Below are 56,348 nucleotides of genomic sequence, written 5' to 3' on the forward strand. Positions count from 1 at the left end.
AGCCTCGGAGACGGCTATCTGAAGTGGCTCACGTCGACGTTCGGTGTGGGCATCAAAGACCTCTGCGTGTATTGGTTCCGCAAGGCGCACGACCATTTGAAGCCCGGCCAGCGGGCGGGTCTCGTCGGAACGAACTCGGTCTCGCAGAACACCGCTCGAGACGCTTCGCTCGACTACATCGTCGAGAAGGGCGGCGTCATCACCGATGCCGTCTCGTCGCAGCGGTGGCCGGGAGACGCGAAAGTTCACGTCAGTCTCGTCAACTGGGTCAAGCAGCCGCCTGCTGCGGTTGAGCAGTTCGTGCTCGACGGCGACGAGGTTTCGGGCATCACGAGCTCGTTGCGCGTGGGCGGTGCTGATGCTTGGAAGCCGCAGCCGCTCGCCGCGAACCGCAACAGGTGCTTCCAGGGGCCGATTCCCGTTGGCAAGGGGTTCATCGTCACCGAGGTCGAGGCGAAGGGGATGCTCGCTGACAACTCTGCCGACTATGAGCAGGTAGTTCGGCCTTTCTTGACTAGCGACGACATCGCCTCACGACCCGACCAGTCGCCGAGCCGGTGGATCATCGACTTCGCCCAGCTTGGGCTGGAGTACGCAGCAAAGTTCCCGAAAGCGCTCTCGATCGTTCGAGACCGAGTCAAGCCGGAGAGAGACAAGAACCGCGATCCAGGCTTCCGAGAGCGTTGGTGGCAGTTCGGGCGGCCGCGTATCGAGATGCGCGATGCGGTCTCGACGCTTCAGCGCTATTTTGCAGTTGGTCGCCACGGTAAACGCGTTGCCATCGCCGCAGTCGCGCCCGGGGTCATCGCAAGTGACGCCACGAACGTCTTTGCCTTCGACGACGACTACAGCATGGGCATCCTGCTCTCGAGGGCGCACGATGCGTGGGCCTGGGCGCAGTCGTCAACGCTCAAGGGCGACCTCCGCTACACGCCGACCACGGTATTCGCCACGTTCCCCTGGCCCGACCCCGTGACTGATGCGCAACGGCAGGCAGTTGCGAACGCAGCATCCGCCCTTTACGTCCGCCGCAGCGAGCTCTGCCTCGAGCACACCATGGGCCTCACCGCGCTCTACAACCTCATGGACGACGGCGGCTTCGCCGACCTCGCCGCCCTGCACAAGAAGCTCGATGTCGCGGTGGCCGCCGCCTACGGGTGGCCTGGCTCCGTCGCGCAGAACTCCGCCGAACTCGTCGCGCGCCTCACGGAGCGGAACCGCCTCATCGCCACGGGGCAACGCGACTACTCACCGTTCACCGACTGAGGCGCAGTCGAGTCGACGCCGATGAACTCGGCCGTGTGAGGGGTCTGCCGCACCTCCCGGAAGGCTAGGTCAGACGGCGTGTAGTGGTCGAACCGCGCTCGCTCGACGAGGGTCAAGAATGTCGGTGGTACGCGGTTCAATCGCTGTATGCCCACCCCACCCGCTGCGATCCTCGAGCCGTCGCCGACCGGCGCTCGCCCGGTGTCCTCGGCCGCCGTGACCGACGGCGCGATGGGCGCGGTAATCGACGTGATCACGGAGTTGGATCGGCTCGCATCGTCACTGCTGGCAGCGCGGGCAGTCGCGATCGACGAGCTTCATTCGCTCGCGCTCGCGGCGAACGCGCCGACTGCGAGCGGTGACGCATGGTCCGCGCAGCGCCTCGCACATCGCGTCGCCTCGACCGAGCTCGCCGCGGCGGTGCGCATCAGCGAGCGCGAGGCCGAACAACTCGTTGTCGACAGCTCGGCGCTCGTGCACGATCTGCCGCTGACCCTCGGCGCGCTTCGCGAGGGGCGACTGAGCTACCGGCACGCGAGCATCCTCGCGGACGAAGTGCGCTCCCTCCCGCGAGAGTCATGGCATTCGTTCGAGTCCGCCGCATTGCCGCAGGCCGAGACTCGCAGCCCCGCGGGGTTCCGTCAGTGCGCCCGAGCGCTGCGCGAGCGACAGCATCCCTCGTCGGTCGAAGAGCGGCGACGGGAGGCCGAATGCTCGCGCTCGGTGCGCCTCGAGCCCGCCCGGGACGGCATGGCGTGGCTCACCGCGCTGCTGCCGGCCGAGCAGGCGATCGGCGCCTTTCGTCGGCTCACCGAGATCGCCGCGGGCCTCGAGGACGACCGCGGGGCGCGCGGGTGTGACGGCTCCACCGATGTCGACGGCGAGCGTCGCACGCTCGCGCAACGGCGAGCGGATGTCTTCGCCGATCTGCTCATCGACGGCGTCGTTCCCGACTCGGGCGTCGGTCGCGGAGTACGGGCGACCGTTCTCGTCTCCGTCCCCGTCATAACGCTGCTCGATCGCGACGCCCGTGCGACCCTGCCCGCCACGCTCGAGGGTTACGGCCCGATCTCGGGCGAGGTCGCGCGCGGGCTTGCCGGGCATGCCCCGAGCTTCACCCGACTGCTCACGCACCCCGAGACCGGAACCGTGCTATCGGTCGGGCGCGAGCGCTATGCGGTGCCACGCGATCTGCGCCTCTGGCTGCGCCTTCGCGATGAAACCTGCCGATTCCCGGGCTGCGGGCGAGCGGCGGCGACATCCGACATCGACCACACCATCGACTGGCAGCACGATGGCGAGACTCGACATGACAATCTCGCGCACCTCTGTACCAGTCACCACCAGCTGAAGCACCGATCGGCATGGCGCGTCAGCCAGGTCGGCGGCGGCACCCTCGAGTGGCGATCACCGAGCGGGCACCGATATCGAACCGAGCCTGCACTTCGACTCGCAGGCTGAAGCGGCAGCGGGTCATCGCCGCCGCGGCACCCTGTTAATCTGACGCGCATGGGCGACGACGCGGCAGCATCCGGGGCAGTCGCACCGACGCAGACACCAACGCCGACACCGTCACCGACACCGCTGTGGTCGCCCGGCTCGCCCGACCTGCTCATCCACGCCGACAACCTGACCGCGATGCGGCGGATGCCCGACGCGATCATGCGCATGGCCTACCTCGACCCGCCCTTCAACACCGGCCGAGCCCAGCTGCGCCGCACGACGAGCCACAGCCGGGCATCCGCCCCCGACGGCGAGAGCGCGCCGACCCCGACCACCTGGCAGGGCTTCGGCGGCGAGTCCTACGTCCGCACCGTCGAAGCGCTCACGAGCTACGACGACCGCTTCGCCGACTACTGGGCCTTCCTCGCCCCGCGCCTGCAGGAGGCGCACCGCCTCCTCGACGACCGCGGAACCCTCTACCTGCACCTCGACTACCGTGAGGCGCACTACGCGAAGGTCGCCCTCGACGCGCTGTTCGGCCGCGACTGCTTCCTCAACGAGATCATCTGGGCCTACGACTACGGCGCCAAGTCGCGCAGCCGCTGGCCGACGAAGCACGACACGATCCTCGTCTACGTCAAGGACCCCGACCGGTACCTCTTCGACTCGACCGAGGTCGACCGCGAGCCGTACATGGCGCCGGGCCTCGTGACGCCCGAGAAGGCGGCGCGCGGCAAGCTGCCGACCGACGTCTGGTGGCACACGATCGTGGGCACGACGAGCCGCGAGAAGACCGGCTACCCGACGCAAAAGCCCGTCGGCATCCTGCGGCGGATGATCCAGGCGTCGACGGCTCCGGGCGACTGGGTGCTCGACCCCTTCGCCGGGAGCGGCACGACGGCGGCGGCCGCGCGCGCCCTCGGGCGCCGCAGCGTGAGCATCGATTCCGGCGCGGATGCTGTGGCCGTGATCGAGCGCCGCCTCGCGATCGCGGCGACGCGCCTCTGAGCGCCGCCCGGGCATCCGCCCCCTGCTCTGCCCTCGCCTGCTGACTAGGCTGGACCGCATGCGAGACCGACGAGAGATCGAGTGCTGGCTCACCGACATGGACGGAGTGCTCGTTCACGAGAACACCGCTCTTCCGGGGGCCGCGGCGCTCATCCAGCAGTGGCGCGACGCCGGGACGCCGTTCCTCGTCCTGACCAACAACTCGATCTTCACGCCCCGCGACCTGGCCGCGCGCCTGCGCGCGAGCGGCATCGACGTGCCGGAGGACGCGATCTGGACATCGGCGCTCGCGACCGCCGACTTCTGCGCGAGCCAGATGCCCGGAGGCAGCGCCTTCGTCATCGGCGAGGCGGGCCTCACGACCGCCCTCCACGAGGCGGGCTTCATCATGACCGAGACGAGCCCCGACTACGTCGTCGTCGGCGAGACCCGCAACTACTCGTTCGAGGCGATCACGAAGGCTATCCGCCTGATCAACGCCGGCGCGCGCTTCATCGCGACGAACCCCGACGCGACCGGCCCGAGCGCCGACGGCCCCCTGCCGGCGACGGGCGCGATCTCGGCGCTCATCACGAAGGCGACCGGCCGGAACCCGTACGTGGTCGGCAAGCCGAACCCGATGATGTTCCGCTCGGCGATGAACCGCATCGGCGCCCACAGCGAGAACACCGGCATGATCGGCGACCGCATGGACACCGACATCATCGCCGGCATCGAGGCGGGACTGCACACCGTTCTCGTCATGACCGGAATCGCCGATGAGCGCGAGATCGCCCGCTACCCGTTCCGCCCGAGCGAGATCCTCGCGGGCGTTCACGAGCTCGTGAGCCCCGAGCCGGTCGAGGCCGAGCTCTAGCCCGTCGGGGCGACGGAGCCCGTGAGGGGCTCGCCGGATGAGCGCGTGACGAAGCAGAAGTAGTCGCGCTCGCCAGCCTCCCACGCCTCGGCCGAGACGGGGTAGGCCGCCTGGACCTGCAGGTCGGCGTACGCACCGGCGGTCGCGAGGTCGAGACCGGTCGGCGCCCCGCAGATCACCGGGACCTGCGATGCGATGGCCTCCTCGCCCGGGTACTCGGCCGCCGGATCGGTCGACAGCGGCCCCCGGAAGGTCAGCTGGGCGGGGTGCGGCTCGGCGCAGTCGACGACCGTGAACTCGAGCTGCCACGGGTCGAGGTACTCGCTGAAGCACTCGCCGCCGAAGAGCGCCGTCCACTCGTGCACGCCGGGCGACGCGGGCGCCGTCGGTCGCGCGATCGGGGTGGGCGTCGGGGTGGGGGCGGGCGACGGCGTGACGAGCGTCGGCTCGGGGGTGGGCTCGGCGGAAGGCTCGGCCGTCCACTCCGAGATGCGCGTGCCGAGCACGAACAGCCCGATGAGCACGAGCACGGCCGCGAGCGCCCCGGCGACGATGACGAGGATGCCCGGCCGGCGCGGCGCCTCGGCGCGCGCCCGCGAGCGGCGGCTCTCGATCGCGGCCTCGCCCTCCACGGGGGCCGCGGCCGCGCCTCCCGCGCTCCCCGCACCGAACGGTCCGGAGATGAGCTCGGTGATCGAGCCGGAGGCGTGGGGTGTGGGCTGATCGGCGACCGAGAGAGCCTCGGTGGGCGCATCCACCGCGTCGACCGGCTGCGTCGGCACGTCGACGGCGTTGAGAGCCTGCATCTCGAGGTCGTCGTCGCGCTCGCTCATGCGAGAGGAGGCCTACGCGAGCCCGAGGTCGGTGAGCCCGATCGCGGCGCGGTACTCGTAGCCGGCATCCTCGATGATCTGCTGCGCGCCGGTTGCGCGGTCGACGACGACCGCGACGGCGACGACGATCGCGCCGACCTTCTCGAGAGCGAGAGCGGCGGCGAGCGGTGAGCCGCCGGTGGTCGAGGTGTCCTCGAGCACGATGACGCGCTTGCCCTCGAGGTCGGGGCCCTCGACCTGCTTGCCGCGGCCGTGGTCCTTCGGCTCCTTGCGCACGACGAACGCGTCGTAGCTGTGGCCGAGAGCGGCTCCCTGGTGGAGCACGGCCGCCGCGATCGGGTCGGCGCCCATCGTGAGTCCGCCGACGGCGGCGATGTCGGGGATGTCGGCGATGAGGTCGACCATGACTCGGCCGATGAGCGGGGCGACCCGGTGGTCGAGGCTCACCTTGCGCAGGTCGATGTAGTAGCTGGCCTTCTTGCCGCTCGTCAACGTGAAGTCGCCGTGGAAGACGGCCTCGTCGCGGATGAACTGGATGAGCTGCTCGCGCGCGTCGGTCACGCCCGTCAGCCTACCCAGCACGACTGCTCGGCCCGTGCGGAGCATCCGCCTCGCCCCGTCGGCGACGCCGCCTACGCTTGCTGCATGCGCATCGCCACCTGGAACGTGAACTCGATCCGCACCCGCCATGGCCGCGTCGTCGACTGGCTCGTGAACGCCGACGTCGACGTGCTGGCGATGCAGGAGATCAAGTGCAAGGACGAGCAGTTCCCGCGCGAGGGCCTCGAGGCCGCCGGCTACGAGGTCGTCACGTGGGGCCTGAACCAGTGGAACGGCGTCGCGATCGCGAGCCGACTGCCGATCACCGACGTGGAGGTCGGCTTCCGTGGCCAGCCCGGCTTCGCGAAGGGGCATGAGGGTCCGGATGCCCCGCTCGAGGCGCGCGCGCTCGGCGCGACGATCGACGGGGTCCGCGTCTGGAGCCTCTACGTGCCCAACGGCCGCGCCCTCGGCGACCCGCACTACGACTACAAGCTGCGCTGGCTGTCGGCGCTCGCCGACGATGCGCGAGCATGGATGGCGGCGAACCCCGGCGCCCCGATGGCTCTAACCGGCGACTTCAACGTCGCGCCGACGGACGCCGACATGGGCGACCCGAGCTTCGTGCCCGGCGTCTCGACTCACATCTCGCCCCCGGAGCGCGCCGCCTTCGCGCACCTCGAGTCGATCGGCCTCACAGACGTCGTGCGCCCGATCCAGCCCGACGGGTACACCTTCTGGGACTACAAGCAGCTGCGGTTCCCGCGCGATGAGGGCATGCGCATCGACTTCATCCTCGGCACGCCCGGCTTCGCCGACAGGGTGGTGGATGCTCGGATCGAGCGCGAGCAGCGCAAGGGCGACGCCCCGAGCGACCACGTCCCCGTGCTCGTCGAGCTCGCGAGCGACGAGGACGACGATGACCGCCCGATGATCTTCTAGCCGAGCGACACGAGGCGGTCGAGGTCGTCAGAGGGGAGCTCATCGACGACGGCGGTGACGCTGAGCTCGTCGAGCGAGACGAGCGCTCCGCTCACCGTGAGGAAGGCGGTGTCGGCCGCGTCCCGCCCGGTGGCGATGCGCAGCAGCGAGTCGCGAGGGGCGAGGGTCGTCGCGTCGACGACGCACCACCGCCCGTCCATCGCCGCCTCGGCGACGGCGTGGAAGTCCATCGGGAAGAGCCCGGGGGCGTAGACCGAGACCAGGCGGGCGGGGACGTCGAGCGCGCGCAGGAGCGCGACGACGAGGTGGGTGTAGTCGCGGCACACGCCCTGCCTAGACAGGAGCGTGCGCACCGCGCCGTCGGTGGGGAGGCTGGAGCCGGGCACGTAGTCGAGCCGGTCGCCGACCCACGAGCTCACGCCGAAGAGCAGCTCGGCTCCGGAGAGCCCCCGGAACTCGCGCAGCGCCGTCGGGGCGAGCGAGTCCGACTCGCAGTACCGGCTCGGGCGCAGGTAGAGAACCTCGTCGATCGGCGAGACGGAGAGCGGGTCGGCTCGGCCGTCGACGCTCGCGCGGTACGACACCCGCACCTCCCCCGCGGCGACGTCGACCAGATGCAGGCGAGTGCCGTGCGCGTCGACGATCTCGGTCACGGGGAGGGGTCGGCCTTGCTGGACCACGTCGAGCTGCTCGTCGACCGCGAGCGTCGGTGCATGCGCGGCGACCGAGAGCACGAGCCGGGCATCCCCCGTCGCGGTGAGCGCCATGGCGGCTGTGGAGTGTCTGCGCATGGGGGCATCCTGCCAGGGTCGCTCGGTAGGGAAGCGGAGCGTGCCGCGTTAGGCTCGTTGCCCATGGGTATCGATGACTGGGCCGTTGCCATCATGGAGGCCCTCGGGCTGTTCGGGGCCGGACTGCTGGTCGCCGTCGAGAGCATCTTCCCGCCGATCCCGAGCGAGATCATCCTCCCCCTCGCCGGCTTCACCGCGAGCCAGGGTTCCTTCAGCCTCGCCGGTGCGATCATCGCCACGACGATCGGCTCGGTCGTCGGCGCGATCGTGCTGTACTACCTCGGCCAGTTCGTCGGGGTGGTCCGGCTGCGTCGGTGGGCCGACAAGATGCCGCTGATGAGCTCGGACGATGTCGACAAGTCGATGGCGTGGTTCGGCAAGTACGACAAGATCGCCGTCTTCACCGGTCGCTTCGTGCCCATCGTCCGCAGCCTCGTGTCGATCCCCGCCGGCGTCGAGCGCATGAATCTCGGTATCTTCCTGCTGCTGACCACCATCGGATCAGGCCTCTGGAACACCCTGTTCATCGTCCTCGGATTCGCGCTCGGCGAGAACTGGGATCTCGTCGAGAGCTGGATGGGCCAGTACTCGCGCGTCGTCCTGGTGATCGCGATCGTCGTCTTCCTCGTCATCGTGGGGCTGCGCATCCGCCGCGTGAGACGCGACCGCCGCGCGCAGCAGGGCGACCTCCTTCCCGACGGCGACTAGTCGGCGTGCGGAAAGGCGCGCACAATAGATTCCTGCGCTGAATACTTCTACCGCGCAGCTTACGTGCGTAAAGCGCAACCATAAGCGGCGGTTTCCCGCGTACCCTCGAATCACTGCGCCCGCGCGATCTCGAAGGAGGGGAACCATGACCGACACCGCACGCACCGCCGCGCCCGTCATCGGAGAGCCCGAGGTCGTCGAGGACGCCCGCACCGCTGCGACCGGGTCGGCCCCGACCGCCGCCGGGATCGTCGCTGACCCCGCATGGGCGGCCCTGAAGACCGATGTCGAGGCGATCCGCCCCCACCAGATCAAGGACGGCTCGATCCCCGACGGGACCGTGCACACCGAGGCGGCCTTCCACGTCGGCCGCATCGTCGACGCGCTGCGGCACTTCGCCCCGCGCATCCCCCATGACACCGAGTACCTGCTCACCGCCGCTCGTGATTTCGAGGCCTGGCGCGACGGCGGATTCGGCGTGCCCGACTTCTACGACGCGCTCGACGCGTTCCGCCCGGCGGCCGAGCGCCGTGATGGCGTCGCCCACCTCGTCGTGTTCCCGATGTACACGCAGAACGGCTCGACCGACCGCCTCGTCGAGGCCGTCGTGTTCGAGGTGATCTGGCCCGACTTCATCGCCGAGCTCGAGGCGACCGAGTACGGCAACGCCCTGTACCTCGGGCTGCGGTTCGCCGACTTCACCCCGGGGTACGACACCAACTCGGCGGTGCTCTTCCCCGAGTCGGTCGCCGTCACGCCGCGCGTGCCCGCCGGCGCTCCCGAGGGCACGCCCGCACAGCTGCCCGTCTTCACGTGGGGTGCGATCTTCGCCGATCGCGAGGCCGCGCGCTTCCGTCGTGTCGTGCGCGCCGCCGCCGAGATCACCAAGCTCGACCTGCCCGCGGGCGCCCGCGCGATGCTCGACGACCAGCAGCTCACCGAGCGCACGTTCGTGATGTGGGACATGATCCACGACCGCGCCCACATGCGCGGCGACCTGCCTTTCGACCCGTTCATGATCAAGCAGCGCATGCCGTTCTTCCTCTACGCGCTCGAGGAGCTGCGCTGCGACCTCACCGCCTTCCGCGAGGCCGTGCGCCTTCAGCGCGATGAGGCGACGGATGCCGTCACGCGCGAGCACGCCCAGCTGGTCCAGTACGCGGTCATCTTCGATCGCATCTTCCGCTTCTCGATCACCGGCACCCGCGTGCGGAACTACGACGGAGTCGGCGGCCAGCTGCTCTTCGCATGGATGCACCAGAAGGGCGTCCTGCACTGGACGGACACGCAGCTCGCGATCGACTGGGACGCCGTGCCCGATGTCGTCGTCGCGCTGTCGGACGCGATCAACGAGCTCTACTGGTCCTCGATCGATCGCCCGAAGGGCGCGCACTGGCTCGCCGCCTACGAGCTCGTCTCCTCCACGCTGACCCCGCACCCCGCGTCGCAGTGGGCGGCCGGCCTGCCGCGCGAGGTGCTAGAGGGTCACCTCAAGGGCTGGACGGACCTCGTGATGGACGACGAGTTCCCGCTGTCGATGTTCTTCGAGGCGCTCCAGAAGAAGATGGCGGTCGTGATCGAATCGACCGCCGGCATCACGGGGTCTACGGACACCGCCGCGACCGACGCCGAGTGACCGGCGCGACTAGCCTCGACGGCATGACCGAGCCCGCCGCCGCCCCCTCCTCCGCCCACGACCGCACCGTCGTCGTCGCAGGGGCGGGCGGCGCGGCAGGCCGCGAGGTCTGCGCGGCGCTGACCGCCGCCGGCGCCTACGTCGTCGCCGTGAGCTCGCGTCCCGACACGATCGAGGAGATCGCGGCGGCCGAGACGCACGCGCTCGACCTCGCCGATGCGGATGCCGTGACCGAGTGGGCGGCGGCGCTCCGCGCTCGACGCCCCTCCATCGACGGCCTCATCCACCTCGTCGGAGGGTGGCGACCCGGATCCTCGGACGAGGACTGGGAGTGGCTGGAGAAGCGCGTGCTCAGCACCCTGCGGGTGAGCTCGCGCGAGCTGCGCGATGACCTCAACGCGTCGAGCGCGGGGCGCCTCGCCATCGTGAGCAGCGCATCCGTCGCCGCACCCCGCTGGGGCATCGTCAACTACGTCACCCTGAAGACGGCGGCCGAGACGTGGGTGCAGGCGCTCGCGAACGGCTGGCGGGTGAAGGGCACCCCGACCGCCGCCGTGACGTTCGTCGTCGGGTCGCTCGAGGGCGAGGGCGTCATCGACGCGCTCGCGCAGTCGGTCGCCGCGCTCTGGGACCTCCCGCACGAGAAGCTGAACGGCGTCGTGGCGACGCTCGGCGACGACTCGCCCGTCGAGTAGCGGCACGGATCCGTCGAGCGACGGATGCCCTGCCGAGGGCGCGGCGGCTACGGTGCTGAGGTGACCGCCTTCCCGACCGACGCCGATGGGCACTGGATGCGGCCAGGACCCGGCCCCGACGGCAGGCGCGCCGACGGGCTGCTCGCCCTCGCGATCGCCATCGGCGCGACGTTCGCGATCGTGCTGTACGCCTCTGCCGGCTTCTTCGACGAGCCGCCCGTGCCGTGGCACGCGGCCTTCATGGTGCTCGGGGTGTCGGGCCCGCTCGTCTGGCGGCGCACGCATCCGATCACCGTCACCGTCGTCATCTCGATCGTGTACTTCCTCGGCATCCTCAATCAGGTGCCCGAGGTGCTCTTCAGCAACATCGCGCTGTTCTCGGCGATGTACTCGATCGGCGCGTGGGGACGCGGCAGACGCGCGGCGCGCATCAGCCGCATCGTGATCGTCATCGCCATGTTCATCTGGCTGTTCTGGAGCGTCACGCAGGCCGCATTCGACACGAGCCTCGTGCCCGAGGACTCCGGAGTCGGCCCCATCGCCCCTGGCGTCGCCGTCGGGCTCATCACGCTCATCACCAACGTGCTCTACTTCGCAGGGGCGTGGGCGTTCGGCGACCGGGCGTGGATCGCCGCACGCGAGCGGGCGGTGCTCGAGGCGCGGACCGAGGAGCTCGCCCGCGAGCGCGAGCTGACCGCCTCGCAGGCAGTCGCGCTGGACCGCGTCCGCATCGCGCGCGAGCTGCATGACGTCGTCGCTCACCACGTCTCGGTCATGGGGATCCAGGCGGGAGCCGCGAGACGGGCCCTCGGGGTCGGCGGCTCCGAGGCGGAAGAGCTCGCGACGGCCGCGCTCGGCGCGATAGAGCAGTCGGCGCGCGACGCGGTCGACGAGCTGCACCGGCTCGTGTCGACGCTCCGCGGTGCGGACGGCCTCGCCGGCGACCCCGGCGACGGCCCGAGCACCCGCGGCGTCGCGCACCTCGCATCCCTCGCGGAGGATGTCAGGGCCGCGGGCCGCACCGCGCGATTCCAGGTCGTCGGCGAGCCCCAGCATCTCTCGCCGCTCGTCGACACGACCATGTACCGAGTGGCTCAGGAGGCCGTGACGAACAGCCTCAAGCACGCGGGTGCGAGCGCGACGATCGAGCTGCGCGTGCGGTACTCCGACGACGCCGTCGAGCTCGAGGTGGCCGACACCGGCCTCGGCGAGCGCCGCGGGACGGGCGCCCCCGGCACCCCGGGCGGCCTCGGCCAGGTCGGCATGCGCGAGCGCGTCGCTGCCGTCGGCGGCACACTCGACGCCGGGGCGCGGAGCCGCGGCGGCTATCTCGTGCGCGCCCGCGTGCCCCTCCTCGTCGCCGAGGCGGCGCCGTGAGCCCGGCACCGGCGATCCGGGTCCTGCTCGTCGACGATCAGGATCTCGTGCGCGCGGGCTTCCGCGTCATCCTGCAGTCCGAGCCCGGCATCGAGGTGGTCGGGGAGGCGCGCGACGGCGGCGAGGCGGTCAGGCTCGCGCGCGAGCTGCGGCCCGATGTCATCTGCATGGACGTCCAGATGCCGGGGGTCGACGGCCTCGAGGCGACCCGGCGCATCCGCGCCCTCGAGACGGATGCCGAGGCCGGGTCGGCAGCGCACCCCGGCGTGCTGGTGCTCACGACCTTCGATCGCGACGACTACCTGTTCGCGGCTCTCGAGGCCGGCGCCAGCGGGTTCCTCCTCAAGACCGCGAGCCCCGAGAAGCTCGTGGAGGCCGTGCAGGTGATCGCCGCGGGCGACGCCCTGCTGGCCGCCGACGTGACGCGCCGCGTCATCGAGCGGGCGGCGCGCGCCGACGGCGACGGCGCCGCGGGGCGAGTCGCCGACTCGCGCCTCGCCGAGCTGACCGAGCGCGAGACGGAGGTGCTCGGGCTGCTCGCCCGCGGCCTGAGCAACGCTGAGATCGCCGCCGCCCTGTGGCTCGGCGAGGCGACCGTGAAGACGCACGTGTCGAAGATCCTGCTCAAGCTCGAGCTGCGCGACCGCGTCCGCGCGGTCGTCTTCGCCTATGAGAACGGCGTCGCCGTTCCCGGCATGACCGCCTGACTCGCCGACGCTCCCCCGCGGGGATGACCCGCGTCGCTCGCGAACCACCCGTGCGGCGGATGCCGCGGATCGCTCGACTTCGTAGCGTGGGGGGCGAACGGAAGGGGCATCCATGCTCGAGATCAGGGGCGCGACCAAGCGCTTCGGCGACCGCACCGTGCTCGACGACGTGACCTTCGGCGTCGGCGCGGGCCGACTGACCGGATTCGTCGGCGGCAACGGCGCCGGCAAGACGACGACCATGCGGATCCTGCTCGGGGTGCTGTCCGCCGACGCCGGCGAGGTGCTCGTCGACGGCCGCCCCATCACGGCCGACGACCGCCGGGGCTTCGGCTACATGCCGGAGGAGCGCGGCCTCTACCCCAAGATGCGCGTCCACGAGCAGCTCGTCTACCTCGCCCGCCTGCGCGGCATGCGCGCCGCCGACGCGAGCGCCGCTGCTGACGAGCTCATCGAGCGCCTCGAGCTGACGGAGCGCCGCGATGAGCCGATCGAGAAGCTCTCCCTCGGCAACCAGCAGCGCGCGCAGATCGCCGCCGCGCTCGTGCACGATCCGAGCGTGCTCGTTCTCGACGAGCCGTTCTCCGGGCTCGACCCGATGGCCGTCGAAACGGTGCTCAGGGTGCTCGCCGAGCGCGCGGCCCGCGGCGTGCCCGTCCTGTTCTCCAGCCATCAGCTCGACCTCGTCGAGCGCCTGTGCGACGACGTGGTCGTCATCGCTGACGGTCGCATCCGCGCGGCGGGCACGCGCGACGAGCTGCGCGCGCGCGGCGCCGGGCGCCAGTGGGAGCTGCAGGTCGGCGACGACGCCGGCTGGGTGCGCGGCCTCCACGACATCGCGGTCATCGACTTCGACGGCGACTACGTCCTCTTCGAGGCGGACCCGGTCGCTGCGCAGTCCGTGCTGCGCCTCGCCTCCGAGCGCGGCTCGGTCGAGCGATTCGCCCCCCGCCGCCCCACCCTGACCGAGATCTTCCGAGAGGTCGTGCAGTGATGACCACCGCATCCCGCCCCGCCGCCCCGAGCCTCCGCGCATCCGTCGCCCTCATCGCCGGGCGCGAGATCACCTCCCGGGTGCGCTCGAAATCCTTCCTCATCTCCACGGGGATCCTGCTCGCTCTCATCATCGCGAGCATCGTCGGAACGCACCTGTTCACCTCCACGTTCGGCGACACGAGGGTCGCGGCGGTCGGCGTCGCCGCCGAGCTGCTCGACGGCGCTCCCGGTCTCGAGATCGAGGAGGCGGCATCCCTCGCCGAGGCCGAGCGCCTCGTCCGCGACGGTGACGTCGAGGCGGCCGTCGTTCCCCTCGACGACCCCGCACCCGGCACGCCCGGCGTCGAGATCGTGGGGCTGTCGGATGCCCCCTCCGCGCTCGTCCAGTCGCTCGCGATCGCCCCCGAGGTGCGGCTGCTCGACCCCTCGCCGGTCGATCAGGGCATCGGCTTCATCGTCGCCTTCGCCTTCGGCATCATCTTCTTCACCGCCGCGATCACCTTCGGCGGCACCGTCGCGCAGAGCGTCGTGGAGGAGAAGCAGACGCGCATCGTGGAGATCCTGCTGACGGCCGTGCCCGCCAAGGCCCTGCTGGCCGGCAAGGTCATCGGCAGCTCCGTGCTCGCGCTCGGCCAGATCCTCCTCATCGCCGTCGCGGCGGGACTCTCGCTCATGCTGACCGGTCAGGACGTCCTGCTCACCGACCTCGGGCCGGCCGCCGTGTGGTTCCTCGGCTTCTTCGCCGTCGGGTTCGTTCTGCTCGCGGCGATGTTCGCCGCCTCCGCGGCGCTCGTCTCGCGAATGGAGGACGTCGGCACGGTCATCCAGCCCGTCACCTGGCTCGTGATGCTGCCGTACTTCCTCATCATCTTCTTCAACGACAACGAGACGGTGCTGACGGTCATGTCGTACGTGCCGTTCTCATCGCCGGTCGGGATGCCCGTGCGCATCTTCCTCGAGCAGGCCGCGTGGTGGGAGCCCCTCGTGGCGCTCGCGCTCCTCGCGGCGACGGCCGTCGTCATCGTCCAGCTCGGGGCTCGGATGTACCGCAACTCGCTCCTGCGCACCGGCGCGCGCGTGCCGCTCGCCGAGGCGCTCCGCGGCTGAGCCCCGGGCATCCGCCTGGAAGAATGAGCACGTGACCCGACTCCACGACACGACCTACCGAGGCTTCGCGAGCGACAACTACGCGGGCGTCCACCCCGAGGTGCTCCAGGCGATCGCCGATGCCAACGAGGGCCACCAGATCTCGTACGGCGAGGACCAGTACACCGCGCGACTGGCCGACGTCGTGCGGCAGGAGTTCGGCGAGCAGGCCGAGGTCTTCCCCGTCTTCAACGGCACGGGCGCGAACGTGCTGGCGCTCACGGCGCTCATGCCGCGCTGGGGCGCCGTGATCGCGAGCGGCACCGCGCACATCCACACCGACGAGGGCGGCGCGCCCGAGCGGGTCAGCGGCCTCAAGCTGTTCACCGTGCCGACGCCCGACGGCAGACTGACTCCCGAGCTCGTTGCGACGGAGGCGTTCGGCTGGGGCGACGAGCACCGCGCGCAGCCGCTCGCCGTGAGCATCACCAACACGACAGAGCTCGGCACTCTCTACACGCCCGCCGAGGTCCGCGCGATCGCCGACTACGCGCACGAGCGCGGAATGGCCCTGCACCTCGACGGCGCGCGGGTCTGGAACGCGGCCGCGGCCCTCGGCACCTCCCTCAGCGCCTTCACTGCCGACGCGGGCGTCGACATCCTCTCCCTCGGCGGAACGAAGAACGGCCTCCTCGGGGCCGAGGCGATCGTCGTGATCGACCCGGCGACGGCGCCGGGGCTCGTGTACCTGCGCAAGATGAACATGCAGCTCGCGAGCAAGATGCGCTTCCTGTCGGCGCAGCTGCTCACGCTCTTCGACGGCGGGCTGGGCATCCGCTCGGCGGCCCACGCGAACGCCATGGCCGCGCGCCTGAGGGCAGGGCTCGAGCAGCTCGTCTCGAGCGGTGCCGTGCCCGCCGGCTCGCTGGGGTTCAGCCAGCCCACCGAGGCGAACGCCGTCTTTGCGGTCCTCGACAGCGCCATCGCCGACCGGATCCGCGAGAGGGTGCGCTTCTACGACTGGGATCGCGCGCGCGGCGAAGTGCGCTGGATGTGCGCCTTCGACACGACCGAGGCCGACGTGGACGCCTTCGTCGGCGTCGTGCGCGAAGAGCTCGCCCGATAGCTGGGCGTTCCCGGGCGGGCTCCCTGCGCGAGCCGGGAGAATGCTCCCCATGTCCGTATTCGAGAGCCGACCGTGGCTCGCCCAGTACGCGCCAGGGGTTCCTCACGACATCGCGCCGGTGGCGCAATCGCTCGTCGACATGATGGACGAGTCGGTGCGGCGCTTCGGCGCGCGCACGGCCCTCGACTTCTTCGGCGCCGAGACGACCTACGCCGACCTCGGCGAGCGCATCGAACACGTGGCCGGTGCGCTCGCGGAGCGCGGCGTGACGGCGGGCGATCGCGTCGCGCTCGTGCTGCCGAACTGCCCGCAGCACGTCATCGCGTTCTACGCCGTCCTGCGACTCGGTGCGATCGTCGTCGAGCACAACCCGCTCTACACCGCGGACGAGCTGCGCCACCAGTTCGATGATCACGGCGCTCGCGTCGCGATCGTCTGGGACAGCACTGCGGAGACCGTGCGCCGCTTCGCCGACGACCTCGGCATCACGACGATCGTCGGGGTCGACATGACCCGCGCGATGCCGCGCGGGACGCGGGCCATGCTCCGACTGCCGGTGGCGAAGGCGCGCAGCTCGCGGGCCGCGCTCACCGCGGGCCGGCTCCCCGCGGGCGTCACCGCGTGGGTCGAGCTCGAGCGCGGTCCGCGGCTTCCCGCCGGGCATCCTCGCCCCGCGCTCGATGACATCGCGGCGCTGCAGTACACGAGCGGGACGACGGGGCGACCGAAGGGCGCCGTCCTCAGTCATCGCAACCTGCGCGCCAATGCGGCGCAGGGGCGCGCCTGGGTGCCGGGGCTGAGCGAGGGTGCCGAGGTCGTCTACGCAGCGCTGCCGATGTTCCACGCCTACGGGCTCACGCTGTGCCTGACCTTCGCGATGAGCATCGGCGCGCGGCTCGTGCTTCTGCCGAAGTTCACGGTCGAGCTCGTCCTCCAGGTCATGCGTCGCACGCCCGCGACGTTCCTGCCCGCCGTGCCGCCGATCTACCAGCGGCTCGCCACCGGCGCGGCCGATGAGGGGGTGAGCCTCGATGGCATCCGCTTCGCGATCTCGGGAGCGATGAGCCTGCCCGTGAGCATCGTCGAGCAGTGGGAGGAGGCGACAGGCGGCCTGCTCGTCGAGGGCTACGGCATGACCGAGTCGTCGCCCGTCGCCATCGGCAACCCGATGGGGCCGACGCGTCGACCGGGCACGGAGGGCGTGCCCTTCCCGAGCACGGAGATCCGCGTCGTCGACCCCGACGACCCGAGCGTCGATCGCGGCGTCGGCGAGGAGGGCGAGCTGATGCTGCGCGGCCCGCAGGTGTTCCAGGGCTACTGGAACCGGCCGGACGAGACCTCCGCCGCCCTGCTGGCGGGGGGCTGGCTGCGCACGGGCGACATCGTCACCGTGTCGCCGGACGGCTTCGTGACGATCGTCGACCGCATCAAGGAGCTCATCATCACCGGCGGCTTCAACGTCGCCCCGAGCGAGGTCGAGCAGGTGCTCGCCGCCCACCCCAGCGTCGAGAGCGCCGCGGTCGTCGGCCTCGCGTCGCCGCAGGGCGGCGAAGAGCTCGTCGCCGCGATCGTTCTCGCCGACGGCGAGAGCCTCGATGCGGGTTCGCTGCGCGAGCACGCCAAGCGCAGCCTCGCCGCCTACAAGGTGCCCCGCCGGTTCGCGGTGCTGGATGCCCTGCCGACCTCCCTCATCGGCAAGGTGCTGCGCCGCGAGGTTCGCGAGCAGCTCACCTCACGGGAGGGCGATCACTGAGCTGAGGAGAGCGCCGCCGCGACCAGCGGCGCACCGCCTTCTCCGCCTCTACGATCACGAGCACCGTCGAGCCGACGACGGCGCAGATCGCCCAGTCGGCGACGGTCAGCGGGACAAAACCGAGCACCGCAGCCGAGACCGGCCAGGTCATCGCTCCCGCGTGCAGGGCGAGCGCGGCGAACGACGTGAACAGCAGCGGCTTGTTGGCCAGCAGCCGGAGGGCGAAGAGGGACGTGTACTCGGCGCGCGAGCTGAAGACCTGGAAGAAGCTGAGCATGACGAACATCGTCAGCGCCATGGTTCTCGCGTGCTCCTCCGAGACGCCCGTGCGCAGATCGAGGATGAAGGTGAGCAACACGGCGAGCGCCATCCACGCGCCGGTGATGCCCGCTCGGAACCACAGCGTGCGCGAGAGCACCCCCTCGTCCGGCGAGCGCGGAGGGCGTCGCAGCTCATCGCCCTCTCCCGGCTCGAACGCGAGCGCGATGTCCTGCGTGCCGTTGGTGATGACGTTGAGCCACAGCATCTGCACCGGCAGGAACAGCAGCGGAGTCTGGGCGAACACGCTGAGCGTCACGGCGATGAGGGCGGCGGCGCCGGTCGAGAGCAGGAAGTACGTCGTCTTGCGCACGGCTGCGAACGTCACCCTGCCTTCGCGGACCGCGCCGACGATGGTGGTGAAGTCGTCGTCGGTGAGAACGATGTCCGCCGCCTCCCTGGCGACATCCGTGCCCGACCGCCCCATCGCGACGCCGATCGCGGCCGCTCTGAGCGCAGGTGCATCGTTGATGCCGTCCCCGGTCACCGCTACGACCTCGCCGCGGCTCTGCAACGCTGTCACGATGCGCAGCTTGTCCTGAGGCGTGACCCGCGCCGCGACGCCCGTGCCCTCGAGTCGGGCGGCGAGCATGGCGTCGTCGAGATGCGCGAGCTCAGCGCCGGTCAGGGCCGGACGCGCCGTCGACAGCCCGAGCCGCTCGGCGATGGCTGTCGCCGTCACGGGGTGATCACCGGTGATCATCATGACGCGGATGCCCGCCGCACGGCACTCGCGTATCGCCTCGGCGACTCCCTCCCGCGGCGGGTCGTCCATCCCCTCCATCCCGAGGAAGGTGAGCCCGCTCGGCGGGGGCAGCGGATGCTCGAGCCGTTCCTCGGGGCCGAGGACGCGCATCCCCGTCGCGATGACTCTCAGTCCGACCCTGCCGAGCTCCTCGTTCGCCGCATGGATCACGGTGGCGTCGATCGGCATCTCCCCGCTGTCACCGGCGAGAGCGGCGGAGGCCTGGAGGACGGCCTCGGGCGACCCTTTGACGAAGAGGACGCGGACCCCATCGGGCCGCACGCGGAGCGTCTGCGAGTACCGACGATGGGGCTCGTACGGCTCGTGCGCGAGCGGTTCGGCGGCGCGCTCCTCCGCCGTCACGGCGGCGAGAGCCACCGCCGCGCGGGCCATCGCGGCGTCGACCGCGTCGCCGAAGTACTCGTCCGCGTCGTGCGCGGAAACGGTGGCCTCGTTGGTGAGGGCCCCCGCACGCAGGACGGCCCGGACGAGCGGATGAGCCGGATCGAGAGCCGTACTCGGGCTCAGGTCGGCGGGTGCGGGATCGGCGACGGCGACGGCGACCGACTCCATGAGATCGAGCACGCCCGCGGAGGTCCACACTCGCTCCACCGTGAGCCGGTTCTGAGTGAGGGTGCCGGTCTTGTCCGACCCGATGACGCTCGTCGATCCGAGGGTCTCGACCGAGGGGAGCGTTCGGACGATCGCGTTGCGACGCGCCATGCGCGAGACCCCCAGGCTCAGCGCGACGGTCAGGACGATGGGGAGCGACTCCGGGATGGTCGCGACCGCGAGCCCGACGGCGGTGCGGAACATGGTCTCGAGGTCGTTGCCCAGGAGCACCCCGGCGATGACGACGAAGACGAGAGCGGCGAGCACGACGAGCCCGATCACGTGCTCGAGCCGCCGGAGGATGCGCTGGAGCGGGGTGGTCCCCGCGGAGGTCTGCACGAGAGCGCTGATCTCGCCGAGCGCCGTCGAGCTCCCGGTCGCCACCACGACCCCGCGGCCGCGTCCGCTCGCGACGAACGTGCCGCTGAAGGCGAGATTCGTCCGGTCGGCGACGGGAGCATCGAGCGCGATCGGGTCCAGCTGCTTGGTCGACGCGAACGACTCGCCGGTGAGCATGGATTCGTCGATCTCGAGAGCGTTGATGCTGATGAGGCGCAGGTCGGCCGGCACCCGCTCGCCGCTCTCGAGCAGCACGATGTCGCCAGGAACGAGATCGACCCCCGGGATCGTGCGCTCCCCGCCGTCGCGGAGCGCACGGCAGGACGGCGCCGAGAGCGACTGGAGCGCGCGGACGTCGGCCTCGGCCTTCCTCTCCTGCACGAAGCCGAGTGCCGCATTGATGGAGAGGATGACGAGGATGGCCGTCGAGTCGATCCAGTGGCGCTGGAGCGCGGTGATGACCGCCGCGACGAGGAGGATCGCGGTCAGCGGGCTGGCGAAGTGGCGCAGCAGCAGCAGCCACCACGGCGCGGGCCCGGCGACGGGCACCTCGTTCCGGCCGTAGCGGCCGCGGCGCTCGACCGCCTCGGCGTCGGACAGCCCGCCGGCCCTCGCGCCGAGCCGCTGCAGGACGGCGGCGATCTCCGTGCGATGCCAGCCGGCGTCCGCTGCGGGGGCGAGGCGAGGCGCGGTCACGCGTTCAGTCTCAGCTCCGGGGAGCACGGCGGCAAGGGTCGTTGGTCCTTCAAAGCCCTCCAAGGACCGCGGTCGACACTGAGCGCATGAGCGCCGACAGCCGCGAGCCGCGCATCCTCCGCCCCGGAGACCCCGGCTACACGGCCGCCGACGACGCGCGGCGTCTCGGCCCCGTGCGGTCTGCCGCCGGTGCCGCGCGTGAGGCGATCCGTCGGAATCCTCGACTCGACTCGGCCTATCGCACGGGCGTCAAGGTCGTCGGCGGGACGACCGTCGGCCTGGGCGTCGTGCTCATGCCCCTTCCCGGCCCCGGCACGCTCATCGCCCTTGGGGGCCTCGCGATCCTCGGCACCGAGAGCGAACGGGCGAAGAAGCTCAACCGGCAGGGCGTCGCCCTCGCCAAGAGAGCGGCGGCCGCGGCGCGCTCCCGCCGGGAGGCGCGACGGATGCAGACACCGCCGACGGAGACCCAGCCCCGGGCGTAGCGTGGAGCCCATGCGATTCGGACTCTTCATCCCCCAGGGCTGGCGCCACGACCTCGTCGACATCGACCCGAGCGAGCAGTGGGCGGTGATGAAGCGGCTCGCGCTCCACGCCGACGCCGGGCCGTGGGAGTCGATCTGGGTCTACGACCACTTCCACACCGTGCCGGTGCCGAGCGAGGAGGCCACGCACGAGGCCTGGACGCTCATGTCGGCCTTCGGCGCCGTCACCGAGCGCGTGCGCCTCGGTCAGATGTGCACGTGCATGGGCTACCGCAACCCCGCCTATCTCGCGAAGGTCGCCGCGACCGTCGACCACGTCTCGGGCGGTCGCGTCGAGATGGGCATCGGCGGCGGCTGGTACGAGCACGAGTGGCGCGCATACGGCTACGGCTTCCCCGAGATCGGCGACCGGCTGCGCGCGCTCGACGAGGGTGTGCAGATCATGCGGCAGGCGTGGTCGCAGGGCACGGCGACGCTCGACGGCCGCTACTTCCAGGTCGACGGCGCGATCGTTCGGCCGCTGCCGGTGCAGGAGTCGGGCATCCCCCTCTGGATCGCCGGAGGCGGCGAGAAGGTGACGCTGCGCATCGCCGCGCAGTACGGGCAGTACACGAACTTCGCGGGCGAGACGGAGGAGTTCACGCGCAAGAGCGAGATCCTCCGCGGGCACTGCGAGCGGCTCGGCACGAGCTTCGAGGCGATCACGCGGTCGTCGAACTTCAACACGGTCGTGGGTCGCGACGAGGCCGAGGTCGCCGAGCGCATCGCCGCGATCGAGGCGCGCCTGGCGCGGTTCATCGGCGAGGAGCGCGCGACGAAGGCGGTCGCCGACCTCCGCGACGGGTCCGGGCTCGCGGGCACGCCGGAGCAGCTCGTCGAGAGACTGCAGGGCCTCGAGAAGCTGGGCATGACGTACGCGATCACGTACTTCGCCGAGGCGGCCTACGACACGAGCGGCATCGAGCTGTTCGAGCGTGAGGTCGTCCCGGCCCTCGCCGGCTGAGGGGGGAGGCGTTCCGGTTCGGGCGCGCCGAGAACTCAGCCTACGGGCGGAGGAGGACCTTGATCGCTCGGCGCTCGTCCATGGCCGCGTAGGCCTCGCCGACCTCGGCGAGGGGCAGCTCGAGGTCGAACACGCGGCCGGGCTCGATCATGCCGTCGAGCACGAGCGGGAGGAGCTCTTCGACGTAGTTCCGCACGGGTGCCACACCGCCGGCGACTCCGACGTTCGTGCCGAAGAGCGTGCGGATCGGCAGCTCCGCTCCGCCGCTCGGCACGCCGACGTAGCCGACGCGGCCGCCGGGGCGGGCAGACCGGATCGCCTGGTCCATCGACTCGGCGGTGCCGACGCACTCGAGCACGGCATCCGCGCCCAGCCCGTCGGTCAGCGCCTGCACGCGCTGGATGCCCTCGTCTCCGCGCTCGGCGACGATCTCGTCGGCGCCGAAGACGCGCGCGAGCTCCTGGCGCTCGGGGGTGCGCGACATCGCGATGATGCGCGCGGCGCCGAGCTGCTTCGCGGCGATGATGCCGCACAGGCCGACCGCTCCGTCGCCGACGACGGCGACCGTCGAGCCGGGGCCGACGCCCGCCGAGACGGCGGCGTGCCAGCCGGTGCCCATGACGTCACTCAGCGCGAGGAGGTGCGGCACCATGGCGTCGTCGATCGGGCCGGGGACGGCGACGAGGGACCCGTCGGCGCTCGGAACGCGCACGAGCTCGCCCTGCGCGCCGTCGGCGAAGTGGCCGTCACGGTCGTCACGACCCCACCAGTTGCCGGCGAGGCACGACGGGCTCACGCCGTTGCGGCAGTTCGCGCACGTCATGTCGCAGTCGTAGAAGGGCGCGATCACGAAGTCGCCGGGCTTCACGGTGTTGACGCCGTCGCCGATCTGCTCGACGACGCCGACGAACTCGTGGCCGATGCGCCGCGGCTCCTTCGTCTCGACCACGCCGCGGTACGGCCAGAGGTCGCTGCCGCATACGCACCCCGCGACGACGCGCACGATCGCGTCACGGCCGGTGTCGCTCAGCTGCGGGTCGGGCGCCTCCTCGAGGCGGATGTCGCGGGGGCCGTGGATCACCGTTGCACGCATGAGCTCGAGGCTAGCGAGCGGGCGTGGGCGGTCACTGGGTGCGGTCGCGGACGGTCGCTTCCCCGGGAGCGTCGTCGGCCTCCCACACCGCACCACGGCTCGACATCGCCCAGAAGGCTCCGAGCCCGAGGGCGACTGCACCGAGAAGGATCGCCACCGCCTCAGCTCCTGTGGTGACGAGGACACCGCCCAGTCCTGCGAGCACCGTTGCGCCGACCGCTGTCCCGACGTCCTCGCTGAGGCTCAGGACGACTCCTCCGTGGGCGCGGGTGATGCTTGAGGACTCTCGGAAGCCTACGAAGGCGAGCGTCATGATTCTGGGATAGATCACCCCCATCGCCGCACCGGCCACGAGGACGGCAGCACCGAGAAGCACCGCTCCCGCGACGCCCTCTTCAGCCTGCAGGGCACCGGCCGCGGCGAGCCCGGCCGCGAGAGGGAAGCCTGCGGCGGCGATGATGCGGGCGGAGGACGTCGACAGCCGGGGTCCGACTCGGCCGGCGCTCAGGAGCGCCCAGGCCAGAGGGCCCAGAGCGACGAGAGCTGCGGCGAGGACACCGCTCGGGTCGATGATCACTACGGCGATGAGGGGAACGATCGCGCCGACCCCGAAGTAGCCCGCGCAGGTGAGTGCCAGCGCCCAGCCGCCCGACTGCGTCCGTCGGCGCGCGGGAGTCGTCGACGACACCGCCCTCCGGAAGGCGACGACCAGAACCGCCGCGACAGCGACGAGCGCAGCCGCGAGCACGAGGGGGCTCCCGACGACGACAGTGACCTGCGCGACGACGAGGCCCGCCGCGATCACGAGGAACCAGGGCATTCCGGCGAGAACGGGCGGAGCATCCGGTCGGTCGAGGACGACGCGCCGCAGAGAGCGGGAGACCAGCGCGCGCCCGATCAGAAGGAGGATCGCCGGCCACGCCATCGCCGGTCGCCATCCGACGCTCAGCAGGATCGCGCTGTTGATGAGCGGGCCGATCAGCGAGGGGACCACCCACATGAGCGCGAACAGCCCGAAGGCGCGCTCACGGTCCACTGGCTCCTCGTAGATCCCGCTCAGGACTCCGAGGCCGAGGCCGGCGAGGAGACCTGCCGCGAGCCCGCGGATCGCCAGCCCCGCGATGAGCATCGTCATCGAGACGGCGGTGACCGTCGTCGTGACCCCGACGAGGAACACCGCGGTGGACAACCAGAGCTGCGTCTGCGGACCGAGCCGCCCGTAGAGGTACGCGCCCGCGGGCATCACGGCGATCCCGACGACTCCTGCGATCGACGCAGCCGGGCCGTATAGCGCTCTGCCGTCCAGTTCGTCACGTCTGTCACGCTAGCGGGCGCGCCTCGTCGGCGGCGTCGAGGTCATCGCCTCGGCGACGGCGACAGGTCGTCCGCGCCGGGCACGCGCACTGTGCACCGGATTCCCGGCACCGATGCGAGGCGACGGTCGAGCGTCACGAATGGAGCGGAGAGCTCTTCGGCGAGTGCCAGGTAGGCCGCGTCAAAGGCCGAGACATTCTGCATGAGAGCGATGACACGGCCGAGGAGCGGCTCCGTCGGCCACACGTCGAGATGCAGGTCGACGAGTTGCTGCACATCGTCGGCCAGTCGACCGGTCCTCATCGCCCCTCTGAGCGTCATGCTGCGCATCGCGCTGACGCACTCGATCATTGTGTGCTCGGGGACCACCCAGTGCGGCTCCTCCTCAAGCGCAGCCGCGGCTCGGCCGACCTCCTCCGCACTGCCGGACACGAGAGCGACGAGCACCGAGGCGTCGACGACGATCACTCCGCGCGTTCCCGACGCGCGTCCGCGATGGCGGCGACGATGGCATCGGCGTCGATCGCCGAGCGACCCCGGTCGGCGCGCCTCCGCATGGCGGCGAGCCACCGCCGGTTCGATGCGTCGGCAGCCTCGCGCTCGAGGACCTCGAGCAGATACCCCTGCAACGAGGTTCCGCGACGCCTCGCCTCCTCAGCGAGGAGGTCGCGCACGGAATCGGGAACGTCACGGATCTGCAAGGCCACCATGCACCGAGAGTACTCCCGCTGCATGCAGTTGTGCATGCATCGTCCAGCGACGAGCGCTAAAGCGTCGGCACGTCCTCCATGCGCGTGACCGCGAGGCCGTCGGCGTCGCCCGGCGCGACGTCGACGCGGACGACGTCGCCGTCGTGGATCTCTCCGCCGATGATCGCCCGGGCGAGCGCGTCGTCGATTTCGTGCTGCATCAGCCGGCGCAGCGGGCGCGCCCCGTAGATCGGGTCGTAGCCGCGCTCGGCGAGCCAGGTGCGGGCATCCGGCGTCACCGCGAGCTGCATTCGGCGATCGGCGAGGCGGCGCTCGAGGCGGTCGATCTGCAGCGACACGATCTGGCCGAGGTCGTCGGTCGAGAGCGTCGAGAACACGACGATGTCGTCGAGGCGGTTCACGAACTCGGGCTTGAACGACTGCCGGACGAGGTCGTTGACGCCCGCGACCTTGGTCTCCCAGTCGAGGGAGGGGTCGATGAGCAGCTGCGAGCCGAGGTTCGAGGTCAGGATGAGGATGGTGTTGCGGAAGTCGACCGTGCGGCCCTGCCCGTCGGTGAGACGCCCGTCGTCGAGCACCTGCAGGAGCAGGTCGAAGACCTCGGGGTGCGCCTTCTCGACCTCGTCGAGCAGGATCACCGAGTAGGGGCGTCGGCGCACGGCCTCGGTAAGCTGGCCGCCCTGCTCGTAGCCGACGTAGCCGGGAGGGGCGCCGATGAGGCGCGAGACGCTGAACTTCTCGCCGTACTCGCTCATGTCGATGCGCACCATCGACTTCTCGTCGTCGAACAGGTAGTCGGCGAGCGCCTTCGCGAGCTCGGTCTTGCCGACGCCCGTCGGGCCGAGGAACAGGAACGAGCCCGTCGGCCGGTCGGGGTCGGAGATGCCGGCGCGCGTGCGCCGCACCGCCTCGCTCACGGCGACCACGGCATCCTTCTGCCCGATGATGCGCCTGCCGAGCTCGGCCTCGAGCGTCAGCAGCTTCTCGGTCTCGCCCTGCGTGAGCTTGTCGACGGGGATGCCCGTCCAGGCCGCGACGACCGCGGCGATGTCCTCGTCCGTCACCTGGTCGTTGACCATCCGCGGGCCCGCCTCGACCGTCTCGGCCTCGGCGAGCTGCTGCTCGATCGTCGGGATGACCTCGTAGTTGAGCTTCGAGGCCTCCTCGTAGCGCTGCTCGCGCATGGCGCGGTCGAGTTGGATGCGCGCATCGTTGAGGCGCGTCTTGAGGTCGCCCATGGCGGTGAGCCCCGACTTCTCGGCCGTCCAGCGACGCTGGAGCGCGTCGCGCTGCGCCGTCTTCTCCTTCAGCTCGTCGCGCAGCTTCGCCAGGCGCGCCTTGCTCGCGTCGTCCTTCTCCTTCTTGAGCGCGAGCTCCTCGATCTCGAGGCGCGTCACCGCGCGCTTGAGCTCGTCGAGCTCGACGGGGCTCGACTCGATCTCCATCTTGAGCCGGCTCGCGGCCTCGTCGACGAGGTCGATCGCCTTGTCGGGCAGCTGGCGGCTCGTGATGTACCGATTGCTGAGGGATGCCGCGGCCACGAGAGCGCTGTCGGCGATCGCGACCTTGTGGTGGGCCTCGTAGCGCTCCTTGAGGCCGCGGAGGATGGCGACCGTGTCCTCCACGCTCGGCTCGCCGACGTAGACCTGCTGGAAGCGGCGCTCGAGCGCGGCGTCCTTCTCGATGAATTCGCGGTACTCGTTGAGCGTCGTCGCGCCGATGAGGCGCAGCTCGCCGCGGGCGAGCATGGGCTTGAGCATGTTGGCGGCCGCGACCGAGCCCTCGCCGCCACCGGCGCCCATGAGGGTGTGCAGCTCGTCGATGAAGGTGATGACCTGGCCGTTCGACTCGTCGATCTCCTTGAGGACGGCCTTGAGTCGCTCCTCGAACTCGCCGCGGTACTTCGCGCCGGCGATGAGGGCCGCGAGGTCGAGGCCGACGAGCTGCTTGTCCTTGAGCGAATCGGGTACGTCCCCGGCGACGATGCGCTGGGCGAGGCCCTCCACGACGGCGGTCTTGCCGACGCCGGGCTCGCCGATGAGCACGGGGTTGTTCTTCGTGCGACGGCTGAGCACCTGGCTGACGCGGCGGATCTCGGCGTCGCGCCCGATCACGGGGTCGAGCTTGCCGGAGCGCGCGATCTCGGTGAGGTTGATCCCGTACTGCTCGAGGGCGGACTTCTGATTCTCCTGACTGGAGGGGGCGCCCTGCATGTTGGCCATGTGCGTGTGTTCCTCTGAGCGGGGTGGACGTGGCCGCAGCATCAAAACCTGAGCCTGCGTGACTCAAGTTTACGACCGGGGACGGACGCGGCGCCAGGGGGAATGCACGCTCACGGCGAACGCGCGGCAGCCGGGCATCGTCCGCGCCGGGGAATGCCGCGCGCGCCGAGCCGTTGCACCCCCCATGACCACCATCGGAATCATCGGATCAGGCAACATCGGCTCGCAGCTCGCCCACGCGTTCACGCGCGTCGGACACGACGTCGTGGTCGCGAACTCCCGCGGCCCGGCGTCGCTCGCCGAGCTCGTCGCCGACGTCGACGCGCAGGCGCGCGCAGCGGGCAGCGCGGCGAGCGCCACGGCCGGCACCGTCGAGGAGGCCGCGCAGGCGAGAGACCTCGTCGTCGTGACCGTTCCCCTCAAGGCCGTCACGGACATCCCCGCGCACCTGCTCGAGGGGCGCATCGTGATCGACACCAACAACTACTACCCGCAGCGCGACGGGCAGATCGCCGAGCTCGATGACGAGAGCACGACCAGCTCCGAGCTCGTGGCGGGGCACTTCTCGGGCGCGCGCGTAGTGAAGGCGTTCAACCACATCCCGGCGGCCGAGATCAGCGAGCACGCGCAGGCGCCCGGGACCGACGGCCGTCGCGCGCTCGCCGTGTACGGGGATGACGCGGCGGCAGTCGAGCGGGTCTCCGGGCTCATCGACGCGATCGGATTCGACGTCGTGAACGGCGGCGGGCTCGCCGAGAGCTGGCGCATCCAGCGCGACACTCCCGGGTACATCCCTCGCTTCACGGCGGAGGAGCTGCGCGGGAAGCTCGCGGAGGCCAAGCGCTACCGCGACATGTAGGGCGCGGTCGCGGCGCGCGCTGCGGGGGCGCGCGCTCAGCGGCGCGTCGACGCCGTGACGGTGAACTTCGGCCCGCGCGCAACCTGACGCGTGGGCCCGACCGCTCTCTCGAGGGCGGGCGCGTAGCGCAGATGCGAGTTCCAGACGACCCAGAGCTCGCCGCCCGGGCGCAGCACGCGCGCCGCCTCGTCGAGCAGGCGCAGCGCGATGCCCGTGTGCACCGCCGCCCCGACGTGGAACGGCGGGTTGAGCGCGATGAGGTCGGCGCGCGCCTCGGGCTGCGAGCCGAGTCCGTCGTCCTGCACGACCTCCACCTCGACGCCGTTCGCCGCCGCCGTGAGCCGTGCGCTCGCAACCGCCGCCGCAGACGCGTCGCTCGCGATCACGCGCGCCTCCGGGTTCAGCCGGGCGAGCGTCGTCGCGATGAGACCCGTGCCGCACGCGAGGTCAATGATCGTGCCTCCGGCGCCGACGCGCGGGGCCCGGTCGAGGGCGGCGATGAGGGCGCGCGCGCCGATATCGACGGATGCTCCCGCGAACGCCCCGGGCACCGCCACCACCTCGAGCCCGAGGGCGGCGTCGCGAGCGCGGGCGGGCTCGAGCGCCGCGATCTCGCCGGCAGGTCGCGGATTCCGCGCGACGAGCGCCCGCGCCTTGCGCTGCGCGAGGCTCACGTCGAGCCGGTCGAACGACCCGCGCAGCACGTCGTTCGCGCCGAGGCTCATGTGCTTGACCATGCCCGCTGCGAGCAGGGCGACCCCGGAGTGTGAGCCGCGAGCGACCTCGCGCGCGATCGCGTCGAGGGCGTCGAGAGCGCGAGGGAGGCGCACGAGGGCGAGGCGGGCATCCGTCGACGCGACCTCGGCGAGCGGGTGGTGGCTGCAGGCGGTGAGCCCGACGGCCGCGGCGTTCGCCGCGAGGGCGCGCTCGGCGACGATCGAGTCCTGGTGGACGCGCACGTGGCGCGCGCCCAGGGCGAGCGCGCCGAGCGCGAGCGCGCCGTGGGTGTCGCCGACCACGACGATCTCGCGACCGACGAGCGCGTCGGCGTGCTCGGTCGCGGCGAGCTCGAGCAGCAGGCGGTCGGCTGCGTCGTGCGCGCGCAGCTCGGGCGCCTCGAGGTCGGGGCGGCGGCGGAGCCCCGCGAGGATCGGGTCCAGGGCGGCGGTGATGTCGCCGATGACGGCCCCGCCGCGGTCGCTCGCGCTCATGCCGCCCCCTCCCGATCAGGCCTTCACGCTAGCGGGCGGCGAGTGCTCCCTCGATCCGCAGCGGCTCGCGCTCGACGTCGAGGTTCGCCCCGCCCCGGTATCGCGCCCCGTAGTGCCGGTCGGGCAGCCGGTGGCCCTCGCCGAACAGCCGCTCGCGCAGCGTCGTCGGGGCGCCACCCGCCTCCGGCAGCCTGCCTCGGCGCCGCAGCTCCGGCACGACGAGCTCGGCGAAATCGCGCGCCGTGTCGAACGAGTGGTACTGACGCAGATTGATGCCGTCGATGCCGTCCTCGTCGAGCCAGCGCTCGATCTCGTCGGCGACGACGCTCGGCGTGCCGACGACGAAGAAGCGGTCCTGGCGGCCCCCTCGGACGAACTCGAGCGCCTGCGCGATCGTCGTCGACGGCGGGATGAAGGAGGCGCGATCGTGCTCGACTCCGGCGAGGGCGAGCGCCTCGCCGATCGTCAGCTGCGGCGGGAAGGCGGCGAGATCGATGGGGAAGCCGAGGTGGGCGAGGATTCCCTCGGTGCTCGTGCGCTCTCGGTAGATCCTCCACTTGTCGGCCGCCTCCTCCTCGGTGCGACCGACGATGACCCCCGCCATGGCGATGAAGCGGACGTCATCGGAGCGGCGGCCGTTCGCGACGGCGGCCGCGCGCATCCCCTCGGCGTTGCGCTGGAACTCCTCGACCGTGCGCCCGCCCGTGAAGACGACCTCGGCGTGACGTCCGGCGAAGGCGACGCCCGCGGGCGAGCCCGTCGCCTGGAAGAGCACGGGCGTGCGCTGCGGAGACGGGTGCACGATGTGGGGACCGGCGACGCGGTGCTGCTCTCCGACGTGGTCGATGTAGCGCACGCGCGCGGGGTCGGTGTAGACGCGGGCGTCGCGGTCGGCGATGACGGCGTCGTCGTCCCAGCTGCCCTCCCACAGCTTGTAGAGCACGTCGAGGTACTCGTCGGCGAGCTCGTAGCGGCGGTCGTGGGGGATCTCGCCTTCGAGGCCGAAGTTGCGCGCGGCGTTCGGCAGGTAGCTCGTGACGATGTTCCAGCCGAAGCGACCCCGCGTGAGGTGATCGAGCGTCGAGGCACGCCGCGCGAAGGCGAACGGGGGCTCGTAGGTCGTCGAGAACGTCGCGCCGAAGTGCAGGCGCTTGGTGACGGTCGCCATCGCGGGCACGACGAGCAGCGGATCGAGGTTGGGGCTCTGCAGTCCCTCGCGCAGCGCGGTCTCCGGGCCCCCGCGGAAGGTGTCGTACGCGCCGATGACGTCGGCGAGGAAGACGCCGTCGAACCCGCCATCCTCGAGGATCTGCGCGAGCTCCGTCCAGTACTCGATGTCGGCGAAGCGGTGGCGGTTGTTGCCAGGCAGGCTCCACAGCCCGTGCGTGATGTGGCTCACGCAGGCCATCTCGAACAGGTTCAGGAACAGCTGCTTCTTCTCGGTCATGACGGGTCCTTCCTGCCGGGCGGCGGGTTCGAGGGGCGAGGAGCGGGCAGGATCGAGGCGACGAGCTCCTGCGTGTACGGATGCTCGGGGGCACGCAGCACCCGTTCGGTCGGCCCCTGCTCGACGACGCGCCCGTGCTGCATGACGAGCACGCGGTCGCTCACGTGCCCGATGACGCCGAGGTCGTGGGAGATGAAGAGGTATGCGAGGTCTCGCTCGCGCTGGAGGTCGAGGAGGAGGTCGAGGATCTGCGCCTGGATCGTCACGTCGAGCGCCGAGACGGCCTCATCGAGCACGATGATCGCGGGCTCGGTCGCGAGAGCGCGTGCGATCGCGACCCGCTGGCGCTGCCCTCCGGAGAGCGTGAGTGGAAACCGGCCGAGGACGGAGCCGTCGCCCGCCGGCAGACCGACGTCGTCGAGCAGACGCCGCACGGCGGCGGCGCGCGCCCGGGGATCGCGGCGGACCGCTCTCGGCAGGGCGTCGCCGAGGATGCGCCCGACCGTCCAGCGCGGATCGAACGTCGACAGAGGGTCCTGCGCGACCACGGCCAGCCTCGGGCGGAGAGGTCGCCGGCGCGCCTCCGGCACGCGGCTCCACGGCGCGCCGAGCACGATCACCTCGCCCTCCTCGGGCTCGGAGAACCCGAGCGCGAGGCGTGCGGTCGTGCTCTTGCCCGAGCCGGACTCGCCGACGATTCCGAGCGTCTCGCCGGCGTGCAGGGTGAACGAGACGTCGTCGACGGCGCGGAGCGGAGCGGCGCCCCGCGCGCCGCGGGAAGCGAACGCTTTGACGAGTCCGCGCGCCTCGAGCACGACGGGCGGATCGAGCGGTCCATCACCGGGAGCCGCCTCCGGCAAGGCGGCAGAGGGTCCCTCGGCCCCTTCCGGGCTGAGCGCGCGGCCGCGTGTCTCGAGCCCCGGCACCGCGGCGACGAGACGCTGCGTGTACGGATGCTCGGGGCGGCCGAGCAGGCGGGCAGCCGGCCCGCTCTCCACGACCTCCCCCCCGCGCATCACGACGATGCGATCGGCGAGACGGGCCACGACGCTCAGATCGTGACTGATGAGAATCACGGCGGTGCCGCGAGCGCGCATGGCGTCGAGCTCGGCGAGCACGTGAGCCTGCACGGTCGCGTCGAGCGCGGTCGTCGGCTCGTCGGCGATGACGATCTCGGGGTCATGCGCGATCGCGGTGGCGATGAGCGCGCGCTGGCGGAGGCCTCCGGAGAGCTCGTCGGGCCGGAGGCGGGCGCGCTCCTCGGGGCGCGGCACGCCGACGCGGCGCAGCAGCTCGACCGCGCTGCGCCGGCGCTCCGCGCGGGGGGCGCGCCCGTGCAGACGCAGCGCCTCGTCGAGCTCGCGACCGACAGCCCGCAGCGGGTCGAGGGAGACCAGTGCGTCCTGCAGCACGAACCCCACGTGCCGGCCGCGCAGCCGTCGCCAGGCGCGCGAGCTCAGCGCGCGAGCATCCGCCCCCAGGATCTCGAGGCGATCGACGTGCACGACGCTCCCGCGACCGGTGAGCCCGACGAGGCTGCGGGCCGAGACGCTCTTGCCCGAGCCCGACTCGCCGACGATCGCGACGCACTCGCCGGCTCCGAGGGAGAACGACAGCCCGCGGACGACGGGCCGCTCACCGTCGGGCGTTCGGAACGAGACGCGGAGGTTCTCGACGACGAGTCGCGGCGCCGGGGCACCGAGGTGCGCCGCGGCCCGGAGCTCGGGGTCGAGATCGTCGTCGACCTCGCGCAGGGCGGAGAAGTCGAGGAGGGTCATGCGCGGGCTCCGCTCTCGAGTCGGTGCTGGAGGTGGCGGCCGATGCTCGTCGCGGCGAGCGCGAGGGCCACGATGACGAGACCGGGGATGACGATGAGCCAGCCGGCCTGGATCACGTAGGGGCGGCCCGCGTCGAGCAGGGCACCCCACTCGGGCGACGGAGGGGCGACGCCGAGACCGAGGAACGACAGGCTCGAGGCCCACACGATCGACTGCCCGACGGCGAGCGCCGCGACCGCGACGAGCGGGCGCAGAGCGTTCGGCAGGACGTGCCGGCGGAGGATGCGCGCCCGCCCGTGGCCGAGCGCGACCGCCGCCTCGACGTAGCCGGAGCCCGCCGCCTGCCGGATCTGCCCGCGCACCATGCGCGCGTAGCCGGGCGCGGAGCCGAGCCCCACCGCGATGATCTGCGTCGTCGCCGACGGCCCCGTGATCGCGATGAGCAGCAGCGCGAGCAGAAGGGTCGGGAAGGCGAAGAGCACCTCGATCACCCGGTCGACGAGCGCCGCGATGGGGCGAGGGCCGAGAGCGGCGAGCGCTCCGAGCGCGATCGCGCACACGATCGCGAGCGCCGCCGCACCGAGTCCGATCGAGAGCGAATCGGCGGCGCCGTGCACGATGCGCGTGTACAGATCGCGGCCCGACTCATCGGTGCCGAACGGATGCTCGAGCGACGGCGGCAGCAGGGCGGCGGCGTAGTCGACGGCGGTCGGGCTGCTCGGCGCGAGGAACCCGGGGGCGAGCGCGGCGACGGCGAGCACCGCGACGTAGGAGAGCGCGAGCCAGAGGCTCCATGGCCGGTCGGCGAGGCGGTGCCGACGTCGGCGGGCGGGCCCCCGACCGACGGGGGATGCGGCGCCCACGCCGCCAGGGCGGCTCACGACGGCGGTCATGCGGCACGCTGCCTCGGGTCGACGAGCGCGGAGGCGAGGTCGACGAGCAGATTCGCGGCGACGTAGAACGCGGCGGTCAGCACGACGACCCCGACCACGACCGGGAGATCCTGGCTGCTGACCGCCGACACGAGCACCTGCCCGATGCCGGGCCTCGAGAAGATCGACTCGACAACGACGGCGCCCGAGAGGGTCGCGCCGAGCGCCCAGCCCGAGAGCGAGATGGCCGGAAGACTCGCGTGGCGCAGCACGTGCCCGAGCCGCACTCCGAGGTCGCTCTGCCCGCGCATGCGCGCCGACAGCGCGAACGGCTGCTCGAGCGCCCGCTCGAACTCGGTGCGCGTCGCCTGGGCGAGGAACCCTGCGAGCGGGATCGCGAGCGTCAGCGCCGGCAGCACGAGAGACAGAGGAGTGCCGTCGCCCAGCACGGGGAACCACCCCAGACCCAGCGCGAAGACCAGCAGCAGGATGATGCCGAGCCAGTAGGCGGGCAGCGCCGCGGTCGTCACGTCCACGAGCGACCCGAGTGCGGTGAGACGCGGGCCGCGCCCGCCGGTGGCGACGATCCAGACGACCATGAGCATCCAGGCGATCGCGATCGCGGTAATGGCGAGCACGACCGTCGCGCCGAGCTGCTCGCCGATGATCGCGCCGACCGGCCGGAACTGCAGGTAGGAGGTTCCCAGGTCGCCGCGCACGAGCCCCAGCAGGTAGTCGGCGTACTGCTGCCACAGCGGGCGGTCGAGACCGAACTCAGCGGTGATCGGCGCGAGCTCCTCGGGCGTGCGCAGCTCGGCCTGCCCCGCCCTGATGTTGAGGATGGCCGTGGCGCGGTCACCGGGAAGCGCCGTCTGCGCGAGAAAGGCCGCCGTCGCGGCGCCGACGAGCACGCCGACCGCGTTGCCGACGATGCGGACCGCGGGCCTAGCCCAGGAGCTGCGCGTCATGGAAGACCGGCCCTCCCTGCGCGTGCTCCTGCCACACGCCCTGCAGTCGCGGCCCGACGGCGAGAGTGCTGAGGCGGGCGAAGAGGCCGATCGAGTAGGCGCGGTCGGCGATGTGCTCCTGCGCCTGCTCGTAGAGACGATTCTGCTCGTCGACGTCGCGCGCCGAGTTCGCCGCGAGGATCAACTCGGCGAGCTCCTCGTCGGCGAGGAACGACTGATTGGCGTAGTTCGGCCGCTCGGCCGTGCTGGGTCGCCAGTTCACCCACAGGATGCCGCTCGTGACGGCCGTCCAGTAGCCGGCGGCGATGTCGCGCTCCTCGGGCGTCGAGTACGCGCCCGAGAAGAACTCGCTCTGGGGCACGGGGACGAGCTCGACGGAGAAGCCGACCTGCTCGGCCTGCTCCTTGACGCCCTGGAGGATCGCCGCGCCGTCGGTGGAGATGATCGACCCGGCGCCGTAGGGCAGGGTCACCTCGAGACGCTCGCCCTCCTTCTCTCGCACCGCCCGCTCGCCCGCATCGGCATCGGCGGGCAGCACCCATCCGGCCTCCTCGAGCAGGTCGACGGCGAGGTCGGGGTCGAAGTCGTAGCGGGCGGCGGCCGCCTCACTGTAGCCGGGCGTCGCCGCGCTCACGCCGCCGTTGCCCTCGAAGGGGATCACGCCCCGGCCGACGGTCTCGACGATCGTCTCGCGATCGAGGCTATGGGCGAACGCCTGCCGCACCCGCTCGTCGGTGAAGGGCCCGTCGACGGCGTCGAAGGTCAGCTGGTGCGGGCGGCCCTTCGTCACGTGCCGCAGCAGCTCGACGTCGCCGTTCTCGAGGGAGGCCCACTGCACGGCGGGGACGTCGTAGATCGCGTCGACCTCGCCGCTCTGCAGGGCGGCGACGCGCGTGGTGGGGTCGGCGATGAACTTCCAGATCACGCGCTCCACGTGCGCGGGGCCATTGTGGCCCGCGTTGGCCGGCGGCGAACTGTAGTCGTCGTTGCGCGCGAGCACGATCTCCTCCCCCCGCCTCCATTCCTCGACGGTGAACGCTCCTGAACCGATCGGCGCCGCGCAGTTCTCCTCCTGGGTTCGCGTCTCGAGCGCGGTCGGCGACTGGATGCCGAAGTAGCCCTGCGAGAGGGTCTCCCCCAGACGGGGGTACGGCGCGACGAGGTCGACCTGCAGCGTGCGCTCGTCGACGGCGATCGCGTCGGCGAGGTATCCGCTCAGCCAGACGTTCGCCGTCGAGTTGCCTCCGCCCTCGGTCCAGTGGCGGATGTTCGTGACGACCGCCTGCGCGTCGAGCGGCGTGCCGTCCGTGAAGTTCACATCCTCCCGCAGCGTGAAGGTCCACGACAGGCCGTCCTCCGACTCTGCCCACGACTCGGCGAGCCACGGGACGGCGGTGCCGTCCTCCTCGAGGGAGGTCAGCGAGTCGAGCACCTGGTAGGAGAGATAGGCCTGCTCGATCCAGCCGCCGAAGACGCACGCTGGCTCCTGCTGGTGGGCGTAGACGATCGTGCCGCCGTCGACGACCTCCGTGTCGGTCGCGGCCGGCGCGGCGCACGCCGTCAGGGCGAGCGCGCCCGTGAGCATCATCGACGAGACCGCGAGGCGTCGGGGCGCGCGTGGTGCGGATCGGGGTGCGGATCGGGGTCGGTCGTCGAGGCGCGACATGCTTCTCCTCCGGTAGCGGCTGCGGGAACAGCGGCCACGCTATGGAGGCGGGGCCCGCAGCGGAAGCCGCGGCGACACGGAAGGTAAGGCACGCTCACACGGCGTCACGCGGGGTCGCGCGGCGTCACATTCGTCGAGCGAGAGTGAGTCCGACCCCCGGTCTCAGCGCCCGTCGAGGAGCGCGCTCAGCCGCTGCTGCAGGTCTGGCCCGCGGAAGGGCTTGATGACCTAGGGCGTGTCTCGTAACCTCTGCGGGATGTTGCGGCAGGCTGGGAGCGTGACGCGTACTCGTACTTTGTCGGATTCTGCTTGGGCTCGGATCGAGCCTTTGATGCCGATCGCTTCCCGCAAGGGCGGGCGACCGTTTCAGGAGCATCGTCGGGTGCTGGAGGGGATCGTGTGGCGGTATCGGACGGGTTCGCCGTGGCGTGATCTGCCCGCCGAGTTCGGGCCGTGGCAGACCGCGTGGAAGCGTCATCGCCGGTTCAGCGGAGACGGCACTTGGGATCGTATCTACGCCGAGATCCTCGCTGACGCGGACGCAGCGGGCGAGATCGAATGGGCCGTCAGCGTGGACTCCACCATCAACCGTGCGCATCAGCACGCAACGAACCTCCCGCGCGACACAGGGGGCTCTATCGAGTTACAAGAATTTGCGGGAGGAGCCGCCTGACCACGCGATTGGCAGGTCACGCGGAGGGTTGAGCACGAAGATCCACCACCTCGTCGACGGCCGCGGGCTACCGCTGGTCGTGCTGGTCGGCCCCGGGCAGGCCGGCGATGCCCCGATGTTCCCCGTGCTCATGGACCACCTCAAAGTTGGCCGGCGTGGCCCGGGCAGGCCCCGCTCGAGACCGGACCGCGTCCGCGGCGACAAGGCGTATTCCTCGCGTGCCATCCGCACCCGCCTGCGCGAACGCGGGATCGTCGCCGTGATCCCCGAGCCCTCCGACCAGCAGGGACACCGGCAGCGTCGCGGCTCCCGTGGCGGGCGACCAGTCAGCTACGACGTCGAGGACTACAAGGGTCGCAACGTTGTCGAACGCGGCTTCAACGAAGACAAGCAATGGCGTGGGCTCGCCACCAGATACGACAAACTCGCGCTCACCTACCGCGGCGGCGCGGTCCTGCGAGCCATCACACTCTGGCTCAAACGCTTAGGAGACACGCCCTAGTCGTCGACGCCGGCCGAGAAGCCTGCTGAGCTTCTTCCTCGGCTTCGCCTCGCTCTACATCACCGCCCCGGGGGCGGGGGCCGCCATCTGGTGGCCCGCCGCGGGCGTCGGTGCGCTCATCTACCTCCTCGACCGGGGGCCGCGCTGGCAGGCGCTCGTTCTGGTCGGCGCCGTCGGTCTGCTCACCAACATCGCGGTCGGCCGCCCGCTGAGCTTCGCTCTCCCGGCCGCGGTGATCCTCGTCGTCGAGCTCGCCGTGTTCGTCGCTATGCTCGGGCCGCAGGCGCGCGGAGCCCTCCTGTCGACGGTGCGCGGGCTCGGGCGATTACTCATTGCGGTGCTCGCCGCCGCGATCACGATCGGCCTCGAAGGCGCCGTGACGCTCTCCCTTCTCGCCGGGATCGACCCGGTGGTCTCCTTCCTCGCGCTCGTCCCCTCCTACGCCTCGGCGCTCCTGCTCGTCGTCCCGCTCGCGCTCGTGCCGCTGCCCGTGAGCGGCTCGAGGGTGCAGGCCTTCCGGCGCCTCGAGGGAGTGATCCAGCTCGCGGTCACGATCGCGCTCGCGATCACCGTCTTCTCGCCGATCTTCGTCGTGTCCGAGCTCATCCTCGTCGCGGTCATCGTGCCGGCGCTCACGGTCGCGAGCGGCGGCCCCTTCGGGGTCTCCCAGGGGGTCGTGAACGCCGGAGTGATCGTGCAGCTGTTCATGCTCTCGGCCGCCATCACTGCGCTCTTCCTCGCCACCGTACGGAGCGAGCGCGAGGCCCTGAGGGCCGAGAAGGAGCATCCGCTGTCATGCGCGGCGGCTTCCTCGGCGCGCAGGTCGGATTCCTCGTCCTGCGCTCGACGCCCGACGAGGGAATCCAGGTCCTGGAGGGGAACGCGACGGCGACTGCGGACCCGCTTCCTCAGCAGGCTGCCGCTCGCGGAGGCGACGGCGGAGCTGACCTCCTAGCTCCGCCGGAGCGGCCGCCAGACGACGAGCTGGTTCGCCTTCTGCGCGCGCGTTCCCGCCCGCAGCGTGACGACCTCGCCCTCCGAGCCCGCGGCGAAGACTCGCCGGCCGGGCTTCGCGAGCAGCTCGTCGGCGAGCGCCGTCTCGAGCTCGCGCACGCGGGCCCGCAGCACGCGGTTGTCGTTCTCGAGGTCGAGGATGCGCCGGATCCCCTCGAGGTTGAGTCCCTCGGCACCGAGCCGCGCGATCTCGCGGAGCTGCACGACGTCGCGCATCGAGTAGCGGCGACTGTGGCCGGCCGTGCGCGTCGGCGACACGAGACCGAGACGGTCGTACTGCCGCAGTGTCTGCGGATGCATGCCCGCAAGCTCGGCCGCGACCGCGATCGCGAACAGCGGAGTCGCTTCGTCCATCACCGTGCCCCTTCCTCGCACCACGGCATCGGCGTCATCGCCCGTCAGCCCCTCGCCCGCGCGAGCAGGTCGTCGCGCGGGTTCTCGTCGCCGAGCGCCTTCGCGAATGCCTCGAGCTTCTTCCTCGCGTCGGCGCTGAGGTTGCCGGGGACGGCGACCTGGACGGTCGCGAGCAGGTCGCCCGTGCCCTTGGGCGTGGTGACGCCGCGGCCCTTGACCCGCAGCACGCGCCCGCTCGGCGTGCCTGGTGCGACTTTGAGCCGCACCGTCTCGCCGCCGAGCGTCGGCACCTCGATGGTCGCCCCCAGGGCGGCCTCGTGGAAGGTCACAGGCACGTCCAGTCGCAGGTCGAGCCCGTCGCGCGAGAACACCGCATGCGGCCGCACAGTGACGCTCAGCACGAGATCGCCCGGCTCGCCGCCGGTCATGCTCGCCTCGCCCTTGCCTCGCAGTCGGATCTTCTGCCCGTCGGCGACGCCCGGCGGGATCTTCACGGTGAGTGGCCGACCGCCCTCCCGCTCGAGCTGCACGGTGTCGCCGTGGATCGCGGTGAGGAAATCGAGAGTCACCTGCGCGGTCTGGTCGCGGCCCTTCTGCGGTCCGCGACCGAACCCGGCGGATGCTCCGCCGGCGCCGAACTGACCACCGAACATGCTCCCGAAGATGTCCTCGAATCCCGCCGACTGGGCTCGCCGCCCGCCCGGGGCACCGCCGCCGAACATCCCGCCGAAGACGTCCTCGAAGCCTCCGGGTTGACCCCCCGCCGTGAAGCGGGCGCCCGAGCCCATCGCGCGCAGCTGGTCGTACTCAGCTCGCTCGGACGGATCCGAGAGCACCGAGTACGCCTCGCTGATCTCCTTGAAGCGCGCCTCGGCAGCCGTGTCACCGGCGTTGGAGTCGGGGTGGTACTGCCGGGCGAGCTTCCGGTAGGCCTTCTTGAGCTCGGCCTCCGACGCGGTCTTCGGCACGCCGAGGACGGCGTAGAAGTCCTTGTCGAACCAGTCGTTGCTGGCCATCGGCGGCTACCCCTCCGGCGTGAAGACGGCGACCTTCGCAGCGCGGATGAGGCGGTCTCCGAGGGCGTAGCCGACTTCGATGACGTCGCCCACGACGTTGCTCGTGACGTCGGGCTTCGGCAGCTGCACGAGCGCTTCGTGCCGGTTCGGGTCGAACGGCTCGCCGGTCACCCCGACCTTCGTCAGGCCGTACCGCTCCAAGCCGGTGCGCAGCTTCTGCGCGACGAGCTCGAGCGGACTCCCGGCGAGATCGCCGTGCGACTCGGCGCGGTCGAGGTCGTCGATCGCCGGCAGCAGCGTGCGGATCACCTCGGCGATGTTCGCCTCGCGATTCGCCTGCCGGTCGCGCTCGACGCGCGTGCGGAAATTCGCGAGCTCCGCCTCCGCGCGCGCGGCGCGGTCGCGGTACTCGGCGATCTCCTTCTGCCCGGCCTCCGAGAGGATGCGGTCGATGTCGGCGTCGAGACTCGCGCCCGACTCCGAGACCTCGACATCGGCATCCTCGACCGAGAAGAGATCCTCGATCGTCTCGGCGTCGGTCGGCGCGCCGTCCTCCGCGAGGGGAGACTCATCGGCCTCGCCCGCCGCGGGAGCGGCGTCCGGCTCGGGCGAGCTGTCAGGACCGAGATCGGTGACCTTCCCCGTCTCGTCGTCGATGCGGCGTCGGCGCTTGATGACGGGCTTCTGCTCGTCGTCGTCGCGCTTGCGTGCGGCCATGACTACTTCTTGTCCTTGTCGTCCTCGTCGTCGACGATCTCCGCGTCGACCACGTCCTCGTCGCTCGAGGAGCTCTGCGGCTCGGCGGCCGCCGACTCCTCGGCCTGCGATGCGGCGTAGATGGCCTCGCCGAGCTTCGTCTGCGACTGGTTCAGGGCGTCGTACGCGGTCTTGACGGCGTCGTCGTCCGTGCCGGCGAGCGCCGTCTTGAGCGCGTCGACGTCAGCCTGCACCTCGCCCTTGACGTCGTCGGGCAGCTTGTCGACGTTCTCGGCGATGAGCTTGTCAATCGAGTAGGCGAGCTGCTCGGCGCTGTTGCGCACCTCGGCGGCCTCGCGGCGCGCCTTGTCCTCCGCCGCGTGCTCCTCGGCCTCGCGCACCATGCGCTCGATGTCCTCCTTCGCGAGCGACGAGCCGCCCGTGATCGTCATCGACTGCTCCTTGCCGGTGCCCTTGTCCTTGGCCGAGACGTGGACGATGCCGTTGGCGTCGATGTCGAAGGTGACCTCGATCTGCGGGATGCCCCGGGGAGCCGGCGCGATGCCCGTGAGCTCGAAGGTGCCGAGGTTCTTGTTGTCGCGCGTGAACTCGCGCTCGCCCTGGAACACCTGGATCGCGACCGACGGCTGGTTGTCGTCGGCGGTCGTGAAAGTCTCGCTGCGCTTGGTGGGGATGGCGGTGTTGCGTTCGATGAGCTTCGTCATGATGCCGCCCTTGGTCTCGATGCCGAGGCTTAGGGGGGTGACGTCGATGAGGAGCACGTCCTTCCGCTCGCCCTTGAGCACGCCGGCCTGAAGGGCGGCGCCGACGGCGACGACCTCATCCGGGTTCACGCCCTTGTTGGGCTCCTTGCCTCCGGTCAGCTTCTTGACGAGCTCGGTCACGGCGGGCATGCGGGTCGAGCCGCCGACGAGAACGACGTGCGCGATTTCGGCCACCTCGACGCCCGCCTCGCGGATGACGTCCTCGAAGGGCTTCTTGGTGCGCTCGAGGAGGTCCTTCGTGAGCTCCTCGAACTTGGCGCGGGTCAGCGACTCGTCGAGGTTCGCGGGGCCGTTCTCGGTGAGCGACAGGTAGGGCAGCTGGATGTTGGTGCTCATGGAGCTCGAGAGCTCCTTCTTCGCCTGCTCCGCGGCCTCCTTGAGGCGCTGCTTGGCGATCTTGTCGTTGCTGACGTCGACGCCGGTGGTCTCCTTGAAGCGCTGGATGAGGTAGCTCACCACGCGGCCGTCCCAGTCGTCGCCGCCGAGGCGGTTGTCGCCGGCGGTCGCGCGCACCTGGATGGTCGAGAAGTCGTCGTCCTTGCCCACCTCGAGCAGGCTCACGTCGAAGGTTCCGCCACCGAGGTCGAAGACGAGGATGAGCTCGTCCTCCTTGCCGCGGTCGAGGCCGTAGGCGAGAGCGGCGGCGGTCGGCTCGTTGATGATGCGCAGGACGTTGAGGCCCGCGATCTCGCCGGCCTCCTTCGTCGCCTGGCGCTCGGCGTCGTTGAAGTACGCGGGAACGGTGATGACGGCGTCGGTCACGGGCTCGCCCAGGTACTGCTCGGCGTCGCGCTTGAGCTTGGCGAGAGTGCGCGCCGAGATCTCCTGCGCGGTGTACTTCTTGTCGTCGATCTCCTTCTTCCAGTCGGTGCCCATGTGACGCTTGACGGAGGCGATCGTGCGGTCGACGTTCGTGACGGCCTGGCGCTTCGCGGTCTCGCCGACGAGCACCTCGCCGTCCTTGGTGAAGGCGACGACCGACGGGGTCGTCCGGAAGCCTTCGGCGTTGGCGATGACGGTGGGCTCGCCACCCTCGAGGACGGAGACGACGGAGTTGGTGGTTCCGAGGTCGATTCCGACGGCACGGGCCATGGGGGATGCTCCTTCTGGGGATCGGGGGCACGACTGAACTTGAGCCGTGCAATGTCAAGTTTGAGAATGCGGATGCCCGCTGTCAAGTCGAGCCGCCCAGAACCTGCGCCATGCCGACTCAATTCTCAGGCAGGAGCGGTGCCGTGTTCGCGCTGAGCGTGCGTGCGAGCCGTCCGACCCGCGCCGTCGCGTCACTCGAAGTCAGTGCGCAACCATCGCGAAAACCTAGAAGGCGTTGCCCGTCGGGTCCGTGAAGCCGATGACCGCTCCGCCGGGGATCTCGGTCCGGGGGATGCTCGCCGCGAGCTCGGCGTGCGCGGCGAGCCAGTCCTCGAGGTCGGGCACGAGGTACATCGGCCCCGCTGGCCAGGGCGTCGTGTCGAGCATCACCTGCACCTCGCCCGTCGGGGCTGCGAAGGCGATCGTCGTGTCACCCTCGCGCCAAACCTCCTCCCAGCCGAGCGAGTCTCGGTAGAAGGCGGCGGCCAACTCGAGATCGGTCACCGGGGTGAACAGGTACGAGAGCATCATGGGCGGACTCCGTCGGCGGGGGGGGGGGGGGGGGGGGGGGGGGGGGGTGAGGTGCCCACGACCCTAGCGACGCACTCCCGCGCACGTCAGCCCCGCGGCCGCCCCTCGGATCGCGCCCGACGCCACTTCGTCCTGTTTCGGGCGCCCCGTACGGAATAGGGCGTCCGGTGCGCCCGGATCAGTCCGGATTGCGGCGCCTGATGTGCCGGGGGCCTGGCGCGGGGCGGGTCGGGGCGCGCGGGGCGCGCGGGGCCGCGCGAACACGCGCCCCGGCGCGACACCCGCGGTTCACCGGCCCGCAGTACCGTGAGCGCATGACAGAGAAGTCGATCCCCGCCACGGCGAACACCCTCGCGGTGGGGGTCATGGGCCTGGATCTGCGCGAGGGCGCCGAGGTGCCCCGCCGGCGCGTGTTCGCCTGGGCCTTCTGGGACTGGGCGACGCAGCCCTTCAACACCGTGCTGCTCACCTTCGTGTGGGTGCCGAGCTACCTGACGAGCACCTTCTTCGTCGACCCGGCCGTCATCGGAACAGCCCGCGAGGAGGCGGCGCTCGGCCAGCTCGCGAGCAACCTCGGCTACGGCATCACCGTCGCCGGGCTGCTCATCGCCCTCCTCGCACCCGTGCTGGGTCAGCGCGCCGACCGTGCGGGCAGGCAGAAGCTCCAGCTGCTCGTCTTCACCGCTCTGCTCGTGGCCGCCCAGCTCGGACTCGCGTTCGTGGAGCCAGGAGCCGAGTGGTTCTGGATGGGCGTCGCGCTCATCGCCATCGGCAGCGTCTTCGGCGAGATCGCCGGCGTCAACTACAACGCCCTGCTCATCTCGATCTCGACGCCGCGGACGATCGGCAAGGTCTCGGGCCTGGGCTGGGGCTTCGGGTACCTCGGCGGCATCGTCGCCCTCGCGATCGTCGTCGGACTCATCCTCGGCGGCCTGCTCGACGGCGACTCGGCGTCGACCTTCCAGCTCATCGCCCTCGGTGCGACGATCTGGACGATCCTCTTCGTCATCCCGATCTTCGTCGCGGTCCCCGAGCCCCCCAAGGTCGTCGCGGCAGAGAAGGTCGGATTCTTCCGCAGCTACGTCGAGCTCGTCCGCGGCGTCCAGCGTCTCTACCGCGAGACCCGCCCCACGTTCTGGTTCCTGCTCGCGAGCGCGGTCTACCGAGACGGGCTCTCCGCCGTGTTCACCTTCGGGTCGGTCATCGCGGGCATCGTCTTCGGCTTCGACTTCACCGACCTCGTCATCTTCGGCATCGCGCTCAACATCGTGGCCGGGGTGTCGACGATCCTCGCCGGCCGCCTGGACGACCGCTTCGGGCCCAAGCGCGTCATCCTCATCTCGGTCTTCGGCCTCGTGGCCTGCACGCTCGTCGTGTTCTTCTTCGCCGACCTCGGCGCCGGGCTGTTCTGGGCCGTCGGGATCGTGCTCGCCGCGTTCGTCGGCCCCGCGCAGGCCGCCTCCCGCTCCTTCCTCGCGCGCGTCACTCCGGCGGGTCGCGAGGGCGAGGTCTTCGGCCTCTACGCGACGACCGGCCGAGCCGCGGGCTGGATGGCCTCGCTCCTGTGGGGCGTCTTCATCGCCGTCGCCGCGAACCAGACCCTCTACGGGATCCTCGGCATCACGATCGTGCTGCTCGCGGGCGGCATCATGCTGCTGTTCGTGAAGGCGCCGCCGGCGATCGACCGCGACGTGGTCCGCAGCGAGGCCCGCGCCGACGCCAGCTGACCGGAGCCTCGGCCGCTCCGGCCCGACGCACTCAGGCGCGGGCGAGCGCGGCGATGTCTTCCCGGAACTCCGCCGCCTCCGCCGCCGACACGGTCGCGCGCGTCCGGTCGATCGCGGCGAGGTAGTCGGCGGTCGACGGGCCTCGGATGCCCGACCCGTCGGCGCCGTAGACCGACTGCTCGAGCGCGGCCTGCGACGCCGATCGCGCCGCGAACTCGATGTCGGCGGGCGAGTAGCCGTCGGTGCGCGCGACGAGCTGGGCGAGGTCGACCTCTCCCTCAACGGAGTCGGGGATGTAGCGCGACCAGATCGCCTCGCGCGCGGCCGCGTCGGGCAGACCGATCGGGATCACGTAGTCGAAGCGCCCGTGGCGCAGGAATGCGGCGTCGAGCGCGCGGATGAAGTTCGTCGCGCAGATCAGCAGGCGGCCAGGCGAGTCGCGGAAAGCCGGGATGATCTTGAGCAGCTCGTTCGTGACGCCCTGCATGGCGGATGGCGGCTCGCCGCCGCGCTGGCCGGCGATCTCCTCCACCTCGTCGATGAAGACGATCACGTGGTCGAGGTCGGCGATGCTCTGGAAGGTCTCGCGCAGTCCCCCCGCGAGCCCCTGGGGGCCTGCCGCCAGCCGGGAGGGGAACACCTCGACGAACGGCCACTGCAGGCGGGAAGCGACGGCCTTCGCGAACGTCGTCTTGCCGGTGCCGGGCGGTCCGAACAGCACGATCGAGCGCGGCGGCTGCACGCCGAACTGGTCGGCGAGCGCGGGGTCGGCGAGCGGGAGGACGAGCCGCCGCTCGAGCAGCTCCTTCTCCGTGCGCATGCCCGCGATCGAACCCCACAGGTCGCGGGGCAGGATGCGCCCGCCGAGCTCGCGCAGCACCGCGAGCTCGCGCTGCTTGACCGGGATCTCTCGCTCGAAGTAGCTCAGGTGCGCGCGATCCTGGAATCCGGCCTTCGTGAGCGCGCCGTACTGCTGCTGCTGATCCGGAACGAGGATCGACAGCCGCGTGAGGCCCTGCGGCGCCATGCGCTGCTCGAGACCGGCGAGGATGCGCCCCGCGAGACCATGGCGCCGTGCGCTCGCGGTGACGGCGAGGAAGACGATCCAGCCCTGATCGTGGGCGGCGCGGGCGACGCCGACCCCGAGCACCTGGTCGCCGTCGACCGCGACGACGGCGTGATCCTTCTCGCAGGAGGCCAGCACCTCCGCGAGCGCGTAGACGGGCTCGGCGCCCTCGGCGCGCACCTCGTCCCACAGGCGGAGGACGGCATCCATGTCGGCGGCCTGGTAGTCACGCAGGCGGATCTGGGTCATGGTTCATGATCACAGCCGACGACCTCCGGTGCACCACGGCCCGGCTGGGATTCAGCCCCCAGAACGCGGCGGCTGGCAGAGTGAGGGCATGACCGACACCTCCACCGCTGCCTCCGCTTCCACGACCGCCGAGAAGGCCGCCCTCCTCGCCTCGCTCCACGTGCCAGGCGACCCGCTCGTGGTCGTCAACGTCTGGGACGCGATCACCGCGCGCATCGTCGCCCGCGCGCCCGGCGTGCGCGCGCTCGCCTCGGCGAGCCACTCGGTCGCCTTCGCCTACGGCGTGCCCGACGGGGAGGGCATGACCGTCGACATGGCGCTCGGCGCCGCGCGGCGGATCGCGGCATCCACCGACCTGCCCGTGAGCATCGACTTCGAGCGCGGCTACGCGCCCGACGCGACCGGAGTGCAGGAGAACGTCGCGCGCCTCATCGAGGCGGGCGCGGCGGGGCTCAACATCGAGGACTCGCTCGCGGGCGCCACGAGCGACCGCCGCCCGATCGCCGAGGCCGCCGACCGCGTGGCCGCCGCGCGCGCCGCCGCCGACGCCGCGGGCGTGCCTCTCGCGATCAACGCGCGCACCGACACCCTCGCAGGCTCGCCCGACGCGTTCGACGAGGCGATCGACCGCGCGAACGCCTACGCCGACGCGGGCGCGACGAGCATCTTCATGCTCGGTCTGCGCACCGAGCAGATGGTGGCGGATGCCGTGGCCGCCGTCCGCGCGCCCGTCGCCGTCTTCGCCCACCCGGGCTACCTGCCCCTCGCCCGCCTCGCCGAGCTCGGAGTCGGGCGAATCTCGTTCGGGCCGCAGATCCTCGGCCTCACCCTGCACCACCTCGCGGCGGCGGCCGAGCAGCTCACCGCGCGCGGCGAGTACCCGGCCGAGCTCGCGACGCGCTACGAGCTGTAGGCCGCGGGAGGATGGAAGGGTGAGCACCCCGTACCCCGATGACGAGGACGACCTCGACAGCGTGCGCCCCGGCTGGGAGCCCGACCCCGAGCGCGAGGGCTACGAGCGCTGGTGGACGGGCGAGCGCTTCCTCGGCGCCGCCCACCGCGAGCCGCAGCCGTTCTCGGCGCTGAGCCCCGACGCGGCGCGGTCGATGCGACCGGGCCCGAACCGGGATGCCCGGTTCGCGCGAGCGGGCATCGTCGCGACGCTGCTGGGTTTCCTCGGGCAGGCCGTCGCGGCGAGCGGGCTCGTGCGGATCCCGGGCGTCGACTCGAGCGCGGTCGTCCTGAGCGCTCTCGGGCTCGCGGCGCTCACCGCGGCCGTGACGGTCGTGTTCGCGGCGCGCGGGCTCCGCAGGGCATCCGCGCTCGGCGGTCGCGCCATCAGCTCGCTCGCGCTCGGCATCGGCATCGTGCTCGGGCTCGCGCCCGTGCTGCTGCTCGTCGCGATCGGGATCGGCGGCGGGCTGTAGTCCTTCGGCCGCTCAGACCCCGCGCGCCGCCCGCACCCGCACGACCGCCGCCGAGCGGGCTGGCAGCGTGAGGACGCCGTCGACGAGCGTCGCATCGGGGGTCGTCGACAGCTCGAGCGCCGCCTCCGAGCCGACCTCGAACGACGCCTCCTCGCGGATCGCGGCGCACACGCTCACGATGCCGCCGTGCGGCGACTGGATGCCCGCCCCGCGATCGAGGCGGAACACCGCGAGGCCGTCCTCCCCCTCGCCCGCGGCGAGAGTGTGCTCGAAGCGCGGGTCGGTCAGCTCGGGCAGGTGCTTCCGCAGCCGGATGAGCGCCCGGTGCAGGGCCAGCAGTCGCGCGTGCCGCGGCTCGTCGACCTCGCTCCAGGCGAGCTTCGAGCGCTCGAACGTCGCGCGAGCCTGCGGGTCGGGCACGACCGACTCGTCCCACCCCATCTTCGCGAACTCCGCGAGCCGCCCCTCGGCCGTCGCGAGCCCGAGCTCGGGCTCGGGGTGGGAGGTGAAGAACTGCCACGGCGTCGTCGCGCCCCACTCCTCGCCCATGAAGAGCATGGGCGTGAAGGGCGAGGTGAGGTTGAGCACGGCGGCGACGGCGATCTCGTCGGCGGCGAGGGTCTGCGAGATCCGGTCGCCCGCGGCGCGGTTGCCGATCTGGTCGTGGTCCTGCGCGAAGGTCACGAGCCGCCACGTCGGCACCTCGGCGGGGATGGGGAAGCCGTGCGGGCGGTCGCGGAACGACGAGTGCGTGCCGTCGTGGAAGAAGCCCTTCGTCGAGGTCTTCGGCAGGGCATCCGCGGTCGCGAAGTCGGCGTAGTAGCCGTCCGACTCGCCCGTGACGGCCGCGTGGATGGCGTGGTGGTGGTCGTCGCTCCACTGCGCGGTGAGCCCGTAGCCGCCGGCCTCGCGCGGCAGGATGAGGCGCGGGTCGTTCATGTCGCTCTCGGCGATGAGGGTCAGCGGCCGGCCGAGGTGGGCCGAGCGCGCGTCGGTCTCCTCCGACATCGCCTGCAGGATGTGCGTCGGCGACTCGTCGACGAGCGCGTGCACGGCGTCGAGCCGCAGCCCGTCGACGTGGAAGTCCTCGAACCACATGGCGAGGTTGTCGAGCACGAAGCGCCGCACCTCGCGATCGCCGAGGTTGACCGAGTCGCCCCACGTGTTCGCTGAGCCCGAGTGCAGGTACGGCCCGAACCGGGGCAGGTAGTTGCCGCTCGGGCCGAGGTGGTTGTAGACGACGTCCTGGATGACGGCGAGTCCGCGCGTGTGGCACGCGTCGACGAAGCGCCGGTACCCGGCCGGGCCGCCGTACGCCTCGTGCACGGCGAACCATGCGACGCCGTCGTAGCCCCAGTTGTGCTCGCCGTTGAATCCGTTGACCGGCAGCAGCTCGACGAAGTCGACGCCGAGCTCGACGAGGTGATCGAGGCGGGCGATCGCGCCGTCGAAGGTGCCCTCGGGGCTGTACGTGCCGATGTGCAGCTCGTAGATCACGCCCCCGGCGAGCTGACGTCCGTGCCAGTTGTCGTCGAGCCAGTCGACGTCTGCGGGGTCGTCGGGAGCGCTGAGCCCGTGCACGCCGTCGGGCTGCCGGCGTGACCGCGGGTCGGGCAGGGGATGCTCGTCGCCGTCGATCAGGAACCCGTAGCGGTCACCCGCCTCCAGGGCCTCGATCGCGACCCACCAGCCGCCGTCGGCGCGCGTCAGCTCGACCCGCTCCGCGGCTCCCGCGCGCACGCGATGCAGCGCAACCTGCTCGGCGTCGGGCGCCCACACGCGCGCGTCGGATCGTCCGGATTCGCTCAGCCTGCTCATGAGGCGTCATCCTTCTCGACCTCGACGAGGAGGGCAACGGGGTAGCGCTCGAGCACGTCGGCGAGTCTCAGCTCGCCGCCGGCGTAGACCCGGCCCGTGAAGGCGTCGAGCACGGGACGCTGCGGGAGCACGACGACCGTCTCGCCCCAGCCGCCCGCGCGCTCGAGCCCGACGGGCAGGCGCGTCGCGATCGCGACCGCTCCCCCGCGGTCGAACGCGACGGCGTGCGCGGCCGCGCTTCCGATCGCGGGGAGAGGCGCGTAGCGGGTGAAGAGCTCGGGCCGGTCGCGGCGGACGCGGAGGGCGCGACTGGTGACGAGCAGCTTCGCGGCTCCGACGGCGTCGATGTCGGGCATCCACCCGGGGGTCGCGCTGGGATCCTCGCCGTCGACTCGCGCGAGCAGCTCGCGCCGTGCGGCGTAGTCGACGGGGCGGCGGTTGTCGGGGTCGACGAGGCTCGTCTCCCAGAGCTCGCTGCCCTGGTAGACGTCGGGCACGCCCGGGCCCGCGAGCTGCAGGAGCTTCGCCGCGAGCGCGTTCGACCAGCCGTAGGGAGCCGTGGCGTCGACGAACTCCTGCACGAGGTCGCGCAGCTCGCCGTCGGCGAGCACGGCCTCGATCGCATCGTGCATGCGCGTCTCGAACGCCTCGTCCGGCTCGGTCCACGTCGTGGCCGTGCCCGCTTCGCGCGCGGCTTTCTCGGCGTAGGCGTGCGCGCGCTCGGCCGAGATCGGCCAGGCGCCGACGAGCGATTCCCAGAGGATGTTCTCGAACGGGCCGTCGCCGATGGGCGCGCGCTCGCGCAGCTCGGCGAGAAGCGCGCCCCACGCCTCGGGCACCTCGGCCAGCACGTGGATGCGCGCCCTGGTGTCCTCCCCGCGCTTCGTGTCGTGCGTCGACAGTGCCGTGAGCGAGGCGGGGAAGCTGCCCTGGCGCACGAGCTGCCGGCGGTGGAACTCGTCGACGTCGACCGCGAACTCGGCCGGGTCGGCGCCGACCTCGGTCAAGGAGGCGAGGCGGGAGTAGCGGTAGAAGGCGGTGTCCTCCACGCCCTTGGCCATGACCATGCCGCTCGTCTGCTGGAACCGGATCGCGACCGGCTGGGCCGGGTCGGCGAGGAGCGGCGCGAGCGCGTCGAAGGTCGCCTCGAGCTCCGGGCGGGATGCCCGAGCCGCCTCGAGCGCGGCCTCGAGCTGCTCGACCCCGACGGGCAGGTACGAGCGGTAGACGGGGAAGCACGCGAGGACCTCGGCGAGCGCGTCGGCTGCCTCGGGGATGGCGTGCGGCAGCTCGCGCTCGAGCCGCAGGACCTCGCTGCGGAGGATCGTGTCGGCGATCCGGCGCTTGGTGCGGCGGATGAGCGCGTGCCAGTCGAGCGGCTGGGGAGCGTCGGCGCCGCCCGCGGTCGTTTCCTGCAGCTGGTGCGCCGTCGAGGTCTCGGCGCGCAGGCGCGCGTCGAGGTCGTCGAGCGCGTGCCGCCCTGCGGGGTCGACGAGGACGCGGTCGATCGTCGCGAGCGCATCGTAGCCCGTCGTGCCGGCGACCTGCCAGAAGGAGGGCAGCTGCTCGTCGCCCTCCAGGATCTTCTCGACCCACACGGGCACATGCCCGGTGGCGCGCGCGAGATCGTCGAGGTAGCCGCCCGGGTCGAGCAGGCCGTCCGGGTGGTCGACGCGGATGCCCTGCACGAGCCCCTCGCGCACCCAGCGCACGATCTCGGCGTGCGAGCGCTCGAACACCCACGGCACCTCGACGCGCACCGCGGCGAGCGTGGTGACGGCGAAGAAGCGTCGGTAGTTGAGCTCGGCGTCGGCGCGGCGCCAGTGGACGAGCTCGAAGTGCTGGCGGTCGAGCACGGCGCGCAGCTGCTCGGGGCTCGCGCCCGCGCGGTCGTCGACGTCGTCGGCGGTGCCGGCCGCGAGGGGGTACTCGGTGCCGTAGACCGAGATCGCGTCGTCGCCGAGCACGACGTGCCCGTCGGCGATGACCTCGTCGAGCTCGGCGCCCAGCACGGGGATGCGCACTCGATCACCGCCGAACGCCCAGTCGACGTCGAAGGCCTCTGCGATCTCGCCATGGCGCCCGTCGCGCAGCAGGCTCCACCACCAGTCGTTCTGCCGCGGGTCGGCGACGCCCATGTGGTTCGGCACGATGTCGACGAGCACGCCGAGGTCGCGGGCGACGGCGGCCGCGGCGGCGCGCCCGAGCGCGTCCTGCCCGCCGCGCTCCTCGTCGACGGCGCCGTGGTCGACGACGTCGTAGCCGTGCTGCGAGCCGCGCGTCGCCTGCAGCAGCGGCGACAGGTAGAGCCAGTCGGAGCCGAGGAGGCGCACGTAGTCCGCGAGCGCGGCGACCTCGTCGAGCGGGAACTCGGGGCTCACCTGCACCCGGTAGGTCGAGCGGGGCAGTGCGGTGCGGCTCATGCGGGCGTCACCGCCGGGGTCCCGATGACCTCGACCGGGGCCGGCGAGAGCGACAGCGACACCGCGTCGTCGACCGTGTGCTCTGCGGCGACGTGCTCGCGGAGCACCACGAGGCTGATGGCCTCGAGCTGCATCGGCGAGCCCGCCTCGATCACGGCGGCCGTGTCGCCGAGGCCGCTCGTGTCGACGAGTCGCTCCCAGCGGCCGCCGTACTCGGCGGGCGGCAGTGTCAGCTCGATGGGCTCGGTGTGCGCCGAGAAGTAGACGAGGAAGTTGACGTCCGTGATGCGCTCGCCCCGGGCATCCCGCCCCCGGATGCCGTGGCCGTTGAGGAACACCCCCACGGTGCGGCCGAAGCCGGACTCCCAATCCGACTCGTCCATCGCGGTGCCATCGGGGCGCAGCCACTCGACGTCGGGCAGCGGGTCGCTCTTGCCGCGGCGCACGGGCCGACCGTCGAAGTACCGTGTGCGCCGGAACGTCGGATGCTCGCGACGCAGCCGCGCGAGCGAGCCCACGAACTCGACGAGCGAGGTGTCGGCGGACGCCCAGTCGATCCAGGAGAGCTCGTTGTCCTGGGCGTAGACGTTGTTGTTTCCCTGCTGCGTGCGGCCGAGCTCGTCGCCGTGCGCGATCATCGGCACGCCCTGGCTGAGCAGCAGCGTCGCGAGGAAGTTGCGGACCTGCCGGCCGCGCAGCGCGCGGATGATGGGGTCGTCCGTCGGGCCCTCGACACCGAGGTTGTACGAGCGGTTGTGGCTCTCGCCGTCGTTGTTGCTCTCACCGTTGGCGTCGTTGTGCTTCTCGTTGTACGACACGAGGTCGCGCATCGTGAAGCCGTCGTGCGCGGTGACGAAGTTGATGCTCGCCACCGGGCGGCGGCCGTCCGCCTCGTAGAGGTCGGCCGAGCCCGTGAGGCGGGCGGCGAACTCGCCGAGCGTGCCCTCCTCGCCTCGCCAGAAGTCGCGGACGGTGTCGCGGTACTTGCCGTTCCACTCCGTCCACTGCGGGGGGAAGTTGCCGACCTGGTAGCCGCCGGGGCCGATGTCCCACGGCTCGGCGATGAGCTTGACCTGCGAGACGATCGGGTCCTGCTGCACGAGGTCGAAGAACGCCGACAGGCGGTCGACGTCGTAGAACTCGCGAGCGAGCGTCGCGGCAAGATCGAAGCGGAAGCCGTCGACGTGCATCTCGGTCACCCAGTAGCGCAGCGAGTCCATGATGAGCTGCAGCGAGTGCGGGTGGCGCACATTGAGGCTGTTGCCCGTGCCCGTGTAGTCGCGGTAGTACTGCGGCTCGTCGTCCATGAGCCGGTAGTAGGCTGCGTTGTCGATTCCCTTGAGGCTCAGCATCGGCCCCATGTGGTTTCCCTCGGCGGTGTGGTTGTACACGACGTCGAGGATGACCTCGATGCCCGCGGCGTGCAGCGCACGGACCATGCTCTTGACTTCCTGCACCTGCTGGCCGCGGTCACCCGCAGACGAGTAGGCGTTGTGCGGGGCGAGGAAACCGATCGTGTTGTAGCCCCAGTAGTTCGCGAGCCCCTGGTCGACGAGGTGCTTGTCCTGCACGAACTGGTGCACGGGCATGAGCTCGAGCGCGGTGACGCCAAGGCGGCGCAGGTGCTCGATGATCGCGGGGTGGCCGACGGCCGCGTACGTCCCGCGGATCTCCTTCGGGATGTCCGGGTGGGTTTGGGTCAGGCCCTTGACGTGCGCCTCGTAGATGACCGACTGACCGTAGGGGATGCCCGGGGAGCGGTCGCCCGCCCAGTCGAAGAAGGGGTTGATGACGACGCCGAGCATCGCGTGCGGGAGGGAGTCGAGATCGTTGCGCTCGTCAGGGGCGTCGAAGCGGTAGGGGAAGAGCGACTCATCCCAGTCGATCTGGCCGTGGACGGCCTTCGCGTACGGGTCGAGCAGGAGCTTGCTGTGGTTCGCGCGTCGCCCCGTCGACGGGTCGTCGACGCCGTGGACGCGGTAGCCGTAGAGCTGACCGGGCTGCACGCTCGGGAGGTAGGCGTGCCACACGAAGGCGTCGACCTCGATGAGCTCGATGCGATCCTCGACGCGACGACCGCCGCGCTTCTCGTCGATGAGGCACAGCTCGACCCGCTCGGCGGCCTCGCTGAAGATCGCGAAATTCGTGCCGTTGCCATCGAACGTGGCTCCCAGCGGATACGCACTGCCCGGCCATGAATGCATTGTCAAGCCCCCTCCGTTTTCGAGGGTTTCCCTCGATTCTTTGCCCTTCGGCCCCTAGCCTGTGCCTCACTATGGGGGCCATCGGATACGTCGTTCACTACTTCGGGAACAGGTACATCGCCGAGACGGAGATGGCCCTGCTCTTCCACCGACGCGTTCGCGCCCTCATCGAGGCCGGGGAAGGAGAGCTTGTTCCCCTGCGGCACGTCGAGGGTATCGATCTGCTCTGGATCGCGGCGGAAGTTCCCTGCCGGCTCGAAGAGATCACGGTGCCCCCGGGGGCCGACCGGGAGAAGGCGCGCGCACGGTGGGGGCTTCGTTGCCACAAGTCGCTGACGGTAGCACCGACCAGCAGATTCAGCGGCCCAGTACCCAGACGATCAGCAGGATCGTGACGAGGGCTCCGGCGAGGAAGTTCAGCCAGAGGAACCTCCTCCAGCCTCGGTTCGCGCTCTCCGCATCCTCATCGCGGACGTTCCACCACTGCGCGGTGCTCACGGCGTACGGCACCGCGGCGAGCGCCGCGAGCGGACCCGGCCAGTCCGTTCCGAGGAGCAGCAGGCCGGCGATCACGTAGGCGACGACGGCGAAGCGCACGGTGGCCCGTGCCCCGATGACGGTCGCGATCGACGAGATGCCGCCCTCGCGGTCGGCGATGACGTCCTGCACCGCCCCGAACGCGTGACTCGCGATGCCCCAGAGGAAGAAGGCGGCGAGGATGAGCCACAGCTGCGGCGTGAACTCGGCCTCCGCCAGCACGAGGCCGTAGACGGCCGGGCTCACGAAGTGCGTACTCGAGGTGAGCGAGTCGAGGAAGGGCTTCTCCTTGAAGCGCAGCCCCTTCGCCGAGTACGCCACGACGGCGAACATGCTGATCGCGAGAACGAGCCATGAGAGCGGGCCGCCGAGAGCGACGAGCACGACGAGGAACGGGGCGCACGAGACCGCGGCCGCGATGAGCGTCGTGCGATGGATGCGCGGATCGAGCAGCGCCCCCTCGACGCCGCCCTTGCGCGGGTTCCGCAGGTCGCTCTCGTAGTCGAAGACGTCGTTGATGCCGTACATCGCGAGGTTGTACGGGATCAGGAAGAAGATCGTGCCGACCCAGAACGCGAGATCCAGCCGGCCGGTCGTGATCAGGTATGCGGCCCCGTACGGGAACGCCGTGTTGATCCAGCTCAGCGGGCGCGAGCTGACGAGCAGCTGACCGAGGGTCCTCACGAGTGCTCATCCTGCCGCGGGCGGTGGCGGGCGAGCAGCTCCCACACCGCGGGCAGCAGGACGAGCGCGGCGACCGTGTACGCGAAGTCCTCGATCGGCGCGAGGCCGATGCGCACTCCGCTGATGAGGCTGTCGTCGTAGGCGACGAGCCCCGTGCCGATGATCGCATTGTCGAAGATCGCGGTCATCGCGAGGAGGAGGATCGCGGCGAGCCCGACCGCGCGCCAGCGCGGCGACCGGCGGGCGACGACGGCCGCGATCGCGACGAGGGCGACGACGGCGAGGAAGACGACGTTCAGGAGGGTGTAGGTCATCCCGCGCCCCCCGCATCGATCGAGGCGGAGGCCCGGCGCGCGCCGCGCGCGTCCAGCAGGTCGCCCGCCGCCGCGTAGGCGTTCATCGTGAGGTAGCTCAGCAGGGTGAGGAAGAAGACCTCCTCGATCGGCAGCTCGGGGCCGATCAGCAGCCCCGTCATGAACTCCGTCTGCCCGCGGAAGAAGATGCCGAGAGCGATGCCGAAGACGTCCCAGACGAGGAAGAACAGCACGCCGAGAGGCAACACGATGCGCGCGCGGCGGGCGTCCCGCCAGAAGAACAGACGGAATCGGCGGTCGAGCACCACCATGCCCGTGAGCGAGATCGCGAGCGCCGCGAGGTAGCTGAAGCCGATCACGCCGCGGGCGCCGCCGCCGGCCTGCTCGCCTCGAGGGGCTCGGGCAGCGGGCCCGTCGATGTGTCGCCGCGCAGACGCTTGATGAGCACCTCGGCGCTGATGAGGCACATCGGCAGTCCGATGCCGGGGATCGTCGAGGCGCCCGCGTAGTAGAGGCCGCGCACCTTCTTCGACACGTTGCCGGTGCGGAAGAACGCGCTCTGCTTGAGCGTGTGCGCCGGGCCGAGCATGCTGCCGCGCCACGCGTTCAGGTCGTCGTGGAAGTCGCCGGGGCCGTACGTGCGGCGCAGGACGATGCGGTCGGCGAGGTCGGGGGTCTTCGTCCACTCGGCGATCTGGGCGATGATGCGATCGGCGTAGACCTCGAGCGGGGTGTCGCCGTCGCCGTCGACCTCGCCGCGGCCGAGCGAGAGATCTGCGGGAGCGGGGACGAGCACGAAGAGGTTCTCGTGCCCCTCGGGTGCGACCGAGGGGTCGACGCCGCTCGGCTTGCAGATGTACAGCGAGGCCGGGTCGGGCAGGCGCGTGTTCTCGCCGAAGATCGCCTCGAAGTTCTCGCGCCAGTCGGCGGCGAACAGCAGGGTGTGGTGCTCGAGGTTGGGCAGCTCGCCCTCGACGCCGAGGTAGATGAGCAGGGCGCTCGGGCCGGGGTTGCGGTCGCTCCAGTACTGCTCGGGGTACGACTGGAACCGCTCGGGGAGCAGCTGCGTCTCGGTGTGGTGCAGGTCGGCGGCGGAGACGACGATGTCGGCGTCGATGACCTCGCCCGACTCGAG

At 71.2% G+C, this 56,348-nt stretch carries 51 protein-coding genes (2 of these 51 running past the window's edge); 23 read left to right on the plus strand and 28 right to left on the minus strand.

Annotation, left to right across the window (positions count from 1 at the left end):
• From FHX53_RS10105 to FHX53_RS10120, 4 genes are all read left to right on the plus strand, one after another.
• On the plus strand, positions 1-1,266 hold the end of the coding sequence (locus tag FHX53_RS10105) for a class I SAM-dependent DNA methyltransferase (RefSeq protein WP_182491230.1). It extends 1,443 nt beyond the left edge of the window; the window shows 1,266 of its 2,709 coding nt (coding positions 1,444-2,709); its start codon lies off the left edge, out of view; its stop codon occupies positions 1,264-1,266.
• Between the two features lie 147 nt (positions 1,267-1,413).
• Positions 1,414-2,727 carry an HNH endonuclease signature motif containing protein gene (locus FHX53_RS10110; RefSeq protein ID WP_182491231.1) on the plus strand — a complete coding sequence of 438 codons (1,314 nt, stop codon included), beginning with the start codon at positions 1,414-1,416 and terminating at the stop codon, positions 2,725-2,727.
• Positions 2,728-2,775: 48 nt separating this feature from the next.
• Entirely contained in the window at positions 2,776-3,717 is a 942-nt protein-coding gene (locus FHX53_RS10115) for a DNA-methyltransferase (protein ID WP_182491232.1), read from the plus strand.
• A gap of 58 nt (positions 3,718-3,775) precedes the next feature.
• The gene (locus FHX53_RS10120; protein ID WP_182491233.1) at positions 3,776-4,573 is read left to right on the plus strand and encodes an HAD-IIA family hydrolase; all 798 of its coding nucleotides are present in this window, start codon (positions 3,776-3,778) and stop codon (positions 4,571-4,573) included.
• On the opposite strand, the gene FHX53_RS10125 is transcribed toward FHX53_RS10120, so the two are convergent.
• Both FHX53_RS10125 and pyrE read right to left on the minus strand, forming a co-directional pair.
• Positions 4,570-5,406: a septum formation family protein gene (locus tag FHX53_RS10125; protein WP_182491234.1), complete on the minus strand. Its 837-nt coding sequence runs from the start codon at positions 5,404-5,406 to the stop codon at positions 4,570-4,572. The two genes, FHX53_RS10120 and FHX53_RS10125, sit on opposite strands and share 4 nt — an antisense overlap.
• Before the next feature lie 12 nt (positions 5,407-5,418).
• Positions 5,419-5,967: an orotate phosphoribosyltransferase gene (gene pyrE, locus FHX53_RS10130; RefSeq protein ID WP_182491235.1), complete on the minus strand. Its 549-nt coding sequence runs from the start codon at positions 5,965-5,967 to the stop codon at positions 5,419-5,421.
• Between the two features lie 84 nt (positions 5,968-6,051).
• Here pyrE and FHX53_RS10135 point away from each other — a divergent pair, with 84 nt between their 5' ends.
• Positions 6,052-6,888 (plus strand): exodeoxyribonuclease III, encoded by an 837-nt coding sequence (locus FHX53_RS10135; RefSeq protein ID WP_182491236.1) that lies wholly within the window; start codon positions 6,052-6,054, stop codon positions 6,886-6,888.
• Here the strand turns inward: FHX53_RS10135 and FHX53_RS10140 are convergent.
• Positions 6,885-7,679 (minus strand): transglutaminase-like domain-containing protein, encoded by a 795-nt coding sequence (locus FHX53_RS10140; RefSeq protein WP_182491237.1) that lies wholly within the window; start codon positions 7,677-7,679, stop codon positions 6,885-6,887. The two genes, FHX53_RS10135 and FHX53_RS10140, sit on opposite strands and share 4 nt — an antisense overlap.
• Positions 7,680-7,742: 63 nt before the next feature.
• On the opposite strand from FHX53_RS10140, the gene FHX53_RS10145 reads away from it, so the two are divergent.
• The 9 genes from FHX53_RS10145 (at position 7,743) to FHX53_RS10185 (ending at position 17,763) form a co-directional block, all read left to right on the plus strand.
• On the plus strand, positions 7,743-8,387 hold the full coding sequence (locus FHX53_RS10145; protein ID WP_246335638.1) for a DedA family protein: 645 nt from the start codon (positions 7,743-7,745) through the stop codon (positions 8,385-8,387).
• A 145-nt stretch (positions 8,388-8,532) separates the two neighbouring features.
• On the plus strand, positions 8,533-10,023 hold the full coding sequence (locus FHX53_RS10150) for a DUF6421 family protein (protein ID WP_182491238.1): 1,491 nt from the start codon (positions 8,533-8,535) through the stop codon (positions 10,021-10,023).
• 23 nt (positions 10,024-10,046) lie between these two features.
• Positions 10,047-10,718 (plus strand): SDR family NAD(P)-dependent oxidoreductase, encoded by a 672-nt coding sequence (locus FHX53_RS10155; RefSeq protein WP_182491239.1) that lies wholly within the window; start codon positions 10,047-10,049, stop codon positions 10,716-10,718.
• A 60-nt stretch (positions 10,719-10,778) separates the two neighbouring features.
• The gene (locus FHX53_RS13680; protein ID WP_182491240.1) at positions 10,779-12,095 is read left to right on the plus strand and encodes a histidine kinase; all 1,317 of its coding nucleotides are present in this window, start codon (positions 10,779-10,781) and stop codon (positions 12,093-12,095) included.
• Positions 12,092-12,802: a response regulator gene (locus FHX53_RS10165; protein WP_182491241.1), complete on the plus strand. Its 711-nt coding sequence runs from the start codon at positions 12,092-12,094 to the stop codon at positions 12,800-12,802. The genes FHX53_RS13680 and FHX53_RS10165 overlap by 4 nt, the downstream gene beginning before the upstream one ends.
• A 112-nt stretch (positions 12,803-12,914) precedes the next feature.
• Positions 12,915-13,796 (plus strand): ABC transporter ATP-binding protein, encoded by an 882-nt coding sequence (locus tag FHX53_RS10170; protein WP_182491242.1) that lies wholly within the window; start codon positions 12,915-12,917, stop codon positions 13,794-13,796.
• Positions 13,796-14,905, plus strand: coding sequence for an ABC transporter permease (locus FHX53_RS10175; RefSeq protein ID WP_182491243.1), 1,110 nt, complete (start codon positions 13,796-13,798; stop codon positions 14,903-14,905). The genes FHX53_RS10170 and FHX53_RS10175 overlap by 1 nt, the downstream gene beginning before the upstream one ends.
• A 31-nt stretch (positions 14,906-14,936) precedes the next feature.
• Complete coding sequence (locus tag FHX53_RS10180; protein ID WP_182491244.1) at positions 14,937-16,010, plus strand: beta-eliminating lyase-related protein; 1,074 nt, start codon at positions 14,937-14,939, stop codon at positions 16,008-16,010.
• Between the two features lie 49 nt (positions 16,011-16,059).
• Positions 16,060-17,763 (plus strand): long-chain-fatty-acid--CoA ligase, encoded by a 1,704-nt coding sequence (locus FHX53_RS10185; RefSeq protein WP_182491245.1) that lies wholly within the window; start codon positions 16,060-16,062, stop codon positions 17,761-17,763.
• Here the strand turns inward: FHX53_RS10185 and FHX53_RS10190 are convergent.
• Positions 17,738-20,473, minus strand: coding sequence for an HAD-IC family P-type ATPase (locus FHX53_RS10190; protein WP_182491246.1), 2,736 nt, complete (start codon positions 20,471-20,473; stop codon positions 17,738-17,740). The genes FHX53_RS10185 and FHX53_RS10190 overlap by 26 nt on opposite strands.
• An 86-nt stretch (positions 20,474-20,559) precedes the next feature.
• Here FHX53_RS10190 and FHX53_RS10195 point away from each other — a divergent pair, with 86 nt between their 5' ends.
• Together FHX53_RS10195 and FHX53_RS10200 are read left to right on the plus strand one after the other, a co-directional pair.
• Entirely contained in the window at positions 20,560-20,958 is a 399-nt protein-coding gene (locus tag FHX53_RS10195; RefSeq protein ID WP_182491247.1) for a PGPGW domain-containing protein, read from the plus strand.
• 10 nt (positions 20,959-20,968) lie between these two features.
• On the plus strand, positions 20,969-21,961 hold the full coding sequence (locus FHX53_RS10200; RefSeq protein ID WP_182491248.1) for a TIGR03560 family F420-dependent LLM class oxidoreductase: 993 nt from the start codon (positions 20,969-20,971) through the stop codon (positions 21,959-21,961).
• Between the two features lie 40 nt (positions 21,962-22,001).
• Here the strand turns inward: FHX53_RS10200 and FHX53_RS10205 are convergent, their stop codons facing one another.
• The 5 genes from FHX53_RS10205 to FHX53_RS10225 are packed head-to-tail and all read right to left on the minus strand — an operon-like array spanning position 22,002 to position 27,300.
• Positions 22,002-23,054 (minus strand): zinc-dependent alcohol dehydrogenase family protein, encoded by a 1,053-nt coding sequence (locus FHX53_RS10205; protein ID WP_182491249.1) that lies wholly within the window; start codon positions 23,052-23,054, stop codon positions 22,002-22,004.
• Positions 23,055-23,085: 31 nt separating this feature from the next.
• Positions 23,086-24,360: a hypothetical protein gene (locus tag FHX53_RS10210; protein WP_343050972.1), complete on the minus strand. Its 1,275-nt coding sequence runs from the start codon at positions 24,358-24,360 to the stop codon at positions 23,086-23,088.
• A 50-nt stretch (positions 24,361-24,410) separates the two neighbouring features.
• Entirely contained in the window at positions 24,411-24,836 is a 426-nt protein-coding gene (locus FHX53_RS10215) for a PIN domain-containing protein (protein ID WP_182491251.1), read from the minus strand.
• Positions 24,833-25,078, minus strand: coding sequence for a hypothetical protein (locus tag FHX53_RS10220; protein WP_182491252.1), 246 nt, complete (start codon positions 25,076-25,078; stop codon positions 24,833-24,835). Before FHX53_RS10220 ends, FHX53_RS10215 begins: the two co-directional genes overlap by 4 nt.
• Positions 25,079-25,134: 56 nt before the next feature.
• Complete coding sequence (locus FHX53_RS10225; protein WP_182491253.1) at positions 25,135-27,300, minus strand: ATP-dependent Clp protease ATP-binding subunit; 2,166 nt, start codon at positions 27,298-27,300, stop codon at positions 25,135-25,137.
• A gap of 184 nt (positions 27,301-27,484) precedes the next feature.
• Between FHX53_RS10225 and FHX53_RS10230 the strand changes: the two genes are divergently transcribed.
• Positions 27,485-28,159, plus strand: coding sequence for an NADPH-dependent F420 reductase (locus FHX53_RS10230; RefSeq protein ID WP_182491254.1), 675 nt, complete (start codon positions 27,485-27,487; stop codon positions 28,157-28,159).
• A 35-nt stretch (positions 28,160-28,194) separates the two neighbouring features.
• On the opposite strand, the gene FHX53_RS10235 is transcribed toward FHX53_RS10230, so the two are convergent.
• Genes FHX53_RS10235 through FHX53_RS10260 form a run of 6 tightly spaced genes read right to left on the minus strand, consistent with a single transcriptional unit; the run spans position 28,195 to position 36,101 of the window.
• A complete protein-coding gene (locus FHX53_RS10235) occupies positions 28,195-29,370 on the minus strand; it encodes a class I SAM-dependent methyltransferase (RefSeq protein WP_182491255.1) in 1,176 nt (391 codons plus the stop codon).
• A 28-nt stretch (positions 29,371-29,398) separates the two neighbouring features.
• Positions 29,399-30,817 carry an NtaA/DmoA family FMN-dependent monooxygenase gene (locus tag FHX53_RS10240; RefSeq protein ID WP_182491256.1) on the minus strand — a complete coding sequence of 473 codons (1,419 nt, stop codon included), beginning with the start codon at positions 30,815-30,817 and terminating at the stop codon, positions 29,399-29,401.
• Positions 30,814-32,595, minus strand: coding sequence for a dipeptide ABC transporter ATP-binding protein (locus FHX53_RS10245; RefSeq protein WP_182491257.1), 1,782 nt, complete (start codon positions 32,593-32,595; stop codon positions 30,814-30,816). The genes FHX53_RS10240 and FHX53_RS10245 overlap by 4 nt, the downstream gene beginning before the upstream one ends.
• Positions 32,592-33,488 carry an ABC transporter permease gene (locus FHX53_RS10250; RefSeq protein WP_182491258.1) on the minus strand — a complete coding sequence of 299 codons (897 nt, stop codon included), beginning with the start codon at positions 33,486-33,488 and terminating at the stop codon, positions 32,592-32,594. The genes FHX53_RS10245 and FHX53_RS10250 overlap by 4 nt, the downstream gene beginning before the upstream one ends.
• Positions 33,485-34,435: an ABC transporter permease gene (locus FHX53_RS10255; protein ID WP_182491259.1), complete on the minus strand. Its 951-nt coding sequence runs from the start codon at positions 34,433-34,435 to the stop codon at positions 33,485-33,487. The genes FHX53_RS10250 and FHX53_RS10255 overlap by 4 nt, the downstream gene beginning before the upstream one ends.
• Entirely contained in the window at positions 34,413-36,101 is a 1,689-nt protein-coding gene (locus FHX53_RS10260; RefSeq protein WP_182491260.1) for an ABC transporter substrate-binding protein, read from the minus strand. Before FHX53_RS10260 ends, FHX53_RS10255 begins: the two co-directional genes overlap by 23 nt.
• A gap of 277 nt (positions 36,102-36,378) precedes the next feature.
• Here FHX53_RS10260 and FHX53_RS10265 point away from each other — a divergent pair.
• Positions 36,379-37,276, plus strand: a protein-coding gene (locus tag FHX53_RS10265; protein WP_425488290.1) for an IS5 family transposase whose coding sequence is annotated in 2 segments (ribosomal slippage) — positions 36,379-36,716 and positions 36,715-37,276 — 900 coding nt in all. Because the reading frame shifts where the segments join, the coding sequence is not laid out codon by codon here.
• Positions 37,277-37,508: 232 nt separating this feature from the next.
• The gene (locus tag FHX53_RS10270) at positions 37,509-38,231 is read left to right on the plus strand and encodes a hypothetical protein (protein ID WP_182491261.1); all 723 of its coding nucleotides are present in this window, start codon (positions 37,509-37,511) and stop codon (positions 38,229-38,231) included.
• Here the strand turns inward: FHX53_RS10270 and FHX53_RS10275 are convergent.
• From FHX53_RS10275 to FHX53_RS10295, 5 genes are all read right to left on the minus strand, one after another.
• Positions 38,228-38,644 (minus strand): heat shock protein transcriptional repressor HspR, encoded by a 417-nt coding sequence (locus FHX53_RS10275; protein WP_182491262.1) that lies wholly within the window; start codon positions 38,642-38,644, stop codon positions 38,228-38,230. The two genes, FHX53_RS10270 and FHX53_RS10275, sit on opposite strands and share 4 nt — an antisense overlap.
• A gap of 44 nt (positions 38,645-38,688) precedes the next feature.
• Positions 38,689-39,660 carry a DnaJ C-terminal domain-containing protein gene (locus FHX53_RS10280; protein WP_182491263.1) on the minus strand — a complete coding sequence of 324 codons (972 nt, stop codon included), beginning with the start codon at positions 39,658-39,660 and terminating at the stop codon, positions 38,689-38,691.
• Between the two features lie 6 nt (positions 39,661-39,666).
• Positions 39,667-40,377 carry a nucleotide exchange factor GrpE gene (locus FHX53_RS10285; protein ID WP_182491264.1) on the minus strand — a complete coding sequence of 237 codons (711 nt, stop codon included), beginning with the start codon at positions 40,375-40,377 and terminating at the stop codon, positions 39,667-39,669.
• 2 nt (positions 40,378-40,379) lie between these two features.
• The gene (gene dnaK, locus FHX53_RS10290; protein ID WP_182491265.1) at positions 40,380-42,233 is read right to left on the minus strand and encodes a molecular chaperone DnaK; all 1,854 of its coding nucleotides are present in this window, start codon (positions 42,231-42,233) and stop codon (positions 40,380-40,382) included.
• 225 nt (positions 42,234-42,458) lie between these two features.
• A complete protein-coding gene (locus tag FHX53_RS10295; RefSeq protein ID WP_182491266.1) occupies positions 42,459-42,764 on the minus strand; it encodes a VOC family protein in 306 nt (101 codons plus the stop codon).
• Positions 42,765-43,078: 314 nt separating this feature from the next.
• Between FHX53_RS10295 and FHX53_RS10300 the strand changes: the two genes are divergently transcribed.
• The gene (locus FHX53_RS10300; protein ID WP_182491267.1) at positions 43,079-44,491 is read left to right on the plus strand and encodes an MFS transporter; all 1,413 of its coding nucleotides are present in this window, start codon (positions 43,079-43,081) and stop codon (positions 44,489-44,491) included.
• Between the two features lie 31 nt (positions 44,492-44,522).
• On the opposite strand, the gene FHX53_RS10305 is transcribed toward FHX53_RS10300, so the two are convergent.
• Entirely contained in the window at positions 44,523-45,806 is a 1,284-nt protein-coding gene (locus FHX53_RS10305) for an ATP-binding protein (RefSeq protein WP_182491268.1), read from the minus strand.
• 88 nt (positions 45,807-45,894) lie between these two features.
• On the opposite strand from FHX53_RS10305, the gene FHX53_RS10310 reads away from it, so the two are divergent.
• Both FHX53_RS10310 and FHX53_RS10315 read left to right on the plus strand, forming a co-directional pair.
• Positions 45,895-46,719, plus strand: a complete 825-nt coding sequence (locus FHX53_RS10310; RefSeq protein ID WP_182491269.1) for an isocitrate lyase/PEP mutase family protein — start codon at positions 45,895-45,897, stop codon at positions 46,717-46,719.
• Between the two features lie 19 nt (positions 46,720-46,738).
• On the plus strand, positions 46,739-47,233 hold the full coding sequence (locus tag FHX53_RS10315) for a DUF2510 domain-containing protein (RefSeq protein ID WP_182491270.1): 495 nt from the start codon (positions 46,739-46,741) through the stop codon (positions 47,231-47,233).
• A gap of 12 nt (positions 47,234-47,245) precedes the next feature.
• Here FHX53_RS10315 and treZ read toward each other — a convergent pair whose 3' ends face one another.
• From treZ to glgX, 3 genes are read right to left on the minus strand one after another with little or no spacing between them, the layout of a single operon-like run.
• Entirely contained in the window at positions 47,246-49,051 is a 1,806-nt protein-coding gene (treZ, locus tag FHX53_RS10320) for a malto-oligosyltrehalose trehalohydrolase (protein ID WP_182491271.1), read from the minus strand.
• Positions 49,048-51,474 carry a malto-oligosyltrehalose synthase gene (treY, locus tag FHX53_RS10325; RefSeq protein ID WP_182491272.1) on the minus strand — a complete coding sequence of 809 codons (2,427 nt, stop codon included), beginning with the start codon at positions 51,472-51,474 and terminating at the stop codon, positions 49,048-49,050. The genes treZ and treY overlap by 4 nt, the downstream gene beginning before the upstream one ends.
• Complete coding sequence (glgX, locus tag FHX53_RS10330; protein ID WP_182491339.1) at positions 51,471-53,678, minus strand: glycogen debranching protein GlgX; 2,208 nt, start codon at positions 53,676-53,678, stop codon at positions 51,471-51,473. The genes treY and glgX overlap by 4 nt, the downstream gene beginning before the upstream one ends.
• Positions 53,679-53,749: 71 nt before the next feature.
• Between glgX and FHX53_RS10335 the strand changes: the two genes are divergently transcribed.
• A complete protein-coding gene (locus FHX53_RS10335) occupies positions 53,750-54,073 on the plus strand; it encodes a hypothetical protein (protein ID WP_182491273.1) in 324 nt (107 codons plus the stop codon).
• Here the strand turns inward: FHX53_RS10335 and FHX53_RS10340 are convergent.
• The 4 genes in view from FHX53_RS10340 to crtI are tightly spaced (each overlapping or abutting the next) and all read right to left on the minus strand, a layout consistent with a single transcriptional unit that may run on beyond the window.
• On the minus strand, positions 54,036-54,899 hold the full coding sequence (locus FHX53_RS10340; RefSeq protein ID WP_182491274.1) for a prenyltransferase: 864 nt from the start codon (positions 54,897-54,899) through the stop codon (positions 54,036-54,038). The two genes, FHX53_RS10335 and FHX53_RS10340, sit on opposite strands and share 38 nt — an antisense overlap.
• Entirely contained in the window at positions 54,896-55,213 is a 318-nt protein-coding gene (locus tag FHX53_RS10345) for a lycopene cyclase domain-containing protein (protein ID WP_182491275.1), read from the minus strand. The genes FHX53_RS10340 and FHX53_RS10345 overlap by 4 nt, the downstream gene beginning before the upstream one ends.
• Positions 55,210-55,569, minus strand: a complete 360-nt coding sequence (locus FHX53_RS10350; protein ID WP_182491340.1) for a lycopene cyclase domain-containing protein — start codon at positions 55,567-55,569, stop codon at positions 55,210-55,212. The genes FHX53_RS10345 and FHX53_RS10350 overlap by 4 nt, the downstream gene beginning before the upstream one ends.
• On the minus strand, positions 55,569-56,348 hold the final stretch of the coding sequence (gene crtI / locus FHX53_RS10355) for a phytoene desaturase family protein (protein WP_182491276.1). Its footprint extends 795 nt past the window's final position; the window shows 780 of its 1,575 coding nt (coding positions 796-1,575); the start codon falls outside the window, past its right edge; its stop codon occupies positions 55,569-55,571. The genes FHX53_RS10350 and crtI overlap by 1 nt, the downstream gene beginning before the upstream one ends.

It is taken from the genome of Microcella alkalica (assembly GCF_014137945.1).
GTDB classification, from domain to species: Bacteria; Actinomycetota; Actinomycetes; order Actinomycetales; family Microbacteriaceae; genus Microcella; species Microcella alkalica.

Excerpts from the sequence above, each read along its gene's own strand:
- FHX53_RS10110 (WP_182491231.1), top strand. The coding sequence starts at position 1,414 with ATGCCCACCCCACCCGCTGCGATCCTCGAGCCGTCGCCGACCGGCGCT.
- FHX53_RS10115 (WP_182491232.1), top strand. The coding sequence starts at position 2,776 with ATGGGCGACGACGCGGCAGCATCCGGGGCAGTCGCACCGACGCAGACA.
- FHX53_RS10120 (WP_182491233.1), top strand. The coding sequence starts at position 3,776 with ATGCGAGACCGACGAGAGATCGAGTGCTGGCTCACCGACATGGACGGA.
- FHX53_RS10125 (WP_182491234.1), bottom strand. The coding sequence starts at position 5,406 with ATGAGCGAGCGCGACGACGACCTCGAGATGCAGGCTCTCAACGCCGTC.
- FHX53_RS10135 (WP_182491236.1), top strand. The coding sequence starts at position 6,052 with ATGCGCATCGCCACCTGGAACGTGAACTCGATCCGCACCCGCCATGGC.
- FHX53_RS10140 (WP_182491237.1), bottom strand. The coding sequence starts at position 7,679 with ATGCGCAGACACTCCACAGCCGCCATGGCGCTCACCGCGACGGGGGAT.
- FHX53_RS10145 (WP_246335638.1), top strand. The coding sequence starts at position 7,743 with ATGGGTATCGATGACTGGGCCGTTGCCATCATGGAGGCCCTCGGGCTG.
- FHX53_RS10150 (WP_182491238.1), top strand. The coding sequence starts at position 8,533 with ATGACCGACACCGCACGCACCGCCGCGCCCGTCATCGGAGAGCCCGAG.
- FHX53_RS10155 (WP_182491239.1), top strand. The coding sequence starts at position 10,047 with ATGACCGAGCCCGCCGCCGCCCCCTCCTCCGCCCACGACCGCACCGTC.
- FHX53_RS10170 (WP_182491242.1), top strand. The coding sequence starts at position 12,915 with ATGCTCGAGATCAGGGGCGCGACCAAGCGCTTCGGCGACCGCACCGTG.
- FHX53_RS10175 (WP_182491243.1), top strand. The coding sequence starts at position 13,796 with ATGACCACCGCATCCCGCCCCGCCGCCCCGAGCCTCCGCGCATCCGTC.
- FHX53_RS10185 (WP_182491245.1), top strand. The coding sequence starts at position 16,060 with ATGTCCGTATTCGAGAGCCGACCGTGGCTCGCCCAGTACGCGCCAGGG.
- FHX53_RS10195 (WP_182491247.1), top strand. The coding sequence starts at position 20,560 with ATGAGCGCCGACAGCCGCGAGCCGCGCATCCTCCGCCCCGGAGACCCC.
- FHX53_RS10200 (WP_182491248.1), top strand. The coding sequence starts at position 20,969 with ATGCGATTCGGACTCTTCATCCCCCAGGGCTGGCGCCACGACCTCGTC.
- FHX53_RS10205 (WP_182491249.1), bottom strand. The coding sequence starts at position 23,054 with ATGCGTGCAACGGTGATCCACGGCCCCCGCGACATCCGCCTCGAGGAG.
- FHX53_RS10220 (WP_182491252.1), bottom strand. The coding sequence starts at position 25,078 with ATGGTGGCCTTGCAGATCCGTGACGTTCCCGATTCCGTGCGCGACCTC.
- FHX53_RS10225 (WP_182491253.1), bottom strand. The coding sequence starts at position 27,300 with ATGGCCAACATGCAGGGCGCCCCCTCCAGTCAGGAGAATCAGAAGTCC.
- FHX53_RS10230 (WP_182491254.1), top strand. The coding sequence starts at position 27,485 with ATGACCACCATCGGAATCATCGGATCAGGCAACATCGGCTCGCAGCTC.
- FHX53_RS10235 (WP_182491255.1), bottom strand. The coding sequence starts at position 29,370 with ATGAGCGCGAGCGACCGCGGCGGGGCCGTCATCGGCGACATCACCGCC.
- FHX53_RS10240 (WP_182491256.1), bottom strand. The coding sequence starts at position 30,817 with ATGACCGAGAAGAAGCAGCTGTTCCTGAACCTGTTCGAGATGGCCTGC.
- FHX53_RS10245 (WP_182491257.1), bottom strand. The coding sequence starts at position 32,595 with ATGACCCTCCTCGACTTCTCCGCCCTGCGCGAGGTCGACGACGATCTC.
- FHX53_RS10250 (WP_182491258.1), bottom strand. The coding sequence starts at position 33,488 with ATGACCGCCGTCGTGAGCCGCCCTGGCGGCGTGGGCGCCGCATCCCCC.
- FHX53_RS10255 (WP_182491259.1), bottom strand. The coding sequence starts at position 34,435 with ATGACGCGCAGCTCCTGGGCTAGGCCCGCGGTCCGCATCGTCGGCAAC.
- FHX53_RS10260 (WP_182491260.1), bottom strand. The coding sequence starts at position 36,101 with ATGTCGCGCCTCGACGACCGACCCCGATCCGCACCCCGATCCGCACCA.
- FHX53_RS10275 (WP_182491262.1), bottom strand. The coding sequence starts at position 38,644 with ATGGACGAAGCGACTCCGCTGTTCGCGATCGCGGTCGCGGCCGAGCTT.
- FHX53_RS10280 (WP_182491263.1), bottom strand. The coding sequence starts at position 39,660 with ATGGCCAGCAACGACTGGTTCGACAAGGACTTCTACGCCGTCCTCGGC.
- FHX53_RS10285 (WP_182491264.1), bottom strand. The coding sequence starts at position 40,377 with ATGGCCGCACGCAAGCGCGACGACGACGAGCAGAAGCCCGTCATCAAG.
- dnaK (WP_182491265.1), bottom strand. The coding sequence starts at position 42,233 with ATGGCCCGTGCCGTCGGAATCGACCTCGGAACCACCAACTCCGTCGTC.
- FHX53_RS10295 (WP_182491266.1), bottom strand. The coding sequence starts at position 42,764 with ATGATGCTCTCGTACCTGTTCACCCCGGTGACCGATCTCGAGTTGGCC.
- FHX53_RS10300 (WP_182491267.1), top strand. The coding sequence starts at position 43,079 with ATGACAGAGAAGTCGATCCCCGCCACGGCGAACACCCTCGCGGTGGGG.
- FHX53_RS10305 (WP_182491268.1), bottom strand. The coding sequence starts at position 45,806 with ATGACCCAGATCCGCCTGCGTGACTACCAGGCCGCCGACATGGATGCC.
- FHX53_RS10310 (WP_182491269.1), top strand. The coding sequence starts at position 45,895 with ATGACCGACACCTCCACCGCTGCCTCCGCTTCCACGACCGCCGAGAAG.
- treZ (WP_182491271.1), bottom strand. The coding sequence starts at position 49,051 with ATGAGCAGGCTGAGCGAATCCGGACGATCCGACGCGCGCGTGTGGGCG.
- treY (WP_182491272.1), bottom strand. The coding sequence starts at position 51,474 with ATGAGCCGCACCGCACTGCCCCGCTCGACCTACCGGGTGCAGGTGAGC.
- glgX (WP_182491339.1), bottom strand. The coding sequence starts at position 53,678 with ATGCATTCATGGCCGGGCAGTGCGTATCCGCTGGGAGCCACGTTCGAT.
- FHX53_RS10335 (WP_182491273.1), top strand. The coding sequence starts at position 53,750 with ATGGGGGCCATCGGATACGTCGTTCACTACTTCGGGAACAGGTACATC.
- FHX53_RS10345 (WP_182491275.1), bottom strand. The coding sequence starts at position 55,213 with ATGACCTACACCCTCCTGAACGTCGTCTTCCTCGCCGTCGTCGCCCTC.